Source organism: Aeromonas sp. R7-1 (assembly GCF_040908115.1).
Classification (GTDB): Bacteria; Pseudomonadota; Gammaproteobacteria; order Enterobacterales; family Aeromonadaceae; genus Aeromonas; species Aeromonas caviae.
Genome location: NZ_JBFODD010000051.1, coordinates 1 through 57,671 on the forward strand (window position 1 = coordinate 1; position 57,671 = coordinate 57,671).

Below are 57,671 nucleotides of genomic sequence, written 5' to 3' on the forward strand. Positions count from 1 at the left end.
CCGCGCCCCCAGGTTGGCCGCCCCCTCACGGGGGGCAGGCCGGGTTTGCACTAGCGGAGCCTTATGCTTGATGGTCACCGTCATAGCGCGGCCTCCGTTTGGCACACCAGCCAGTGCCCATAGAGCCGGCTGGGGGATGGGTGGGCCTTGAGCGTCTGCAGGGTGAGCGGCGCCCGCTCCTGGCCAAACGCCTCGTTGAGGGCCGCCAGCAGGACGAGCTGCTGCACCGAATCCACCCCGAGTTCACACAGGGTCTGCTGCCAGATGCCGGGCACGCCGCACAGACGCTCCCACAGGGCCACCAAAGAAGCGGCCTCCTTCGGGCAGTGATCCGCCATTGAGGCTGCCGGTCGCACGACCACAGGGGACGGCTCACCCACATCCGCAGGTCTGGCCGGTTGGCTCAGATCCGTCTGCGCCAGCCAGTCGAGCTCGGCCAGCCAGTCAGCCAGCACCGCCTCGGCCCGGGCCTCGGGGATCTGCTCGCCATCGAACTCGAGGCGCAGCTGGAGCGTCTCGCCCCGGCTGCTAACCACCAAGGAGAGCGGCAGCTCCACCTTCTCCACCACGGTGCCAAAGCGCGGCACCAGCTGGTGAGGCTCGGGGGCGACAGGGGCCGCCGGCATGGGGTAGTTCTCGAACACGAACAGGCTCTGGAACAGACGCGATCTACCTTTCGTCAGCGCCGCCAGCGACTGGGTGCCGTGCTCATTGAGCGCCATCAAATCCGTCTGCAACTGGGCGATATGCTCGGCCAGGGTCAGCTCGGTGCGCCACGCCAGCGCCAACGGCAGGCTGTTGATGTAGAGCCCGACGCTCGCGGTGATCCCCTCGATGGGGTAATCCCTACCCGGGGTCACGTTGCCCACCAGGGTGACGGCATCGCCAGAGTGGCGTGCCAGCAGACGGTGCCAGGCATATTGGGCCAACAGGCCTGCAGTCACGCCAAGGTCGCGGGCACGATGGGCGAGCAAGGTCGCCACCTCGGTCGGCAGCGACGTGGCGCACACCCCCGGTCGCTGCTGGGTATGACGCCCGCTTGAGCGAGCGTCCAGTGTCACTCCGAACAGGCAGGCGAGATCGTTAGGCGTTGCCAAGAGCTCGCCTCGCCCCTGCCAGTAGGCGTCGGCGCTGCGGGCTTGGCTGGCGATATGGCGGCCAAATTCGAGCCAGGCGGTATCCGGCTCGCCCTGCGGTAACAGGCCGTTCATCAGCGCCTGATAGCCGCGATGCAAGGAACCCAGCAACACGGGGCCGCTCCAGCCATCCAGCACGCCGTGATGGGCGCTGAAGATCACCTTGTGGTGATCGGGGGCCAATTTGAAACAGGCAAGGCGCAGCAGGGGGGCCTGTTCCAGCGGGATCGGGCGGGCCAGATCCTGCTCGCGATAGGCCTGGACCCGTGTCTCTGCATTTTCCACTTCAGACAAGTCCTCATAGTGGAATGGCAACTCGGCGTGCTTGAGGATGCGCTGGAGCGCCACCCCATCCGCCAGCACCAGCTCGCTGCGAAGGGCCGGCCAAAGGGCGATCTGCCCCTGCCAGGCCTGACGGTAGACCGCCACGTCCAGCGGCTGGTGATAGTCGATCTCGGTCTGCAGGTGATAGGCGTGATCCCGGGGCAGCAGCGCCCTGTGATGGAACATGCTCTGCTGAAGCGAGGTCATGGGCAGCAGGGTCTCCACCTCGCGTCCGCTCAGCACCCCATCGAGCGCGGCTTGCGAGAGGCCAAGCCCCGGGAAGTCGCTCGGGGTATGGCGCGGGGCCTTCAGGTTGCAGCAGTGATCCACCAGCGCCGTCAGGTTGTCCGCCAGCCGCGCCATCAGGGCGTCGCTCGCCTGCTGGTTGAGGGCGCCGACCTGGCGCAGGGTGAGGCGGCCGTTGTAGACGCCCCCGTGCAGGCTGACCAGCTCCCGCGGCAGGTTGTCAGGGGACGTAGGTGCCCCCGGTGCCACCGGCAGGGGCTGCCAGGCTTGGCTTGCAACGCCCTGATGGCTGACCCCCAGGTAGTTGAAGACTACCAGGGCTTCGGGCAGTGCCCAGCCACGGGGGTGGTGCAGGCGCAGGGCGTTGAAGCCCACCCCCTTGTCCGGCACGGCGCGCAGTTGCTCCTTGGTGGCGCACACCAGCGCGTCCCACTCCTTGGCATCCGCCAGCGCCAGCGGATAGGTGCTGGTAAACCAGCCGAGGGTACGGCTCACGTCGAGTTCCGCATCGATGGCCTCACGGCCGTGCCCTTCCAGCATCACGCAGTGACGATTGCCGTAACCCAGCTCGCTCAGGGTACGGGTCAGTGCCGCCAGCAGCAGGTCGGGCACCCGGGTAAAGTAGGCCTGGTTGGCGGAGTCGATGAGCCGGGCCGTGGTCTCCTGACTCAGTTGCAGCAGGCTGGCGGCGGCGCGGCCATCGATGGCGCGCGCAGCGATCAGCAGGTGACCCTGGCTGCCTTCCCCCTGAGCCAGCCAGAAGCCAAGCTGATCCTCTTCCCGTTTGGCGTAGGCCGCGAGCCCCTCGCCCCACTGGCGATAGCTGCTGCCCTTGGCGGGCAGTGGCTCGCCCCTGCTCACCCGAGCCAGATCCTCGGCCAGAATGCGCCAGGAGACCGCATCGATGACCAGGTGATGGAAGGCGAGGAAGAGCCCCTCCACCGTCTCGCCCTCCCGCTCACCTTCCAGAGAGAGATTGCGCAGGCGGGCCCAGGCCAGGGTGTGGCCGCTGGCGGGGTCGAAATCTCCCTGCAGCTCGGTCAGGCGGGCTTGCAGTTCGGCCTCATCGAGATTGGCGGCATCCAGGGTCGGCAGCGGCGGCAATGGCAGTTCGGCCAGGTAGCGCTGGCCGGTCGGGGTCACCGCCAGACGCAGGGCATCGTGGTGCTGGCGCAACGCATCCAGCCAGCCGCGCAGGGCCTCATCGTCCACCCCGGCCGGCAGGCGCAGGATCACCCCCTGGTTCCAGTGACCGGACTTGGCAAAGCCCTGCTCGAAGAACCAGTGCTGAATGGGGTGGAGCGGGAACTCGCCGGTCAAACTGCCCTGCTCGCTTCTGTGGCTGACCGCCTGCTGCTGGCCGAGCTGGCGGCAGAGGCGGCGCACCGTCTTGGCTTCGAACACGTCCTTCACGCTGCAGTGCAGTCCCGCATCCCGCAACCGGGTGGTGAGCTGGATGCTGAGGATGGAGTCACCGCCCAGGCGGAAGAAGTCATCCTCCACCCCGAGCGGTTGCTTGAGCACCCCTTGCCAGATGGCAAGCACTGTCTGCTCCAGCTCGTTTTGCGGCTCGCCCTTGCCCTGCTGCCAGACGATGGCGGGCAGACGGCGCAAGTCCAGCTTGCCGTTGGGGGTGAGCGGCATCTCGGACAGCCAGCACAGGCGCGCCGGCACCATGTATTCGGGCAGGCACTCGCCGGCCCGCTGCAGCAGGGCATCGCCGTCGGGCTCCCTTGCCCCGGCCTGCAAACAGGCGTAAGCGAGCAGGCGCCCCTCCTGCACCACCACCTTGATCTGGCGAATGGCCGGGCACAATTCGGCAAGCCGGGTCTCTATCTCCCCCGGCTCGATGCGATAGCCGCGCAGCTTGATCTGCTCGTCTATCCGGCCCAGATACTGGATGTTGCCATCACGGCGCAGCAGGGCCCGATCGCCGGTGCGATAGAGGCGATGGGTACGTTCCTCATTCGTTGCATCAAAGGCCAGCTCGATAAAGGCCTCCTGGGTACGTTCCGGCAGATTGAGGTAGCCGCGGGCCAGCCCCAGCCCCGCCAGGCAGAGCTCGCCGGGCACCCCCACCGGGCAGAGGTTGCCCGCCTCGTCCAGGATCAGTGCCTTCAGGTTGTTGACCGGTCGACCTATGGTGATGGGCACCCCCGGGGTGAGCCGTGCGCAGAGCGCGGTGACGGTGCACTCGGTCGGGCCGTACATGTTGAAGAGGGCCACCCGCTCCCCCCAGCGCTCCACCAGGCTGCTCGGGCACGCCTCGCCGCCAAAACCGATGGCCTTGAGGGAACCGAGATCCGTCGGTGGCAGCAGGTTCGCCAGCAGGGCGGTCGGCAAAATCATATGGCTGGCACCGCAAGCGATCGCGGCACTGATCACCCCCTCGCCCGGCTCGCCGAAGTGCAGGGCCGCGCCGCAGTACAGGGGCAGCAAGGCGGTCATGTTGCCCGCATCGAACGAGAGGGACATGCAGTTGAACATGACTCCATTCTGATCAAGGGCGATGCGCTCGCCGTGATCCGCCATCAGGTTGACCAGGCTGCCCTGCTCCACCATGACCCCCTTGGGCAGGCCGGTGCTGCCGGAGGTGTAGATGATCTGGGCCAGCATGGCGGCGTCCCGAGGCAATGCAGGCGTGCTGGCTGGCATCTTGTCCAGCGCCAGCCCGTGCAGATCGTGATATTCGGCCGTCGTGCCCGCCAGCGCCTCGCCAAGGCGCGGGTCCGGCACGCCCCCCAGCACCAGGCTGATGGAGGCATCGCCCAGGATATGGGCCAGCCGCTCGGCGGGATAGGCAGGGTCGAGGGGCACATAGGCCGCCCCCGCCTTCCAGCAGGCGAGCAGGGCGATGACGAAGGCCACATCGCGCCTGGCCTGGATGCCGATGGCGGCGCCCGGGGTGACGCCGCGAGCCTGCAGCCAGTGGGCCAGCCGGTTGGCTCGCACCTCCAGCTCGCCATAGGTCAACGATTGCGCGCCGTCGCTCACCGCCAACGCGTCCGGGCACTTCCCAGCGCGCCGCTCGATATGACAGAGCAGGGTGTCGCGGCTCGGGTAATCCGGCGGCAGGTCGGCAAGCTCGGCGGCCAGCGCGGCTTGGTCGGTGCCCGCCTCCAGCGGCAGTTGCCAGATGTCGGTCTCGGGGGCCGCCACCACGGCGCGCATCAGGTGCAGCAGGCGATCGGCATAAGCCTGGATGGTCTCTCGCTCGAACAGGGCGGTGGCAAACAGCCAGTCCACCCTGACGGAGTCCATCAGCTCGGTCACCTTGACCGAGATGTCGGTCTTGGCCGGCAGCACAGGCGAGGTCTCCTCCACCAGCTGGCAGCCGGGGATGAGATCGTTGAAGTCCACCTTGGCCTGATAGACCAGCATGATCTGGAAGATGGGGTTGATGGCGGTAGTGCGATCGGCGCCGATGGCCTCGGCCAGCGCCTCGAAGCGGTAGAGCTGGTGATCGAAGGCCGCCAGATCCTCCTCCCGGCACTGCTGCAGATAGTCGACAAAGCTGGGCTTGCCGCTGAGTTGAGTGCGCAGCACCAGCGTATTGACGAAAAAGCCCACCAGCGACTCGATCTCGTGACGCTCGCGATAGGCGAGCGGGGTGCCGATGACCACCTCCTTCTCGCCGCTCTGGCGCACCATCAGCAGGGCGAACAGGGCGTGCAGACCGATGAAGTTGGAGGTGCTGTGCCGTTGGCAGAGGCGCTTGAAGCTCTCCCACAGCTCATTGTCGATGGTGGAGAAGACCAGCTCGCCGCCACTGTCCTGATGGGCCGGGCGCGGCTTGTCGAGCGGCAGACCGTGTACCTCGGGGCTGCCACCGAGCCGGTCGACCCAGAACGGCTTGAACTCGGCGTGATAATCGAGAAAACGCGGTGAGTTGAACCAGCGGGCATAGTCGATGTAGGTGAGCGGCAGCTCGCTTACCTGCAGAGGCTCGCGGTTCTGGTGGGCAAGAAAGGCGCGCTTGAGATCCGCGAACATGTTCTTGACCGACCAGCCGTCGGAGATGATGTGGTGCTGGGTGATCAGCAGCACGTGTTCGCGGCTGCCCAGCCGTATCAGGTGCACCCGGCTGAGATCCCCTTTGGTCAGGGAGAAGGGGCGCCCTATCTCTTCGCGCACCCGGCGGGCCACATAGGCCTCGCGCTCGGCAGCGGGCTCTGCGCTCACGTCCTCAATCTGCAACGTGAAGGGCTCGTGGGGCAGGATCTCCTGGGCCCCCCTGCCCGCCTCGTCCTTGATGAAGCGGGTGCGCATGCTGGGGTGGCGGGCAAACAGGTGGTCGAAGGCAAACTCCAGCGCCGCCGTGTCCAGCTCTCCCTTGACGCGAAAATAGACCGGCATGTTGTAGAGGTGGGAGGCCTCTTCGTACTGCTCGATAAACCAGAGTCCGCTCTGGGAGGACGAGAGCGGCCCCTGCCGGGCGCCCTCGGAGGCAATGGGCGCCTCGAAGGCGGCGCGGGCCGCCAGGCAGCGCACCAGCTCATCCTTGTGGGCCTTGATGGTGGCGCCGATGGCCGGCGTCACCGCCTCCTTGCTCGACTGGGAGATAAGCTGGCCCTTGTCGTTCAGCGCCAGCTTCACTCCCTGCCGTTCCAGCTGTTTCAACAGCAAAATCATATTGTTCATCTGTTTCTCAAGCCTCAGGCACTCAGGGTGGCGCCGCCGTCGACGACCAGATCCTGCAGCGTGATGTGGCTGGCCAGATCCGAGGCCAGGAAGAGGACGGTATGGGCGATCTCCGCCGGGGTGGCGACCTTGCGCAGGGGGATGCCGAGCTTGAACTGCTCCGGCAGCCCGGCGATGGTGCGGGCCATGGCCTCCTCGCTTGGCAGCATGCCGCGCAGCATGGGGGTATCCGTCGAGCCCGGCGACACCAGGTTGGCGCGCACGCCGAAGGGGGCCAGCTCCAGCCCCACCGTCTGGGTCAGGCTGGTGACCGCCGCCTTGGAGGCACAGTAGGCCGCCATCTGCATGCGCGGCACATGGGCGGCGTTGGAGCCGATGGTGACGATGGCACCGCGCCGCTGCCCCTTGAAGTGGGGCACCAGGGCCCGCAGCAGATAGAAGACGCCGCTGGCGTTGACCGTCATGCAGTCGTGCCAGTCATCATCGCTTAAGGTTTCGGTGGGGCCGAGGCGCAGCACCCCGGCCCCGTTCACCAGCACATCGAGCCCGCCGTCCGCCAGCAGCGCTGCGCAGCAGGCGTTGACCGCCTTCGAGTCGCCAATATCGAGCAGCCGGGTGGCATAGGGGTAGTCCGCTTCGGGAAACGCAAGATCCAGCCCCACCACGGATGCGCCGGCCGCCACGAACTGCGTCGCCACCTCACGGCCGATGCCGCGCCCGGCTCCGGTCACCCAGACCCGCTTGCCAGTGAAATCAAAGGCCATTGCTTGTTGCTCCTTATCCATCACCACACCATCTCCACGCTCTCTTCGTCCTCGGAAAGCAGGCCATCGAGGAAACGGCAGAAGTCGTCGAGGCGCGGGTGATCGAACACGTCGGAGACCTTGACCTGCACCCCGAACTCGGCGCCGAGCCGGTTGACGATCTGGATGGTCTGCAGGGACTGGCCCCCCAGTTCGAAGAAGTTGTCGGCAGGCGACATGGTGGCGAGCCCCAGGATCTGCTGCCAGATGGCGCCGACCCGGTTCTCGGTCTCGCTGCCCAGGGTCAGGGCTTCGCCGCCCGCCTGGTAGGCGGCCAGCAGGGCCTTGCGATCCAGCTTGTTGGAGCCGGTGCGGGGCAGCTGGTCATAGTGGCGATAGTCGGTGGGGATCATGGCGGCAGGCAGCACCCTGGCCAGCTGCGCCTTGATGACCCGGCTGTCGCGCGCCGCCCCCGCCACGAAGGCCACCAGCCGGCGCACGCTGCCGATGCTCACCCCCTGCACGCACGCCTCGTCCACCCCCGGCAGGGCCAGCAGTTGGGCCTCCACTTCGCCGGGCTGGATGCGATAGCCGCTTATCTTGAACTCGTTGTCGCGCCGACCCAGATAGACCAGCTGGCCATCCACCAGGCGCACCCGATCGCCGGTGCGATAGACGGGCATCTGCTCTGCGCCAACCCGTAGGGTGCCAAAGCTCCCTTGCACGCCCCCCACGTAGCCGTTGGCCAGCTGCGGGCCGAGCAGCACCAGCTCCCCCTCGCTGGCGGGTTGCTCCCCCGCCCCCAGAATGAGCGCCTGCATGCCGGGCAGCGGCAGGCCGATGGGCAGCTGGGCCTGGCTCGGGTCTTCCTGTTGCAGCTCCTGAGTGGTCACCACCACGGTCGTTTCGGTGGGGCCGTAGGTGTTGAACAGGCGCACATCGTTGCGGCCCTGACGCTGCCACTGGGCCAGCTGCTCGGGGTAGACCGCCTCGCCGCCGATGATGACGGTGGTAAGCCCGGCAGGAATGTGGGCCTGACCCGCCGTCAATGCCACCACCCACTCGTTCCAGAACGCGGTGGGCAGGTCGAGGTGGGTGATCCCCATCTGCTCCACCCCGGCCGCAAAGGCGGGCATGGATTCGAGCAGGGCGTCGGTGCGCAGTACCAGGGTGGCGCCGGCGCTCAAGGTGGCGAACACCTCCTCGATGCTGGCGTCGAAGTTGAAGGGGGCGAATTGCAACATCCGCGCCTCTTCATTCAGGTGATAACGGCAGCGGGCGGCGGCGGCGAAGTGATCCAGCGCGCCGTGGCTCACCGCCACCCCCTTGGGCAGGCCGGTCGAGCCCGAGGTGAACATCAGGTAGGCGACGGCGCGGCCGGCTGTCGGCTGGTTCAAGCGGTTATCACTCACCAGATCCCCCGCCAGGAGCGTGCGCCCCTCAAACAGGCTGGCCAGCTTGTGGCGGTACTCGGCCTGGGTGATCAGGGTCTTGACCTCCCCCAGCCGCAGAATATGGCCCTGGCGCTCCAGCGGCTGCTCGGGGTCGAGCGGCACGTAGACGGCGCCCGCCAGCAACACCGCCAGCTGGGCGAAGATGGCCTGGGGGGTGCGGGCCAGCATGACCCCCACCTTGTCGCCGGGGGCGACGCCTGCGGCTTGCAGGGCGGCCGCCATCTGTTCGCAGCGGGCCAGCAGCGCCTCGTAGCTGAAGCGGACCTCTCCCTGCGCCGTGCTCTGAATCAAGGCAATCTTGTCCGGGGTCTGGGCGGCGAAGTGGCAGAGCGCCTCCAGCACCGGCCGCACCTGGAGAGCTTCATGGGCGGGGCCGGCGATCAGGGCGCTGGCCCGCTGCTCGGCCAGCCAGTCGGCCTTGAGCGCCCCCAGCGTCTGGGTGGGCTCGGCCAGCCAGCGGCCCAGCAGGGCAAACAGGGTATCGGCGATGGCCGCCAGATCGGCCTGCTGGTAGCAGTCGGGGTTGGCGTCCAGATCCAGTCTGGGCTGGCCATCGACGCCGACCTGCACCTCGATGGTGAGATCCTCCACCGGCCCGGCGCTGATGTTGAGAATATGGGCAGATAGCGGCCCGAAGCGGCGAGCGTGATCAAACGGCATGATGTTGACCAGCGGGCCAAACAGGCGCTTGTCGCCCCCCACCAGGCCAAGGTCGCGGCGCAACAGCTCGTAGCGGTAGTGCTGGTGTTTGCGCACCCCGCGCTTGGCCTTGGCCACGGCGCCGGCGGCTCCCGCCAGATCCAGTTCTTCACCCAGTGTCAGCGCCAGCGGGGTAATGTTCATCTGCATGCAGGGCACGGTCAGCGACGCCGAGCCGATGCGGTTCATCATCATCAGGCCGAGCAGGGTCTTATCCTGGCCGCTCGACAGCGACAGCTGGACAGAGAGACCGGCCAGCAGCAGATCGGGCCAACCCAGCTTGTGCTCGTCGGCAAAGCCGGTCAGGGATTGCCAGAGCGCCGCCGGCAGCGGACGGCTCTCGCGGATAAATTCGGCGGCAATCGGTGCGCGGGTCTCGCCAAAGGACTTCACCTCGGGCCAGCCTTGCAGCTGCTCCTGCCAGAAGGCGCGGGCGGCGTCGTTCTTGCCGCTCTGCTCGCGGCTCGCCTCTTCTGCCAGCACTTCAGCCAACGAGCCGAAGGGAGATGGGGAGTTCATCTCACCGGCCAGCCCCTCTGCATACAGTTCGGCGATGCGCTGGAACAGCAAGGTGGTGCCAAAGCCGTCGAGGGCGATGTGGTGCACGCAGCTGTAGAGATAATCGCGGCCGGGGCCGCGCAGCAGGGCGAAACGGCAGGGTGCCTCTTGGGTCAGCTCGAACGGGCGGCGCAGATCGGCCCAGGCCCAGGCGCGGGCCAGCGTCTCGTCATCGTGCTCGAGGGAGATTTCTTCATAGGCCAGGGGCAGCTCATGCGAGACGAAGCAGACCGCCTCCTTATCGTCTTCGAAGTGGCCCTTGAGCGCCTCGCACTCCCCCACCGCCTTGGCAAGGGCCGCGACCAGCACGGCCGCCTCGACCTTGCCGTCGAAGGCGATGCACTCGGCGGTGTTGAACATCGCCTTGTCGTCATTGAGCAGATGTCCGGACCAGAGCCCCTGCTGGGGGATGGTCAAGGGGAAGCGGTTCATGGGGTCACCTCCAGCGCCTGGGCTGCCAGCCTGGCCTCGATGAGGCACCACCAGCCGTTGAGGGTCGGCAGCTTGGCGAGATCCACGAAGCCGAGCTCCACCCCGGCGGCGCGCCACTCGGTGAGCAGGGCCATGATCCGCACTGAATCCAGACCGTAGTCGATGAGATTCTCGTCGGGGTCAAACTCCTCTTCGTCCTCATCGATGTGGCTCAGCAGCCGCGCCTTGAGCCCCTCATATGTCAGCAACGGATTGGTGGGCTGGGCGGCAGAAGCGGAGGCCGGGGCGAGGGCCAGTACCTCCTCGCAGCGGATCACCTTGCCGCAGCGGGTCGCCACATAGTCGAGCGCCATCTGGTGGTCGCCCAGGGAGAAGTCCGCCACCCCGTCCGCCAGGAAGAAGGGCTGGATGTCGCGCATGAAGGCGTCGCAGGCGGTCATCATGCAGCCGATATGGCCGTAGATACCGCCGATGATCAGCTGATCCCGCCCCAACTCCTTGAGCATCTGCTCGAGCTCGGAGCGCTGGAAGGCGCTGTAGCGCCACTTGACCAGCACGGTGTCGTCCCGCTCCGGGCGCAGGGCTGCCACCACCTGCTGCTGCTCGGGTCGCTTGTTGAGACCCGGGCCCCACATGTCGTTGAGCAGGGCGCGATCTTCAGGGGATTGATCCTTGGGCTGGGCGGTGTAGAAAACCGGGATGCCGAGGGCCTTGCACTGCTTGCGCACGGCGGCCAGACGCTCGGTGAGCGCCGCGATCAGCGGGCTGTTTTCGCCATAGAAGGCGGTGAAGTACTCCTGCATGTCGTGGATCAGCAGGGCGGCGCGTTTGGGATCCAGAGACCAGTTGACCTTGTTGGCCTTCCACTGGCTGGGCATGGCGTAATTGTTCAGGGTTGGGATAGCCATAACGTCATGATTCCTTACTAGTTTTTATGCTGTAGAGGCTGGTTGGCGGCGATGGCGTGCGCAATGCGCGCCCGCAGCCCCTGCTTGTCAATCTTGCCCACCGCCGTCATGGGCAGGGCGTCCAGGGTTTCGAAGCGGTCGGGCAGCTTGAAGTCCGCCACCCCGCGCTCGCGCAGAAACTTGCGCAAGGCCAGCGGCTTCAAGGCGGGATCCGTGCTGACGATGAAGGCGCAGCTCTTCTCCCCCATGGCGCTGTCGGGCATGGAGACCAGGGCCGCCTGGGTGATGGCCGGATGGTGCAGCAGCTGGTTTTCCACCTCTTCCGCCGCGATCTTCTCGCCGCCCCGGTTGATCTGATCCTTCTGCCGCCCCACCACGGTGAGGTAACCATCGGCATCCTGTACCACCAGATCGCCGGAGCAGTAGAAGCCCTCGACATCGAACACCCGGGCGTTGTGGGCCGGGCTCTGGTAGTAGCCGCGAAAGGTGTAGGGGCCGCGGGTGTGCAGGGCGCCAGGCTCGCCCGGGGCAACCGGATTGCCCGCCTCATCGAGGATGCGCACCTCGTCGTCCGGGCTCATGGGACGGCCCTGGGTGTGAATGACCTTCTCGTCGGGATCAGAGAGCCGGGTGTAGTTGACCAGCCCTTCCGCCATGCCGAACACCTGCTGCAGCCGGCAACCGAGCAGCGGCCCAATCTTGCTGGCCACAGCCTCCCCCAGCTTGGCGCCGCCCACTTGCAGCAAGTCGAGGCTCTCGAGCTGAGTGCGCGCAGTGGGGTCCGCTTCCGCGGCCTGCAGCCAGAGCGAGACCGCCGGCGGCACCAGCGAGGTGAGATTGACCCGGTGGCGGGCGATCAGCGGAAAACAGCTGATGGGGCTGGGGTCGGGCGCCAGCACCACGGTACCGCCCGCCTCGAACACCCCCAGGGCGCCCGGGGAGCTCAGGGGGAAGTTGTGGGGCGCCGGCAGGGCGCACAGATAGCGGGTATGGGGGCCGAGGCCGCAAATTTCGTTGCTGCGGCGCACGCTGTACAGGTAATCGTCGTGGGTGCGGGGGATGAGCTTGGGGGTGCCGGTGCTGCCACCGGAGAGCTGGAAGAAGGCCACCTCGTCCGCCGGGGTCGGGCCATATTTCACTGGCTCACTCTCATCCCCCTTCGTCAACCAGTGGGTCAGCCCCAGCTCCTCCCCATCGCCATCCAGCAGCACCAGCTCGGCGCCGATGGTTGTCAGCAGCTCGCTCTCGCGACCCTTGCTCGCAAACAGCGGATGAGCCAGCGAGCCGATAAAGAGGCGCGGTGTGATCTGCTCGGCATAAGAGAGGAGCTCCAGCCGGTTGTGGCTAAAGAGCGCATTGACCGGCGCGATGCCGGCTTTGAGCAGGGCGAAGAACACCAGATAGAACTCGGCCACGTTGGGGAGCTGCACCAGCGCGGTGTCCCCCACCCCCAGGCCGTGGCGGGCCAGATTGGCGGCCAGCCGGCTCGAGGCGGCGTCCAGCTCACGATAACTGAAGCGCCGCTCGCCGCAGAGGATGGCCTCGGCGTCGGGGGCCAGCTCGCACTGACGCGCCAGCATGGCGGTCAGCGGCTCGCCGCGCCAATAGCCCTTGGCGCGGTACAGCTGGGCCAACTCTTCGGGCCAGCGGGTATAGGGCAGGAAGCGGTTGGTATCGCTCATTGCGCCACCTCCAAATCCAGGCCCAGTGCCTTGAGCATGGTGCCCAGCTTGGTGCCGGTCTCGGCCCACTCCATGGCGGGATCCGAGCCCGCGACGATACCGGCGCCAGCAAACAGCTCCACCTGATGGCCATCGAGCACGCCGCAGCGGATCACCACGGCCCACTCGCCGTTGCCCTGGCTGTCGCACCAACCGACGATGCCGCTGAACAGGGCGCGCCGGAAGGGCTCCTGCTCGCGGATGAACTGGCGGGCCAGATCAGTGGGATAGCCGCACAGGGCCGGGGTGGGATGCAGCTGGCAGGCAAGTGACAGTACCGATGCCTCGCCGCCATTGAGCCGCCCGGCGATGGGGGTGCCCAGATGCCAGAGGGTATCCGTGCTCATCAGGGAGGGATGAGAGGGGATCGCCAGCTCGCGGCAGTGGGGGGTCAGCACCCGGCGGATCTCGTCGATCACCAGGCGGTGTTCATGCTGATCCTTGCGAGAAGCCAGCAGATCCCGGGCCACCATCTCGTCTTGCGCCGGTTCGCTCGCCCGTCTGGCGGAGCCCGCCAACGGATGGGTGAACACCTCTCCCCCGCTGACCCGCAGCAGCAGCTCGGGGCTTGCGCCCAGCAGGCGGCGGTCCTGGCCGAGCGGCAGGGAGAAGTGGAAGGCGTGGGGATTCTGGGCCATCAAACGGGCCATCACCTGCTTAGGATCGGCAGGCTGGTGCAGGGTAAGGGTGAGTTTGCGCGACAACACCACCTTGGCGAGCCGGCCTTGTGCAAACGCATCCAGCGCCGCGCTGACCGAGGCCTGAAATTCGCTGGCCGGCGGGGTGCTCTGCACCGAGATGACCCGGTTGGCCTCGGGGGCCTGCTCAGCCGCTGTCACCGATGACGGCTCTGTCGGGGCCAGTTTCTCGCCCCGCTTATAGCTGCCGGGCACATAGAGGCAGGAGGCCTCCGCCGGGTCGAACGCAAAAGCACCGATCAGCAGAGGATTGCTCTGGCCGGCGGCGCTGGCCGCGGCTAAGGCGCTGGCAATCTGTTGTTCCAGCAGGGGCCATTCACAGGCGGGGGTGGTGATGGGTTGCCCCAGGTCAGTGGCACTGATCGTGCCCTGACCCGAGGTAAACAAGAAATCAGGCGACATCTTCGCCTCGGCAGGTGTGCCATTGTCCATTACTCGAGTCTTCACGTAACACCCTCAAAGAAGATTCAAAATGATAATGATTATCAATTTGACTTTGTGCGGCGGTAAAATACTCGCTTTGAAATCGCGGGGTCAATGGGATTTTGCATCGTTAAAACAGGAGCTTGTCTGTGGGTACTTCAGAGATGACGCCAGGGCGGGCCTGCTGGCGGTGAAGGGAAACAGCTACTCGAATGAAAACGGATTGCCATCCCCATATGGGGGATGCGACAGAAACCGGTCAGGGCGGCCCCACTGGCGGCCAACCCGCTTTGCCTCTAAGATGGCGCCACCTCTTGTGACAGCCCCGAAAATGGAACCCTCCCATGTTGAAACACCTGCTTCTGCTCCCCTTCGCCCTGCTGCTGGCGGCCTGCTCGCTGACCCAGTACAGCGTCAGCGAAGTGGAGATCAACCAGTACCTCAAGGAGCGAGTCGCCTTCGAGAAACAGCTGGGGATCCCCGGCATCATGTCGAGCAAGATCCGACTCGATGACATGCAAAGCCGCATCGGCCGCAGCCAGGCCGACAAGGTCGAGCTGGATGCCGCCGGCGAGCTGCAGGTGGCGAGCCCGCTGGGCAGCCAGCAGATGAAGATCCGCCTCTCCCTGCGGGCACGCCCGGACTATGTGGCCGAGCAGGGCGCCATCTATCTGCGCGATCTCGAGCTGCTCTCCGTCAAGACCGAGCCGGCGGACGTGGGCACCGCCCTCTCCCCGCTCTTGCCCACCTTCAACCAGTCCCTCTCCCTGTTCCTCTCCCAGACCCCCGTCTACCGGCTCGATGGCAGCCGCCAGAACGAGGCGCGGATCAAGGAGAAGGTCGAAGCCCTCAAGGTGGAGCCGGGCCGACTGGTCATCCCCTTCAAACTGATGTGACACCTGCCGCCGCGCCTCTCCTCTTCACCCCACCGGGGCGCGGTTTTTTTCTTCTCAAGCCCCGCCCTTTGCCCCATAATGCACACCATTCTCATTTAGATTCATGAGAAGCGTCATAATAAAATCAACAATATGGTGAGAAGGACATGAGAAAAACCGTACTGGTGCAGGCGATCGCCTGCGCACTCCTCAGCAGCGCCGCACAGGCTGCCGTCAAGGTGGAGGACAAGACGTTCAACACCGCCGCCAACATGCTGGCCTACACCGAATTCGAGCTCTCCGGCGAGCCGCTGGCCGAGGCCCTCGGTCTGGATCTGGATGTGCTGGACGCCAACCGCGCCGACGAGCCGACCCCGTTCGACTTCGCCGCCGGCATCGAATCCTATGAATACTCCGAAGAGGCGATGTACGCCCTCAACTACCAGTCCGGCATGGGCCCCCATCTGGTAAACGGGCCGCAAAACCAGGCCCGTGGCGGCACCCTGGCCGACCTGGGCAAACGGGTACTGGCCATGGCCGAGGCCGTCGGCTTCCCCGCCGATGAAATTCCCCAGGGCATGTATCCCCTCTCCCTGCCCTACGCCTCCGCCAACCCGGAGTTCGCCCAGGCCGTAAACGCCACCCCGGTCAACGGTGACCAGATCACCATCAAGACCGCCAAGGGCAACGAGAAGAGCGTCAAGACCCAGGTCCCCGCCTACTTCCGCGACTACGCCACCCTGCGCTGGAGCGGCAGTGACAACCTGCTGGTCCCGGCCGCCGTAGGCGGCATCCTGCTCAAGGAGGTGATGTGGTCCCAGGACTTCCTGGGGGGCATGCACGTGGCCGAGACCGATGAAGAGGTGGAAGCCGCGTCCGCCACCATGGATCAGGACGGCAAGCACAAGCTGGGGGTTTCTGCCGCCGACGGCTTCAACGGCATGATGCTGACCGAGCAGTCCATCGACAAGCTCGCCATCCTGCAAGGTCAGCTCGGCTTTGACGGCAAGACCCTGGGCGCCAAAATCACCCCGCAGTACGATCCGGCCAAGGGGGTTGTCTACTTCCCTCATCAGGTGAAAGTGACCGAGACCAGCAAGAACGACGCCGGTGCCATCGGCAAGCTGGAGGTCGTGGACGGCTCCGCCCAGTTGCGCGACGCCTGGATGCTGCTGTGGCCCCTCTCCGAGTTCTACGCCTTCAGCGATCAGCGCACGGCCAACACCAATCAGAACCCGGCCTTCCACGCCGTGTTTGACGGTGCCCCGTTCGCCGCCGCTCCGGCTGCCAACCAGACCAACGATCTGGGCAAGGCGGTGGCGGGCAGCGATGCCTTCTCCCTGGCCCTGAACCTCTCCAACCTCACCTTCAAGAACCTGCTGGCCCTGCACTTCGAGCCCAAGGCTGGCACCCTGGTCGACAGCTGGCAGGCTGGCAAACAGGCCGGGCACGTCACCACCTTCGACGTCGCCTACGCCCTAGTCGCCCTGCAGATCTTCCAGCGCGCCCAGGATGCGCTGCCGGTGGGTTACGCCGCCGGTGACAATGGCGAGCTGAACCTCAAGACCCCACAGGGTGAGCAGGCGATCGCACTGGTCCGCAAGCAGGCCGATTTCATCCTCGCCAACCTCAAGGGCAAGAATGGCCTGGTCCATGACGGTCTGACCCTGGGCGGCAAGCTTGACGCCGGTCAGTCCATCGACGCGCAGTTCGCCGCCATCCGCGGCTTGACCGCCGCCTTCCTGGCCACCTCGGATGCCAAGTACCGCACCGCGGCGCGCGAGCTCTTCATCGCCGCCGACAAGGCCTACTTCAATGCCAAGGCCGGAACCTGGCTCGCCGGCAAGCAGGGTGAATACACCCCCTGGACCCAGGCCGCCATCTCCGGCGCCCTGCGCTCTGCCATGCTGAACCTGCGCAACGAAGGGGCCGAGAAGGCACCCGAGCTGGAGCTGGCCCAGCTGACCCAGCGCTACGTGAGCTGGTTCCGCGGCACCGTCAACGGCGGCATGCAGATGGCCGAGTGGATCGGCGACTCCGGCGAGAACGTCATCGAGGGTGCCGGCAGCGACACCGACGAAGATGGCGTCCCGCAAGTGACCGCCGCCGGTGGCAAGCATGGCACCGCCATGGTGATGGCCGGCAAGGCCCTGGTCAGCGAGAAATAAATCGACCACCAATAGAAAGGGAGCCCAGGGCTCCCTTTTTTTGTCTGTGTCGACGAGGTTAGCCGAGCTTGGCCAGCATCGGCTTGGTCACCAGCACGATGCCCTGCTCGGAGCGGTAGAAGCGGCGAGCATCCTCGTCCGCGTTCTCCCCCACCACCAGGCCGTCTGGCAGCTTGCACCCCTTGTCCACCACCACCCGGCGCAAGCGGCAACCAGCCCCGATCTCGACCCCGGGGAAGATCACCGCCTGATCTAGGGTACAGAAGGAGTGCACCCGCACGTTGGTGAACAGCACCGAGTTGAGCACGAAGGAGCCGCTCACGATGGAGCCCCCCGCGAACATGGAGTTGATGGTCATGCCGTGCTGGCCGTTTCTGTCCTGCACGAACTTGGCCGGGGGCGACATGTTCTGGCTGGTCCAGATGGGCCAGTTCTCGTCATAGATGTCGAGCTCGGGCACCACGGAGGCAAGGTCCATGTTCGCCTCCCAGAACGAATCCAGGGTCCCCACGTCGCGCCAGTAGGGTTTTTGCCCCTCCTTGGCCCCGACACAGGACATGTTGAACGGGTGGGCAAAGGCCTTGCCCTCTCCCACGATGCGCGGGATCACGTCCATGCCGAAGTCGTGCTTGGACTCCTGGTTGTGGATGTCCTCTTCCAGCAACTGGTAGAGGTACTCCGCCTCGAAGATGTAGATGCCCATGGAGGCCAGCGAGCGATCCTCGCAGCCCGGCATGGCGGGCGGATTGGCCGGTTTCTCCACGAAGGCGCGGATCTTGCGTTGCTCGTCGATGTCCATCACCCCGAAGGCCGATGCCTCGCAGCGCGGTACCTCGATACAGGCCACCGTCACCTTGGCACCGAGGCGCACGTGATCCAGCAGCATGGCGGCGTAGTCCATCTTGTAGATGTGATCCCCCGCCAGCACCACGATGTACTTGGGACCGTAGTCACGGATGATGTCGACGTTCTGGTAGATGGCGTCTGCGGTGCCGCGATACCAGTGCACCTCGTCCACCCGTTGCTGGGCGGGCAGCAAGTCGATGAACTCGTTCATCTGGTAGCGCAGGAAAGACCAGCCCGATTGCAGGTGGCGCAACAGGCTGTGGGACTTGTACTGGGTCACCACACCCACCCGGCGGATGCCGGAGTTGATGCAGTTGGAGAGCACGAAGTCGATGATACGGAATTTGCCGCCAAAGTGGACGGCGGGCTTGGCGCGGTTATCGGTCAACTGCTTCAGGCGGCTGCCCCGTCCCCCTGCGAGCACCAAGGCCATACTCTGATTCAATAGTTGCCGTGCTTTGGCGGTGTCTACGGGTTCTAGCAACATATCTACCTCTGCTCTGTTGGGGCTGTTTTCAACCCATCTTCGCTTTTTTTACAGACCATGAAAGTGTTTTCACTCACATTTAGTTGCATTCCGCCGGCGCTTTATCGTGGAGTTGCGTGAGTACTCATGTTTTGCGCCAGCGACTTGGTTAGAATTTCTACATCATGAACATCATCAAGGATGAAACGATGTTGAATAAACATGAGGGAAACCTGCTGCTGGTCAGCGCACTGGTCTGCATTCCCATGCTGCTGTTGCAGGGAGTGCTGCTCGCCCCCCCCGCCTCACCGCTCACCCTGCTGCTGGTCCTGATGACCACCCTGACGGGATTCGCCCTGCTGCTCTTTCTCACCCACAGCGTGCGCCGTGGGGAAAAGGCAAGGCAGGAGCAACGTTGGCTGCTGGCGCTGCAGCAGCGGGATCCCGCCATGCTCGACAGCGTACAGGCACAAACGGCTCTGCGCCAGCTCCTTGCGTCCTTCAATGAGGCCGAGATCGATGCCCACCGCCAGATCACCGAATTGCACAATCAGGCGACCCGGGACGAGATGACGGGCCTTGGCAACCGCCACGCCTTCCGGCGCGATCTGACCGAGCTGCTGCAACAGGAAAACACCCAGACCGCCATCCTGGTGCTCATCCGCGCCACCGAGCTCGGGACCCTCAACGCCCAGCGCGGCTTCCAGTCCGGGGATGCCTACATCCGGGACATCGCCGCCCTCATCAGCCACACCGTCAGCCGCTTCCCGGGCCACCGGGTCTATCGCATCTCGGGGGCCGATTTTGCCGTCCTGCTGCCCCCCCTGGCCCAGATCCCGCCCCATCTGCTGGGACGGGATCTGAAGCTCGCCTTCGATCGCTATCAGCACGATCACGAGCTCGAGAGTGCCGCCTACTCGGGCATGACACGCCTGAGCAGCGAGCAGAAGATAGAGGCCATTCTGGCCCGGGCGGATCTCGCGCTGGCCCGTGCCCAGACAGAGGTGGTCAATGGCTGGGCCATCCAGCAGAACGACGAGGTGGTCGAGGTGCAGGGTCAGCGTCACTGGACCCAGGTGCTGACCGATCTGCTGGAGCAGGAGAGCATCAGCTTCACCTGCCAGCCCATCCAGCCCCTGCATCGCGGCATGCTCGCCTACCACGAGATCTATCCCCGTTTCAGCAGCAGCGACGGCACCGTGCTGCCAAGCGATACCCTGCTCGCCATGGCGCAGCGGCTGGACATGGTACTGCGCCTGGCCCAGATGGTGATCCGCCACGTCATCCGCCAATACCGCGCCTTCGGGGTCCACAACAGCCGATGGGGCCTCAATCTGCCGGGCTCCCTGCTGCAAAACAGCGCCTTTCTCATCTGGCTGGATCACCAGTTGCAAAAAGACCCCGACATCGGGGCCAACCTGGTGTTCGAGCTCGACGAGGAGCACCTGGAGCGCAACCTGACCGGGTCCAGGCGGCTGTTCGAGCTGCTCAGGCGCCACGGCAGCCGCTCGGCCATCTGCAACTTCGGCAAGGGGATCGGCTCCTTCAGCCTGTTTCGCGAGCTCAAACCCGACTACATCAAGCTGGACCCCGGTCTCATCACCGAGCTGGAGCAGGATCTCACCAACCAGCAGTTCGTGCGGATGATCGTCGACGTCTCCCATCGCATGGGCTGCCTGGTGATCGCGGAAGGGGTGGAACAGATAGGCCAGAAGCAGATGCTGCAGAGCATGTATGTGGACGGCTTGCAGGGCTACCTCATCGCCCGGCCCCAGGAGCTGGGACCGGAGATCGGTCAGATGGGGATCTTCACGGAGACGGTTTCAGCTTCAACAGGGTCAGAATGATGTCGTTGAGCTGGCGATAACGCTCCAGCTCCTTCTGATCGTAACGGGTCGCCAGCATGGTCGGGTTGTGGCGATGCTTGAGGTAGCGGTTGATCTGCAGGCGGTTGAACCCGGCCACCTTGTAAATCTGGCCGAGCAGGGCATTGAGCTCGTCGTCCGCCAGCCCGGCCCGGGTCAGGTAATCGGGTTGGGACGGGCTCTCCTGGCGGGCAGTGACCTTCTCCAGCTGGCCACGCTCCTGCAAATAGGTGAGCCACTGCTCCACGTAGAGCGGCTTGCAGCCCCCCAGCAGATTGAAGTACCCCACGGCATCGCAGCGGCACCCGCTCAGCAGCACCAGGGCCAGCTCGTCGCTGTCACACTGAAAGCTCACCGGGCCGCTCTGGCTCCAGTCCAGCGCCTGCACCTGGATCCTCCCCTGCGCCCCCGCCTTCGTGGTCACGTCAAAGACAAACATGGCACCTCCCGATCGGCAAAGGGTTGATGATGACCCATCCCCGGGACGGGTGCAAAGGCAAATCGCCTTTTCATGGCCCATGGCGGCCATAAAAAAACCGGCCCCCCGAAGGGGGCCGGTTCATCACAATCCGGCAGGACGGCAGACTCAGGCGTCCAGTTCCACCAGCGCCTTGGCCAGCTCGATAGGCTCGAGCTCCTGGCCTTCCAGATCGGCGTTCCAGTTCGGGCCGACCAGCACGTCGTCCTCGTCCAGATCGTTGATCCAGATGTCCAGGAACTCTTCGAGCTCGATCACTTCCGGCTCGTAATCCGCCCACTCGTCCACGCAGTGCAGGCGGGCATCCCCTTCGGCGGACCAGAGCGGCATCACGTCCGCATCTTCGAACTCGGCGGAGCGGCACACCACCCAGTCTTCACCGTAGCGCAGACCCCACACCTGACCCGACTCGCGGACTTCTTCGATGAACAGCTGGAAATTGGCGTCAAGATTGTCAGTTAGTTTGCTCATGGGGTCTCTCTCTTGCAAAGCAATGGCAGGCTGTCGGCCAGGGCTGGCCGAGAATGGGGCAGATGGTGTCCCAAAAGCCCCCCAGACTCAAGCCTTATCCCGAAAAAGCGGGGATAAAGGCCGTCAGATGCGATATTTCGCCACCAGGGCCCCCAGCTCGTCGCAGGCCAGCGCCAGTTGCCCGGATGCCTGCTCGGTCAGCCGGTTCTGGGCCAGGGCATCCGCCGCCAGCTGGGTGATGGCCACCAGCCGCTGGTTGATCTCCTCCGCCGCCCGGCTCTGCTCCGCCGCCGCCGTGGCAATCTGCCCATTCATGGCAGTAATGGTGTGGACGGATCCATCGATGGCATTGATGGCGACATCCGCATCGCCGGCCCTGTCCGCCGTCGCGCGAGAGAGCTGCTGCAACTGGCTGATGCCGCTGACCACCTTGCCGGCCCCCTCCTGCAGCCGCTGGATCATCTGCCGGATCTCGTCGGTGGAGCTGTGGGTGCGGGTCGCCAGGGTACGCACCTCGTCGGCGACCACCGCAAAGCCGCGCCCCTGCTCCCCGGCCCTTGCCGCTTCAATGGCGGCGTTGAGGGCCAGCAGGTTGGTCTGCTCCGCCACCCCGCGAATGACGTCGAGCACGGAGCCAATCTGCTGAGTCTCCTGCTCGAGGCGGCTCACCGCCTGTACCGTCTCCACCATCTCGTCCGCCAACTGGCTGATGGACTCCCGGGTCTGGACCACCACCTCGCGGCCATGCTGGGCCAGATTGAGGGCCGAATCCGCCGCGTCGGCGGCCTGGGCCGCGTGCTGGCCCACTTCACGGCTGCTCACCGTCATCTGCTCCATGGCGCTGGCCACCCGCAGGGTATCCTGCTCCTGGCCGGTGACGATGGCGCCGGTACGCTCCACCACCTCGGCCAGCTGGTGGGCATGCACCCGGTTCTGATCCGCTATCTGCTGGCTGCGGGCCACCAGCTGCGCCATCTGGCTGGCGAAGAGGTTGAAGTTGATGCTGAGCTGGCTCAGCTCGTCACGCCCCGACTCCGGCAGACGTACCCGCAGATCCCCCTCCCCCCTGGCGATGTTGCCAAGGGCCGAGACCGAGCGGGAGAGGGGCACGACGATGCTGCGCACAATGAGGCCGACCACGACAAACAGCAGGAGGGCCAGCACCAGCCCGATCCCCAGCAGGGTGTGCAGCACCTCCCGGTACTGGGCCTCGACGTCGTCCACATAGACGCCGGTGCCGATGATCCAGTCCCAGGGGGCGAAGCGCTTGATGTAGGAGATCTTGCGTACCGGTTCGTCCACCCCCGGCTTGGGCCAGTAGTAGGCCACCTCCCCCGCGCCCTGGGCCCGGGCCAGATCGGCGAAGGCGACGAACAGCCTGAGCCCCTGCTTGTCCTCCACCCCGGAGAGATCCTTGCCGTCCAGCTCGGGTTTCATGGGGTGCATCACCATGGTGGGGTGGCTGTCGTTGATCCAGAAGTAGTCATCGTTGCCGTAACGCAACCCCTTGATCAGCGCCAGCGCCTCGGCCTTGGCGCTCGCCTCGTCCAGCTCCCCCTTGCGCACCCTGGCTTCCAGCCCCGCCACCAGGCTGTAGGCGGTCTCCACCTGAGCCTGAGTCTGGCGGCTCTTCTCCCCCATCAACCCCTGCTGATAGATCTGCAGGCAGAAGAACAGCAGCAGTCCCAGCAGCGCCAGCACCATCAGGGTCACCAGCGACAGACGCCGACCGATACTCCATTGTCTCAACATACCCTCGCCCCGCAGCAGCTACATATCCTTAACACAAGGTATGCCGCCGCGACGCGGGCTGTCCACGATGTCAGCAAAAGCGATGCCAAAAACATGATCCAGCCCCAAAAACAAGAAAGGGTGCCCAGTGGCACCCTTTCTCGTGGTCGACAGGAAGAGGTATCACCGCTCCCAGTACACCTCTTCCAGGCTGTCTTCCTTCTCCGGCAACCCGCGGGAGAGGCGCGGGCTGCTCTGGGCCAGCACCTCGTAGCTCACCCGGTTGGCGTACTTGCACACCTGGGCCAGAGAGGAGTAGGTCAGGAATTCCGAGAGATGCTTGGCGGAGTTCGGCACGTTCATGCGGTGGTAGGCGTTCGCCACCATGTCGTGCAGCACGGCGGACAGCGCCCCGTCCCCTGCCCCGTTGGTGTTCTTGATCTTCTCCGGGCCGCCCATGTAGGGGGAGATGTGGGAGTAGATACGCGCAGGCTTGCGGCACTTGTCCCGGGCCATGGGGCGGCTGAACTCGTACATGTTGAATTCGGGGATGACGCCGGGCAGCAGGGTGTGGGTGGTCTCGCGCTTGTAGTCCTCGTCGGTGTAGCTCGCCATGTAGAGGCCGATGGGGCCGGCGGTGCAGAGCACCATGTCCGCCCAGTCCAGCGCCTTGTCGGCCGCGCCGAGGGGATCCTTTATCCCGGTCAGGGCCTCCGCCTCGTCCTCGTTCATGGCGAGCACGGTCACGTTCTCGCTGATGAAATCGCGCCACCACTGGGGATTCTCGGCGATGACGAAGCGGGTGCCCAGGGTCAGCACCACGGGCACCCCGGCCTCGCGGGCATAGCGCACCGCGGCCATGGCGGCCTCCTTCATGGGCGTGCCGTCGGCGCCGCGCACCAGGTAAGCGGTGATCACCAGGGCCGAGGCCTCCTTGATGATGGTCTCGGGGATGTGGTCCACATCCAGGTGATCCATCTTGCCGGCGTTGATGCCAAAGCTGCGCTCTCCCCCTTCGGTGATGAAGGTGAAGCAGCGTCCGACCGGGCCGTCCACCGGCTGCAGGTAGTCGAGGTTGACCCGGGAGGAGGTGTTGCACAGATAGCGGTAGGCATAGCTGCCGATGCGGATGTCCTGGCTCATGACGCCAAGCAGGATGGAGTGGGAGTCCGCCAGCACGGAGTAGTTGTGCATGGTGTTGCCGATGGTGCCACCGGCAAATTCGCTCACCACCATGTTGTTGGCCTTGAGCTCGTCGTAGACCAGCTCCGCCACCTCGTCGGAGATGAGCATGGAGTGGCCCTTGCTCAGGCCGTACCGGTTCAGGAAGTCTTCGTCCACATGGGCTTCGATATCCACCAGAGTCTGATCGATGCCCACTACATAGGCCTTGCCCAGTTCGGTGAGCTGGGAGTTCTGCGGGATCAGGGGATCACGTCTGTCGACCGGGAAGTAGTGTTTGGACTTGCGCTGACCGGGAAATTTCATGGCAATCTTCTGTGCTCTGGGGAAAAGAGGGGCGGGATTTTAACACAATCCACCACGCCGAAAAGTCGCACGATTGAATTTTGAGGTCAGTATAGACAAGGGTTTGCGAGGAAAACGTTTGACTTATCTGCCACAAAAAACCACCCCGTGGCGGGGTGGTGTTGCGGGATGACATTCAGCTTGCCGAGAGCCCCTGCACCAGGGCCAGCACCGAGAACATTCCCAGCGACAGCCAGAAGAAGAGGGTGCCGAAGAGGCGCGGCATGTTGGGAGCCCTGGGGATCTGGATGCCGATGGCATGCAGGATGCGACCCACCAGCAGCAGCACACCGCCCAGGTGCAGCCAGAGCGACCCGACCCCCGCCAGTTCGCACAGGGCCATCAGCAGCAGAGTGAGGGGCACGTACTCGGCAAAGTTGCCGTGGGCGCGGATCGCGGCCAGCATCTCGGGGGCTTCCCCCTCCCCTATCATCACCCTGAACTGGGCGCGGCGCTTGACCACCCAGAAGGAGAGCAGCAGGAACAAGAGCCCGAGCAGGCCGGCGTAAATCAGCGTGATATGCATCATCAGGACACTCCTTTATCGTTGAATCCGAACGTCCGCCACGTCGAGCGCCGGATGAGAACGGCCATCATGCCAGCTCGCGACAGATGAGGGAAACCATCATGCGGATATGGGCCTGATCGCTGTTGAGGGCCGGGATGTATTCAAACTGCTCGCCACCGGCGGCCATGAAGATTTCCCGGTTCTGCACCTGGATCTCTTCCAGGGTCTCGAGGCAATCCGCCGAGAAGGCCGGGCAGATCACATCGAGCCGCTTGACGCCGCGAGAGGGCAAGTCGCCCACGGTCAGGTCCGTGTAGGGCTTGAGCCACTCCTCCTTGCCAAAGCGGGACTGGAAGCTCGCGGTCCACTGCTCCGGGGCCAGCCCCAGCGCCTCCGCCAGCAGGGCGGCGGTGCGCCTGCATTGATGACCATAAGGATCCCCTTCCCGCTCGTAGCGCTCGGGAATGCCGTGGAAGGACATCAGCAGATGCTCCCCCTGGCCGTGCTGCTCCCAGTGGCGACGCACGCTCATGGCCAGCGCCTGGATGTACTCCGGGTGGGCATGGTAATCGCGGATGAGCCGCACCACCGGCAGATTGCGCTCGGTTTTCATCGCCCTGGCCCAGGCGTCGAACACCGAGGCAGTGGTACTGACCGAATACTGGGGATAGAGCGGCAGCAGGATCACCCGGTTGACCCCCTGGGCCTTGAGGGCCTGCCAGCCATCGGCCAGCGACGGGGCGCCATAAGTCATGGCGAGCGCCACCGGCACCTCGACCCCTTCCCGCTTGAGCTCATGCTCCAGGGCCGCGCGCTGCTGCTGGCTGATGACCATCAGGGGGGAGCCCTGCTCGGTCCACACCTGCTGATAGAGCTTGGCCACCTTGGGGGAGCGGGTCGGCAGGATGATGAAGTGAAGCAAGGGGCACCAGAGGTAGCGCGGCAGGTCGACGACCCGCTGATCGTGCAGAAACTGGCTGAGAAACGCCTTGACCGCCGCCGTGGTCGGCGCGGCCGGGGTACCCAGATTGACCAGCAAGATCCCGGTTTTCGTGGTCACGTTAGCATCCTGTCGTTCTGTGTCGTGGGAATGGAATGCAAGAAAGGGCCCGGTATGGACCCTTTTCTCACTCTCGTCGCCAGCCGGCGAACGGCTGCGTCCTGCCGGCCCTGAATGGCTTAACCGAGAATGGCGGCCAGTTGCTGGCTGACCAGATCCACCGGCTGGGTGCCGTCGATCTTGACGTAACGGGTGTTGCCCGCTTCCGCTTCCTTGCCGTAGAAACCGATGAGCGGCGCGGTCTGCTGATGGTAGACATCCAGACGCTTGCGCACTGTGGTCTCTTCGTCGTCGGCACGGATCACCAGATCCTCGCCGGTCACGTCATCCTTGCCTTCCACTTTCGGCGGGTTGAACACCACGTGGTAGGTACGGCCGGAGCCGGAGTGCACGCGGCGGCCGCTCATGCGCTTGACGATCTCTTCGTCCGGCACGTCGAACTCCAGCACGAAGTCCACGGTCACACCGGCATCCTTCATGGCTTGCGCCTGGGGAATGGTGCGGGGGAAGCCGTCCAGCAGGAAGCCGTTGGCGCAATCCGGTTGCGCGATGCGTTCTTTGACCAGGCCGATGATGATGTCGTCGGAGACGAGCTGACCTGCGTCCATCACGGCTTTGGCCTTGAGGCCCAGCTCGGTACCCGCCTTGATCGCCGCACGCAGCATGTCGCCGGTGGAGATCTGCGGAATACCGTGTTTTTCCATGATGAACTGAGCCTGGGTACCCTTGCCGGCGCCCGGAGCTCCCAACAGAACAATGCGCATACACGCTCCTAGTTGATTGGTTATTCAATTCTTGAGAAGGCAAAAAACTACACGTTTTCGCCCGTATTAACAAGCTCGCCCCGTGTGAGTGGCCAGATTATCACCACACTCCCGCCCCGTCTCTGCGACCAAAGACGCAGACGACGACCACGAAAAATGATTGAAAATGCAGCAGCGCACCAGAGGGGAACGGCCAAAAAAAAGCCCACTGTCATGCAGTGGGCCAATCATAATCACATCACGCCTGGAGTAGCAGACGGTTGATACGGGAGACGAAGCTCGCCGGATCATTGAGGCCGCCCTGCTCCGCCAGCTGGGCCTGCTCGTGCAGGAGGGAGACCCACTCGCCAAACAGGCTCTCATCCTCGATGGTGCCGAGCTTCTTCACCAGGGCATGGTCGGGGTTGAGCTCCAGGATGTACTTCTGCTCCGGCACCGGCTGACCGGCGGCGCGCATCAGCTTGATCATCTGGGTGCTCATGCCGTGGGCGTCGGTGACGATGCAGGACGGCGAGTCGGTCAGACGGTGGGTGACGCGCACCTCTTTCACCGCCTCCCCGAGGCTCTTCTTGACCCGCTCAACCAGACCGGCGTTGGCTTTTTCAGCCTCTTCCTGCGCCTGCTTGGAGGCGTCGTCTTCCAGATCCCCGAGATCCAGTTCGCCACGGGTGACGGAGACCAGCTGCTTGCCGTCGAACTCGGTCAGGTGGCTCATCAGCCACTCGTCCACCCGCTCCCACATCAGCAGCACTTCGACGCCCTTCTTGCGGAAGATCTCGAGGTGCGGGCTGTTCTTGGCAGCGGCATAAGAGTCGGCGGTGATGTAGTAAATCTTCTGCTGACCTTCCTTCATGCGGCCAACGTAATCCTCGAGCGAGACGGTCTGGGCTTCGCCCTCACCGGCGGTGCTGGCAAAGCGCAAGAGCTTCGCGATCTCTTCCCGGTTGGCGTAATCCTCGGCCGGGCCCTCTTTGAGCACATTGCCGAACTCGCTCCAGAACTTGGCGTACTTCTCGCCATCCTCTTTCGCCAGCTTGTTGAGCATGGTGAGCACGCGCTTGGAGCAGGCCTTGCGCAGGGAGGCGGTCACCTTGTTGTCCTGCAGGATTTCACGGCTGACGTTGAGCGGCAGATCGTTGGAGTCCAGCACCCCTTTCACGAAGCGCAGGTAGGTCGGCATGAACTGCTCGGCGTCGTCCATGATGAAGACGCGCTGCACATAGAGTTTCAGGCCGTGCTTCTGTTCGCGGTTGTAGAGATCGAACGGCGCGCGGGCCGGGATGTAGAGCAGGCTGGTGTACTCCTGGGCCCCTTCCACCCGGTTGTGACCCCACAGGAGCGGATCTTCGAAGTCGTGGGCGACGTGCTTGTAGAACTCCTGGTACTCCTCGTCCTTGATGTCCTTCGGGTTGCGGGTCCAGAGCGCGGTGGCGCGGTTGACCTGCTCCCACTCCCCCGGGGTGCCGACGATGGTTTCACCGTCTTCTTCCCGATCCGGAGTGCCCTCCTTGAACATCTCCACCGGCACGCTGATGTGGTCGGAATATTTGCTGACCACGGAGCGCAGGCGCCAGTCGTCCAGGAACTCCTCTTCATCGCTGCGCAGGTGCAGGATGACGTCGGTGCCGCGACCGGCTTTGGTCACGTCAGCCACGGTGAAGGAGCCTTCCCCTTGTGATTCCCACTGCACGCCCTGCTCCGGCGCGGTGCCGGCGGCGCGGGAGACCACGGTCACCTTGTCGGCCACGATGAAGGCGGAGTAGAAGCCCACCCCGAACTGGCCGATCAGCTGGGAATCCTTGCCCTGGTCACCGGAGAGGTGCTTGAAGAACTCGGCGGTGCCGGACTTGGCGATGGTGCCCAGGTGCTCGATCACCTGGTCACGGGTCATGCCGATGCCGTTGTCCGAAATGGTCAGGGTCTTGTTCTCTTTGTCCACCACCAGGCGCACGCGCAACTGGCCGTCGTTTTCGAACAAAGAGGCATCGGAAAGCGCCTTGAAGCGCAGCTTGTCCGCCGCATCGGAGGCGTTGGAAATCAGCTCGCGCAGGAATACTTCTTTGTTGGAGTAGAGGCTGTGAGCCATCAGGCTCAGCAGTTGTTTGACTTCAGTCTGAAAGCCGTGGGTTTCGGCGTGAACACTTTGGGTCATCGACCAGTCCTCAAAACGTCGGGTTGAACAGATTCCCAAGCTAGATGGGGTTGGCCTTTCAAATATCAAGGGGCTTGCGTGCAAACTTGAGAGCAAATTTGCACACCGGCCCCTCGCTTGGCCCACACAGGCAACCCCCTCCCGGCCTCCCCCTTCACAAGGGGGAGGTGCACCGTCGTCCCCTGTCTGGCTAGGAGGGTCAGATTGGGATCGAGCGTGGAGCCAATAGCGGGGTCAGCCTTGCTCTCCCCTGCCAAGGGGAAGCATGAGGTGGGATCCGTTGCCCCCTCCTCTGCCAAAGGGGGCATGGGGCGGGCTCCGTTGCTTTCTTCCCTGCCAAAGGGAGGAGTGGGGCAAGATCCATTGCTCTCTCCCCTATCAAGTGGAAGGCCGGGGTGGGGTTCGTTGCTTTCTCCCCTGCCAAGGGGAGGGCCGGGGTGGGGTCCGTTGCTTTCTCCCCTGCCAAGGGGAGGGCCGGGGTGGGGTCCGTGGCCTCTTCAGCTCAGGCGCTGGCGCCCCATCAGGGAGTGGGAGAGCGTGGTGCCATCCACCAGCTCCAGCTCCCCGCCCACCGGCACGCCATGGGCGATGCGGCTCACCTCCACCCCGGCGGTGCGGGCCATGTCGGCGATGTACCAGGCGGTGGCATCCCCCTCTATGGTGGGGTTGGTGGCGAGGATCAGCTCCTTGATCTGCTCCTCTTGCAGGCGGCGCTCCAGGATATCGAGCCCCAGCTCCTCGGGGCCGATGCCGTCAAGGGGCGACAGGTGGCCCATCAGCACGAAGTAGCGGCCGGAGAACTGGCCGGTCTGCTCGATGGCGGCCACGTCCGCGGGACTCTCCACCACGCAGAGCAAGCCGTTCTCCTCTCGCTTGGGATTGGCGCAAATATCGCAGCGATCGTTCTCGGTAAAGGTGCGGCAGTGGCTGCAATGACCTATTTCGGTGAGCGCCCGGTTGAGCAGGGAGGCCAGACGCAGACCGCCGCTGCGCTCGCGCTCCAGCAGGGTGAACGCCATGCGCTGGGCCGATTTCGGGCCCACGCCCGGCAAGACCTGCAGCGCCTTCATCATCTCATCGAGCAGGGGACTGAATTTCATGGGGATATCCTTTGATGCCGCGCCGAAGGAGTGATTCGGCCCGCTTGCCTGAAGCGGTACCGACTCCTCCATCCGAACCTATCTTGTTGGCGCAGGACTATACCCGAGCCGGCCCCGGGCGCCAATGGCCGGATCCCCGTCGGGCGGAGCAGGGCAGCCTTGCACTCAGGGCTGACTCAGGTTCGCAAGTGACCCGTCGCAGCCACCAACAAGTACGGCACCCGATGCAGAAATCGGGATCCGCAGCCTAACGCCGTTATTAGGGAGAGAGCCTAGAGGGTTCTATATCACCGGCCGGTCACAACTATTGACGCGACAAGGTGATGAATTCGACACCCGGATGACAGTCCCTGCCCCATCGTGCGGCAGACCACTCGACGACATGCCTACGACCCATTGATGAAATGGCGGCAACAGGGCGCAAGACAGCGCCAACAGGCCCTGGAGAAAGTAGATCGGCGGCAAAAACGTTTGGTTTTTCTATTTAAAATGTGTAAGTCGTAAAGAAAAACAGAACAAAAAAGCCCCCCTGTTGACTCATTTGTTGAGCAAGGTCCGGTTTCCAACACCTCCCGCTACTGTTTTTTAATCGACGAGATAGCATGTCCCAGATGGCAACCAACTCTGCAACGAACATTTCCTCGCACGAATCTCTTAGCAGGGCGTTTTTTACATCGGAGTAAACATGGGATTTTATATAAGGAAGAGCATTGCTGTTGGCCCTTTTCGTTTCAATCTATCAAAATCTGGGCTAGGTGTTTCTGCTGGTATTAAAGGCCTAAGAATTGGAACAGGCCCAAGGGGAAACTATGTCAGAATTGGTACGAAAAATATTTACTACCGTTCAACTATTGCTAGTTCTCCATCTGAAAGCTCTTTGATTCAAGATATAAACCAGCACGTTACAAGTGATCCCCATCATTACACTCATGAACCGCTAAAGGAAATTGATTCCGCACATGTCACACAGATCGTTGATTCATCTTCATCAGAGTTACTCAACGAACTAAATGATAAACGAAAGAAATATAGGATGTGGCCAATCGTTTTTATTACGTCCTTAGGGCTTACATATTTATTGAATAATATGGAGCTACCAAGATGGGTTGTGCTTTCCACATTAGTATTGGGTTTGTTTTTCACTTGGGTATCTCATACACGAGATATGCTGGCTAAGACAACTGTGTTGTTCTATGACTTTGAACCAGAAATGGAGACTACATATAATAAACTGTTCCAAGCAGCTGAACGCTTGGAGAAATGTAGAAAAGCTTGGCACATATCGGCCTCTGGTAAGGTCCTTGATAAAAAATACCATGCGGGTGCCAGTAATCTAGTAGACCGCAAAACAACAACAATTCAGATCTCTGAGCCTCCATATTTACAAACGAATGTAAAAACTGTCGCACTTGCCGTTGGTCGTCAGACTTTGCATTTCTTCCCTGACCGAGTTCTGGTTTACGATGCTGCAGGAGTCGGAGCAGTAAGTTATCAAGCACTCCTTGTGACGGTACGTGATAGGCGGTTTATTGAAGATGAAACCGTTCCAAGCGATGCATTGATTGTTGATAAGACGTGGAAGTATGTAAATAAATCTGGTGGGCCTGACCGCAGATTCAAAAACAATCACGAGCTACCAATCTGTTTATATCAAGAAATGACGTTTACCAGTTCTACAGGGCTTAATGAATTAGTCCAATTATCTAAACGTGGCCCTGCTGAGGACTTTAAAAATGCTCTTTCTGCTCTAGCAACCAGCCTGCCAAAGGAAACATAAGAATATTAATTTGTGAGATTCATTGGTCATAGAACATCGTATTTATTTTTTCGATTAGTGCCGTAGGGTGCAATAAGCGCAGCGCATTGCACCTCTTGCATTTTTTAATTAGTGGTGCATTTCACTTCGTTCATTGCCCCCTACATTCCCACCCTCTATTTATGCCCTCACTTTATAGTGGCTGTCTTTACTGCGGTCACTTCTCTTCCCGACCATTCTCCATCCAGCCGATGAAATAAAGACTCCATTGCCACCCAAGCCTTCCCTCCCTGCCGCTCCTGCCGATAATTTATTGGTCAACATTTTATCGCCCGTTTTTCAACCCGCTTGTTGGAAAAGACTGGCTAAAAATGACTGCTTAGCAAAAACAAACACTTGCCCGCTGCACGGGGGCCTATTTCAATCAAGGAGTAATTAATAACCTCGTTCAACAGTCTTTTTTGATTATTTATACCTGAGCATACTCCCACAGACTCTGTGTCATCATAAGCTGAATCGCAGATAAACAGACTGTGTCCATGATGAGCCTCCTATTTATATCCAGCTAACCCCCGCTCCCATCGCAATCCTGAAGATCCTCCCGAACGACTATCCGTGAACTCCCGGTAGTGCGGGGCCCCTGTGTTGGCAGCCATGCCACCGGCAATCTGACAAGATAATTTCATGAACTGTACTAACAAACCCGCCCTGTCCGGCGTCATGCTGGCGGCGATTGGCGTGGTCTATGGCGATATCGGCACCAGCCCGCTCTATACCCTGCGCGAGTGCCTCTCCGGCCAGTTCGGTTTCGGGGTGGAGCCCGCCTCCATCCTGGGCTTTCTTTCGCTTATCTTCTGGCTGCTGATCCTGGTGGTCTCGGTCAAGTACCTCTCCTTCGTGATGCGGGCGGACAACGCGGGCGAAGGGGGCATACTCACCCTGATGTCGCTCGCGACCCGCAACACCCCGGAAAAATGGACGCCGGTGCTGATCATCCTGGGGCTCGTCGGCGGCAGCTTCTTCTATGGCGAGGTGGTGATCACCCCGGCCATGTCGGTGATGTCGGCCATCGAGGGCCTGAAGATAGTGGCGCCTTCCCTGGACGCCTACATAGTGCCGCTCTCGGTGCTGGTGCTGACCCTGCTGTTTGCCATCCAGAAGCACGGCACCGCCGCCGTGGGCAAGCTGTTTGCCCCCATCATGCTGATCTGGTTCCTGACCCTGGCGGTGCTTGGCCTGAATAGCATCCTCCAGCACCCCGAGGTGCTGGGGGCGCTCAACCCTGTCTGGGCGCTGCGCTTCTTCATGACCTATCAAAGCGCCTCCTTCTTTGCCCTGGGCGCCGTGGTGCTGGCCATCACAGGGGTGGAGGCGCTCTATGCAGACATGGGCCATTTTGGCAAGAGCCCCATTCGCCGCGCCTGGTTCATGGTGGTGCTGCCGTCCCTGGTGCTCAACTACTTCGGTCAGGGGGCCCTGCTGCTCGGCACTCCCGAGGCCATCGCCAACCCCTTCTTCCTGCTCGCGCCCAAGTGGGCGTTGCTACCGCTCTTGCTGCTCGCGACGCTCGCCACCGTCATCGCCTCCCAGGCGGTCATCTCCGGGGTCTTCTCCCTCACCCGGCAGGCGGTGCGGCTCGGCTATCTCTCCCCCATCCGCATCGTCCACACCTCGGAGCAGGAGTCCGGCCAGATCTATATTCCGGTCATCAACTGGCTGCTCTATCTCTCTGTGGTGATCGTCATCATGAGCTTCGAGCACTCCAGCAACCTGGCGGCGGCCTATGGCATTGCCGTGACCGGCACCATGGTGCTCACCTCCATCCTCTCCTGCTCGGTGGCCCGCCACAGCTGGCACTGGCGCAAGCCGCTGGTGGCCACCCTCTTCGCCCTGCTGCTCGCCATCGACGTGCCGCTGTTTGCCGCCAACCTCGCCAAGATCTTCTCCGGCGGCTGGTTGCCGCTCACCCTGGGGGCCGTCATGTTCACCCTGATGACCAGCTGGAAGAGCGAGCGCTTCCAGCTTATTCGCCGCCTGAACGAGCACGGCAACTCGCTGGAGCCCATGATAGCGTCGCTCGAAAAATCCCCGCCGACCCGGGTGGCGGGCACCGCCGTCTATCTGTCGCGGGTGGTCAACGTCATTCCCCATGCGCTCTTGCACAACCTCAAGCACAACAAGGTGCTGCACGAGCGCGTCATCCTGCTCACCCTGAAGGTGGAGGATGTGCCCTATGTCCACAACGTGCGCCGGGTCTGCATCGAGCAGCTCTCCCCCACCTTCTGGCGGGTGGTGGCGAGTTACGGTTGGCGCGAGACCCCGAACGTGGAGGAGATCTTCCACCGCTGCAACGCCGAGGGGCTGAGCTGCCGTATGATGGAGACCTCCTTCTTCATGGCCCACGAGTCCCTCATCATGAAGGAGCGCCCCTGGTACCTCTATCTGCGGGGCAAGCTCTTCATGCTGCTGCAGCGCAACGCCCTGCGGGCGCCGGATCAGTTCGAGATCCCGCCCAACCGGGTGATCGAGCTGGGATCCCAGGTTGATATCTGATGGCGGGCGCCGGGCCCAAGGTCATGGCACGCAAGAGGGAGGCAACCGCCTCCCTCTTTCATTGCTGAGCGCCTCTCTCTTCCGCCCGGGATCTCGAGCCGCCGGGGGACGTGGCGCCCCTCACAGGATCGCAAAGAAGCGCCGCATCTGGCACTCAAACAGGGGCGAGATCAAGGTATTGGGGGCCAGGGCCCCGGTAAACTTGGCCCCCGTGACAGGGCGAGGGCCTCTTCTGCCTGTCAAGGCTACGCCCCTTCTATCGCGACGCAGCCCGTTGCCCCCCGTTCGTTGCACCCGATGGCCCATGCCGTGGCGGCAGGCCAGCAGATGGGAGTTCGATATCGCATGACATCCCTCAGGATGATCGCCGGATGGCCGCCCCTGTCGGCCCTCCCCAGCCTCCCTGTCATGAGGGAGGGTTCCCTGCCCCCCGGTTATCAGGGAGGGGCGCTGGCCCCTCTTTGGATGGCGCCATGACCACGTCGACACGCCTTCGACTGCGCCGGGAATTTCATATCGACGGCATAGTTCAGGGGGTCGGTTTTCGCCCCTTCGTCTATGGGCTGGCGCTGCGCCACGGCCTTGCCGGCTATGTATTGAACGACGCGAGCGGCGTCACCATCGGCGCCGAAGGCTCCGCCGAGCAGCTCGCCGCCTTTGCCCTCGAACTGCGGGAACTGGCGCCGCCCCTTAGCCGCATCGATCATTTCAGCGAGCGGGAACTGCCCCGAGATCAGGATCCCGACTTCGATGGCCAATTTCATGGCCAGTTTCGAATTAAAGCCAGCCAGCAGCAGAGCTCTGCCACAGTCGCCATCTCGCCGGATCAGGGGATGTGCGAGGCGTGCGCCAACGATGTGGCCAACCCTGCGGATCGCCACCATCGCTACCCCTTTACCAACTGCACCCACTGCGGCCCGCGCTACACAATCATCCGCCGCCTCCCCTACGACAGACCCCACACCGCCATGGCCGACTTTGCCATGTGCCCGCGCTGCGCGGCTGCCTATGAAAACCCGCTGGACAGACGCTACCACGCCCAGCCGGTGAGCTGCCCCGAGTGCGGGCCGCATCTGACCTGGCGCAGCGGCCGCGGCGAGGCGCTGGCCGAGTGCGAGGGTGCCCTGCAAGCAGCTGCCAGCGCCCTGCAAGCGGGGGCGCTGATTGCGGTCAAGGGGATGGGGGGGTATCACCTGATATGTGATGCCCGCAATGAACAGAGTGTGGCCAGATTACGAACACTCAAGCGGCGCGCACGCAAGCCGCTGGCGGTGATGATGGGCTCCCTTGCCGAGGCCAAACTGCATGTCACCGGCTGCGGGGCAGAGTGGACGCTGCTCGCCTCTCAGGCCAGACCCATCACCTTGCTGCGCAAACGAGATGCAGGTAGTCAGCCGCCCGGCACAGTCCCGCTGGCCGAGGGGATCGCCCCCGGCATCCCCTACCTTGGCGTCATGCTCCCCTATACCCCGCTCCATCAGCTGCTGCTGGATGCCTGCGCCATGCCGCTGGTGGCCACCAGCGCCAATGGTCGCGGCAGCCCGATCCTTATCGAGTGCGAGACGGTGGTCAGGGAACTCGGGGGCGAGATTGACGGCATCCTGGATCACAACCGCCCCATACTGCACCCGTGCGACGACAGTCTGGTGCAGTGGGCCGGTGGGCGACGCCAGACTTTGCGGCTAGCCCGGGGCTATGCCCCCTGCACTCCCAGCCTGCAACAGGCGGTCAAGGTGCCGCTGCTGGCGGTCGGAGCCCAGCAGAAGAACCAGCTGGCGCTCGCCTTCGGCCGCCAGCGCATCTACAGCCCCTATATCGGCGATCTGCACAGTTTGCCGATGCAGGAGCACTTCGAGCAGACCCTGACGACCTTTCGCGATCTCTACGATCTCAAACCCGAACTGCTGGTCTCGGATCGCCACCCGGGCTATCTCAGCCATCAGTGGGCCAAAAACTATTGCCGCCATCAGGGTGCCACCCACCTCGAGGTGCAGCACCATCACGCCCACCTGCTGGCAGTGATGGCCGAGCACAACATCACAGGCCCGGTGCTGGGTGTTGCCTTCGATGGCACCGGCCTTGGCGATGACGGCACCCTCTGGGGCGGCGAGCTGCTGATCGCAGACGTTCAGGGATTTGAGCGGGTTGCCCACCTCAAACCCTTCAAGCTCATCGGCGGCGAAGCGGCCATCCGCGAGCCGGTGCGCCAACTGCTGGGGCTGCTGTTTGAATCGCATAGCCCTGAGGAGATCAGTGCCCTCGATATTCCGGCGATCAGGCAACTGCCCGCTGAGCGGATCCGCAACCTGCACCAGCTCTGGCAGCTGGGTCGCAACGCCCCTTACACCAGCTCCATCGGTCGGCTGTTCGATGCGGTGGCGGCGCTCTTGGGAGTGATCGACACCCCCGATTACGAGGGCGAAACGGGGCTATTGCTGGAGGCAGCCGCCTTACAATTGGCCCCCGATGAATTGCCCTTCCCCCTCGCCTTTGATCTCAGCCAATCAACAGAGGGACCACTGCAGATCCAGTGGGCAGAGCTCATCAATACCCTTGTCAGCGAGCGGCGCAAAGGCACCTCCACCGCCAGCCTGGCCGCCGGTTTTATCCGCGCCATCAGCAAGCTGGTGGTTGCCCTGGCCGCGCGCTTCCCCGGCTATCCGGTGGCGCTCGGGGGCGGCGTGTTTCAAAACCGGGTGCTGATGGACCAGCTGGTGCCCGCTCTCGAAGCCGCCGGCCGGCAGGTACTCACCTCTGAAACCCTGCCGCTCAATGACGGTGGCATCGCCGCCGGTCAGCTCTGGTTTGCCATCCACCATCTTGCCACGCATCAGCCTGTCACCACCGGTTGTGCCACCTTGTCGGAGTCCTGAAATCCATGTGTCTATCCATCCCCTCTCAGGTGGTGCAGCTGCACCCCGAAGATAACTGCGTCACCGTCGACACCCTGGGGGTGCAGCGGCGCGTCAGCTGCATGCTGCTCGAGGAGCCCCTCCAGGTGGGCGACTATGTGCTGCTCCATATCGGCTTTGTGATGAGCAAGATTGACGAAGAGGAGGCGCAGGCCAGCCTCGAGAGCTTCCGCCAGATGGTGGCCCTGATGCCCAAACAGGATATCTTGCCATGCTGACCTTGAATGACCTGTTCCAGGGCTTTCGCCAGCCCGAAGTGATCCGCGCCCTCGCCGCCCAAATTACAGAACTGGCCAAATTACTCCCCGAACCGCTGCGGGTGATGGAGGTGTGTGGCGGCCATACCCACACCATCATGAAATACGGCCTGCACCAGCTGCTGCCGGCCAGCATCGAGTTTGTCCACGGCCCCGGCTGCCCGGTCTGCATCATGCCCAAAGAGCGCATCGATCAGGCCATCGAGCTGGCGAGCCAGCCCAGCGTCATTCTGGTCACCCTGGGGGACATGATCCGGGTGCCGGGATCCAAGGACACGCTGGCCCAGCAACGGGCCAAGGGGAGCGATATCCGCCCAGTCTATGACCCCCTCGATGCCCTGCGTATCGCCAAAGAGAATCCGGAGAAAACCGTGGTCTTCTTCGCCATCGGTTTTGAAACCTCTACCCCAATGACTGCCGCGCTTTTAGCTGCCGCTGAAGATCAAGGGATCGATAACCTGCTGTTTCATATCAACCATGTGCTGGTGCCCCCCGCCATTCACGCTGTGATGGCCGACGGAGTGGCCAAGGTGAACGCCTTTATCGGCCCCTCCCACGTCAGCGTCATCACAGGCGCCGATATCTACCTGCCTATCGTCGATCGCTATCAGGTGCCGGTGGTGGTGAGTGGTTTCGAGCCGGTGGATGTGATGGAGGCGCTCTTGATGATGGTGCGCCAGAAGGTGGAGGGTCGTTACGCGCTGGAGGTGCAATACAGCCGCGCCGTTACCGCCAGTGGCAATAAAGCCGCCCAGCGGCTGGTCGAGCGCTTTTTCGAGACCCGCGAGCACTTTCGCTGGCGAGGTCTGGGGGATATCAACGCCTCCGCCCTGCGCCTGCGCGATACCTTTGCCAAACGCGATGCGGAGCGCCACTTTCAACTCAATCAGACTCCCATCGATGACCACAAGGCGTGCCAGTGCGCCGATATCCTGCGCGGGCTGGCCAAACCGAACCAGTGCAACGTCTTTGGCCGGGGCTGCACCCCGACCCAACCCATGGGCAGCTGCATGGTCAGCTCCGAAGGGGCCTGCAATGCCTACTACCGATATATGGGGATCCAATGAGAGAAATTCAGTTAAGCCACGGCGGTCGGGTGATGAGGAGAGATGAACCAGCCTGTTTCTGCAATCTTGTGGAGAACCAGACCCAATGAGAGAAATTCAGTTAAGCCACGGCGGCGGCGGTGTAGAAATGAACCAGCTGATAAGCCACCTCTTCTTTCGCCACTTTGGCAACGAGATCCTGCTGCGCGGTGAAGATGCCGCCCTGTTGCCGGTGAGCGGCCCCGTTGCCTTCACCACCGACAGCTTCACCGTCTCGCCGCTCTTCTTCGAGGGGGGGGATATCGGCAAGCTGGCCATCGCCGGTACGGTCAACGATCTCGCCATGATGGGGGCCAAACCCGAGTATCTGAGCGCCAGCTTTATCATCGAGGAGGGCTTCCCCTACGCCGATCTCGCCCGCATCGTCGAGTCGATGGCGGCTGAACTTGCCAACAGCGGTGCCCGCATCGTCTGCGGCGACACCAAGGTGGTGCCCAAGGGGGCGGCCGACAAGATCTTTATCAACACCAGCGGGGTCGGTACCTTCCCGTTGCCGGAGCAGAGCCGGGGCATCTCGGTGCGGAGCCTCAAGGCCGGTGACGCCATTCTGGTGTCGCGGGATATCGGCAGCCACGGTGCCTGCATCCTGATGGCCCGCGACGCCCTACAGCTGGGATCCGATCTCAAGAGCGACTGCACCACCCTCTGGCCGCTGGTAGAAGCGCTGCTAAAAGCGGGGATTACCCCTCACGCCCTGCGCGATGCCACTCGCGGTGGCCTTGCCGCCGTGCTCAACGAGTGGAGCTGCGCCTCCCAGGTGGCCATCGAACTGGAGGAGTCCGCCATTCCGGTGTGCGATCCGGTGCGGGGCCTGTGCGAACTCTACGGTTTCGAGCCCCATGATCTCGCCAACGAGGGAACCATGGTGCTTGCCCTGCCTACCGAACAGGCGCAGGACGCGCTGGGCATCTTGCGGCAATTCAACCCCGCGGCAAGCCAGATCGGCGTTGTGCGGGCGAGCGATCGCCACAAGGTGATCCTGAGCAACCCCTGGGGCAGCCGCCGTTATCTGGAGCTGCCGCAAGGGGAGCTGCTGCCGCGGATCTGTTGAGCAGCCATGCCGTTCCGTCATTTACAGGGAGGAGTCACTGCTCCTCCCCATATCGGTTAAGGAGCCACCATGCACGAAATGTCTCTGGCCATGGCCGCCATCGATCTGGCGGCCGAGCAGGCCACCCAGCGGGGCTTTAACAAGGTGACCGCCCTCTGGCTCGAGGTCGGCAGCTTCTCCTGCGTTGACCCGGACACCATTGCCTTCTGTTTCGAGGCGGCCGCCAAGGGCACCGCCGTCGAAGGGGCCCAGCTGCACTTTCAGCACCAGGCGGCAGAAGCCTGGTGTTACGACTGCAACCAGACGGTCACCCTCACCGAACGCGGGCAGGCCTGCCCCGAGTGTGGCGGATACAAATTACGAGTCGCGCAAGGTGATAGCCTGCGCATCACCGACATCGAGGTAAGTTGATATGTGTAGCGTATGCGGATGCGGCCAGGCGCGGATCGCCGGCCATGAGCACGATCATGAGCATCATCACGAACATGAACATCACCATGAACATGGTCATGAGCACGACCATCATCATGCTCATGACGCCCATCACCATCATGACCACGAGCAGAGCGCACCGCGCACCCTGATCATTCACCACCACTACCACCATCAGGGGGATGTCCATCACCACTACCACGGGGTGCGGGCTCCCATAAGTCATGAGGGACATGATCACCCCCACGACCATCATCATGAACATGCCCACTCTCATGACCACGGCCATTCCCACGCGCATCCCCATGATCACAGCCATGACCATGACCATGACCATGACCATGACCATGACCGCCAGCAGGGTGATCTGCACTACGGCAAAGGGGAAGCGGGATTGTCGGTCCCGGGCATGGGACAGCGCCAGCTGATCGCCATCGAGATGGATGTGCTGGCCAAGAACAACGCGCTGGCGGCCCACAACCGCGAGCACTTCACAACCGCCGACCAGCTGGTGCTCAATCTGGTATCGAGCCCGGGTTCAGGCAAGACCACCCTGCTGTGTGAAACCCTGCGCCAGCTGGCCGACAAGCGCCCCTGCGCGGTGATCGAAGGGGATCAGCAGACAAGCAGAGATGCGGATCGCATTCGTGCCACCGGTGTCCCTGCCGTGCAGATCAACACCGGCAAGGGCTGCCATCTGGACGCCAAAATGGTTCACGACGCCTGCCACCAGCTGCCCGCCAATCAAGGGGGCATCCTCTTTATCGAGAACGTGGGCAATCTGGTCTGCCCCGCCAGCTTCGATCTCGGCGAGAAGTACAAGGTAGCGATCCTCTCCGTCACCGAGGGGGAAGAGAAGCCGCTGAAATACCCGGACATGTTTGCCGCCGCCCAGCTAATGGTGATCAACAAGATCGATCTGCTGCCCTACGTCAGCTTTGACGTGGCCCGCTGCATCGAGAACGCCAAACGGGTCAACCCCTATATCCAGGTGATCCAGGTCAGCGCCACCACGGGAGAAGGGATGGATGCCTGGCTTAACTGGCTAGCCAGTGCCTGAACCAGAACCGGTTAAATGCCGTTACCAGTGGCGGATAACAAGAGAGGGAGGCTGATGCCTCCCTCTCTTTTATCTGCGCGCTTTGCCAACGATTCTCTCTGTACAGAATGGCCAGCGTTTCATACTCGCGCCCCCTCACCCTGGCCCTCTCCCCAGGGAGAGGGAATCGGTTTGTTGATGCCGCGGCTATACGACGCCCTCAAACCCCTCAGGGGGCTTCGAGCATAACAACCAGCCATATTTTCAAACCCCAAGGTTCTCCAAACCCTAAACCCCGAGCCTGGCGAAATGGCACCTTCTGCTCCCTTTTCCCCTTGCGGGAGAAGGGCTGGGGATGAGGGGGAACTAACCTTCAAGCAGCGCTTTCGGTCAGCTCTCCAGATTCGGGCTGCATCTCACCAAAGCGCAGCACCCGATGGCAGATCTGGCGCAATAATGCCTGCTGGTGACTGAAGATGACCATGCCAAGCCCGCGCTGCTCGCACTCCATCATCAACTCCCGCCAGAGCTGGCGCTGAATTTGCGGGTCCAGCTGGGCGGTCACCTCATCGGCAATCAGCAGTCGGGTGCGTGGATCGAGGGCGCGCAGCAGCGCGATACGGGCCAGCTCGCCGCCGGAGAGTTGACCGGGCTTGCGACTGAGCCACGCAGGCTTGACCATAAAGCGGGCCAGCATGGCGTCATCGGGGCGCCATACATCCCAGAGCGCCTGCCCGATGGTGCGATAGGGATTAAAGGTGAGTTCCGGGTGCTGAGGCACCAGCTGGATGGGGTGATAACCTTTTACCTGCTCAGGCACCGGCTGCCCATCCAGCAGGATCTGCCCGCCGGCCCCAACCGGTTGCCAACCGGCCAATACCCGCCCCAGGGTGGTCTTGCCATAACCGCTCGGGGCGGAGATGCCGAGCCGTTCGCCCGCTTTCACCGTCAGCGACAATCCCTGCCAGAGGGGACGTTCCCCCTGGGCGATGGTGAGATTTCGTACTTCAAACATCAGGAAACCTCCGGCACAGAGAAGAGCGCGTTGAATTCCGGCAGTGCCTGCCAGTGGGCGCGGAGCATCTCGCTCCCCTGCCCCTGGCGCAGATGGTGGCTGCTCAGGGTATCGCTCACCTGCCCCTGATGCAGCGCCACAATGCGATCGGCAAAGCGGGCCGCCAGCGCCAGATCGTGGGTCACCCAGAGGATACCGCTGCCCTGATTGGCCAATTCACGCAACTGGCCGAGCAGCAGGCAGGCCAGCCCCTCGTCAAGCCAAGCGGTGATCTCGTCTGCCAGAATGTAGCGAGCACCGCCAAGGGCCGCGGTGCAGGCCAGAATGCGCTTGGCCATGCCGCCGGAGAGCTGGCGCGGGAATCTGTCCAAGGTGGTCGCGGGCAACTGGTAGCGCAGCAGCTGCTCACCGAGCCGCTCGCGAGAACCGCTCTGACCGCAGAGGCGTGCCGCACGGCCCAGCTGGCGCTCCACCGTCAGCAACGGATTGAGGGCGCTCACCCCCTGCGGCACATAGCAGAGGGTGTGACCGCGCAGACGGGCCCTACTGGCATCGCACAGAGGAGTACCATCAAGAGAGATGACGCCGCGCATGCGCAGATTGTCCGGCAGCAATGTCAGGGCGCTTTGCAACAGCAGGCTCTTGCCCTCGCCGCTCCCCCCCACCAGCGCCACTATCTCCCCTGGCGCCAGTTGCAGGCTGATACTGGTCAGCAAAGGCTGCCAGCTGCGCCGCCCCAGCCAGGAGTAGTGGGCCGCCTCTATAGTCACCTGATCAAAACTCAGCATGGTTCACTCCTGTGCCACAACAGCTGTTGCAACGCGCGGGTAGCCTGATCAAAGAGCAACACCAACAGCAGCAACATCAGCCCCGGGAAGAGGGCCAGCCACCAACCGCCACCGGCCAGATAACGCAGGGCATCGGCCAGCAGCAGGCCAAGGGAGGCCTCGTGGGCCGCCAGACCAAAGCCGAGAAAGCTCAAGGCCGCGCTGTGCAGCACCGCATGGGGAAACATCAACAAGGTGCCGATAAACCACTGGGGCAACAGCCCCGGCAGCAGGTGGATGCGCCAGCGACGCAGCGCCCCCATCCCCTGACAGCGGGCCAGCACCACATAGTCACTGCAGGCGATCCGCCGCGCCTCGGCGCAGAGAATGAGCGCCAGCTTGGGCCAGTGGGTGAGCGCCACCGCCAGGATCACCCCGCGCATGCCGCCCCCCACGGTAAAACAGATCAGGATCAGCAGCAGCATATGGGGCAGCGCCAGCATGGCGTCGCTCACCATTCGCACCGCCGCATCACATCTGGGATGTATGAGCGATACGCTTGCCGCCACCATGGCCAGCAGGCCACTGCAGAGAGCCGTGCCTAGCCCAAGTTCCAGACTGGTGAGGGTGCCCTGAAAGGCCCGCAACCAGAGATCCCGCCCCATCTGATCGGTGCCGAACCAGTGAGCCAGCGAGGGGGGCTGCTGGCGCGCCAGCAGATCCATCGGCACATCCTGATGAGAGAGGCTCCAGCCGTAGCTGGCCAGCAGCAGCAGGCAGATCAGCGCAAAGCCAAGACGCAGCAAGGAGGGGAGCGGATTAAACAGCATGCTCGCCCTCCCAGCCCCGATTGATGCGGGCCAGCAGCACCCGCGCCACCGTGTTGCCCAAAAAGACCAGCAGGGTGCAGAAGAGCACGATTCCCATCAGCAGGGGGATATCGCCCCGCAGCCCCGCATCCACGGTGGCCTGACCGAGCCCCGGGTAGGAGAAGACCTTCTCGGCCAAGAGCGACCCGCCAATCAGCTCGCCAAGGGAGGCAAACTGCAGGCAGATGGCCGGGGTCAGGGCGTGGCGCAGCACGTGAAAACGCAGCATGGGCCAGCCGCCATCCCCCTGAGCGCGGGCGTAGCGAATAAAGTCGCTCTCCAGCACCTCGGCCACCCGCGCCCGAGTATGCAGGGCAATGTTGCCCACCCCGAGCAGCGATAGGGTCGTCACCGGCAGCAACAGATGGCGCAATCGCATCAACCAGTCCGCTTCATCGGCAGAGAGCCCCGGCGTCCAGGCGCAGCAGACCGGCAGCAAGGGCCAGTGCACCGCAAACAGGGCGAGCAGCAAGAGGCCCACCCAGAAGGTGGGCAAGGAGGCGAGCAGGTAGGCAAAGCGGCAAATCAGGCGATCGGGCCAGCGGTTGAGATAGCGACCGGCGCAGAGGCCCAGCAAAATCCCGAAACAGCCGGAGAGCAGCCAGGCCCCCGCCAGCAGCAGGAAGGAGGCAGCAAAGCGTTGGCCAATCACCTCGCTCACCGGCGCGTTGTAGAGCATGGAGTAACCGAGATCTCCTTGCAGCACCTGGCTGAACCAGTGCCAGTAACGCAGCCAGAGCGGCTGATCCAGCCCCCAGCGGGCGGCGATGCGGGCGTACTGCTCGGGCGGCACATGGAGCAGATCGTTGCCGATATAGGCCTTGATGGGATCGATGGGGGAGTAGCTCAGCAGCACAAAGGTGGCAACAGAGACCAGACAGAGCAGCCCTGCCAGACGCAGCAGGGCTTTCAGAGTGGCAGTCATCATGGTGGACGAACTTAACGGCACGTCCACCGCCAATCCTGCAGGTTGTTGAGCAGTGACCAGCTACCGTGGATTTCCGGCGCCCCCTTGCCAAGGTCGATGCAGCGGTTGGCCAGATAAGTGTGCTGCACATTGAGCAGCCAGGCCCAGGCTGCATCCCCCTGCACTCCGGCGCCGGTTTTGCCATCCCACTCCACCTGCTGCCAGAACGGCACGGCCGCCTGCCAGTCGGGGGCATCCAGCGCCTGCTTGAGGTGGCCATCCACCACCGGATTCTGGTAATAGCCCGGGTTGTAGAACTCCACGCCGGCGGAGCCGCTCTGGTAGTGGTGATAAAGCTCCATGGGATCCAGACTCCCCCACCCCATCAGCACCGGGTTGGCGTGCATCTCGCGCTCCACCTGCTCCCAGCTGCCGGACTTGAGGCTCACCTCAAAACCGATGGGCCCCAGCATGGCCCGCACCGCTTCCGCCAAATCCCGGCGGGTGCTGTCGCCACTGGTGTACCAGAGAGTAAAGGCGGCGCGCAGGGAGTCCTTGTGGCGAATGCCGTCACTGCCCATCTTCCAGCCCGCTTCGTCGAGCAGGGCGTTGGCGTGGGCGGCATCCCCGTCCTTGAAGGCGGTGGCTTTGTTCAGCCAGGGCAAACCTTCTACCGCGCTGTAGGCGGGGATGGCATGTCCTTCCAGCAGCTGGTCGGCCAGCAGCTTGCGGTCGATGGCGTAGTTGATGGCGCGGCGCACCGCCACATCCGAGGTCACGTCGTTGCCGATGGGATAACCCTTGGCATCCTTACCGCCCGCAGGCGGAATGGGGAAGACGATGCCGCGGTTCTCCACGCTCGGCCGCACCCAGAGCTTGAGGGAAGCAGGTACGGTGGGCGCCAGCGAGGGGGCGATGCGCACCAGGTCGAGCTGGCTGCTCTGGGCGGCGGCATAGGCGCTCTCTTCATCGATAAAGACAAACACCAGCCGCTTGAAGTCATTGTTGCCGCCGGCGTAATGGGGGTTCGCCTCCACCACCAGTTGCTGGCCGGGCAGGAAGCTCACCAGCCGGTAAGGGCCGGCGCCGACCGGATGGCGGGCGTAAGCCTTGGGATCGTAATCCTTCTTCGACACTATCCCCAAAGATCCCAGCACGTTGACGAAGGTGCTCTGGGGAGCACTCAAGGTGATGGCAACCTCGGTGGGCGAGAGCACCTTGGCCGAGACAAAGTTGCCCATGTCGATCTTGCCGCCGCCCTGGGCTGCGCTGTTGTAGGTGAAGGCCACATCCTCTGCGGTAAGCGGTGCACCGTTGGAGAATTTCAGATTCGGCTTGAGGCGGATAAGCCACCCCTTGCCATCCTGGTTCGGAGTCACCGCTTGGGTGAGCACGTTCTGCCAGCTGAGGTCGGCGTTTTGCTTGAGCAGCGGGCTGTGCAGCAGCAGATAGCTGCCGTGGCTCCAACCAAGCAGCGGGTCAAACCCTTCGGTGGGCTCACTGCCGATGGCGAGCTTGAGTTCGGCGGGGACGGGCTGGGCAGCCAGCGCCATGGTAGAGAAACCGCCCGATAGCAGGGCCAGCAGGGGTAGTGCCCGCTCCAGGACTGGCGCACCCAGCAGGCCATCGATGCGGCCATGTTCAATCTTCATCATGATCCTTGTTCCCAGGATTCACTCGCAGAGATGCAACGCCACCTCAATGAGGCGAGTGAGGGGCCCATGCCGGCCCCTGTGTCAAACTGACGCGCCCGGTTGTCGGCACGCCTTGGTCTCAGGACTTTCGTCCCCCGAACAGTCGTCGGCGCCCCAGATCCACGCCGCCCTCCCCCTGCTGCACCGGAAGCGAAAGCAGCATCTTGAGGGCGCTGCTCACCAGCGCCCGCCCCTCCTCGGCCCCGAGATGCGGGTCGATGGGGGACATGAGCGAGCAGGCCAGCAACTGCCCCGTCTCGGGCAACTCCCCCACCATAAAGGTCAGGTTGCCGCAGGGGAGCTGCAGGGCGAGGCATTCGCTGCTGCTGCGCACCGGCCAGAGTTGATCCGGCCCGGGCAGCACCACCACGCTCAGCATCCAGGGGGTGAGCACGCAGCCAAGCCACTGCCCTTCAAACAGGGTGCACTCGGCCACGATGGGCATGGCCGGGTGGTAGAACGGCAGGGCCTGCATCTCTTGCTGCGCGATCCGCTCGTATTGGGCTACCAGCAGAGGCGAGGGATTGCTGGCAAAACCGGCAAATTCCTGCGCCGTCTCCGGTAATATTTCCGGCACTCTCTCAACCTCGTTCACAATGGATTGCGCCATGTGCCCTCCCGCGCTTGTTCAGCTTTCTCCTGCTCAGAGAGCGGGATGGCTGGGGCACCAACACTGGCCAGCAGGGTCAGGATCCGATCCGTCGCCTCCCCCAGCGCCGCCGCCACCACGGGAGTGAGGCCGATGCGGGGCTCGAGGGATTCGGGCTCGACCCCGATCAGGGTGAGCCGCTTTGGCGACTCCCCCGTCATGTGCAACGCCGAGAGCACATCCGCCAGCCCCAGCTGATGGGGGGAGATCTTGCGGCCAAACAGGGTCGGGATCTCCTCATCCTTCAGGGTCACCACTGTGCCCGGCGGATTACCGCTGCGCACCGCATCCACCAGAATGATGTGATCGCGACTGGCCATCGCTTCGAGCAGCTCCATGCCGGCGGTGCCGCCATCAAGCAGCTCGATGCCGGGGGCGAAGCGGTAGTCGCGCTCCAGCCCCTCGACGATGCGCACGCCGACGGCCTCATCGCTCAACAGCAGATTGCCCACGCCCAGGATCAGGGTGTTCATCACAGCACCTTCACCTGAGTCACGTCGCCGCTCTGGGTATCCACCACGTGCACCGCGCAGGACATGCAGGGATCGAACGAGTGGATGGTGCGCACTACTTCCAGCGGCTTGGCCGGATCGGCTACCGGGGTGCCCACCAGGGACTGCTCGTAGGGGCCGGGTTCGTCATTGAAGTTGCGCGGACCCGAGTTCCAGGTCGATGGCACCACCGCCTGATAGTTCTCGATCTTGCCGCCCTTGATGACTACCCAGTGGGAGAGCATGCCCCGCGGCGCCTCTTCAAAGCCCACCCCGCGAAACTCCTTGTCCGCCGGGATCTCGGCCTTGATGTAGGCGCTGACATCCCCCTTGCCGATGTTGTCCACCAGCGCCTGCCACTGGTGAGACAGGGTGTCTTTGAGCACGCAGCAGCGCACCGCCCGGCCGATGATGCGGCCCAGGGTGGAGTGCAGCTGTTCGGTCTTGATGGCCGAGCCGGTGAGCGTCTTGTAGAGACCGTTCAGCTGATCGAAGTGCGCCACCGTCTCCGGGTGCTTGGCGGCGAGCTTGACCAGCAAGTCGGCGAGCGGCCCCACCTCCACCACCTTGCCGTAGAAGGTGGGAGACTTGACCCAGGAGTACTTGCCGTCATCCTGCCAGCCGGTGTAATCGGGCTCGGTCTTGCCCTCCCAGGGCTTGAGGGGGGCGTCATCCTTGTACCAGGCGTGCTTGTTGCTCTCGGCAATGCCATCCATCAGCCACGCATCCTGATGGCTCTCGATGGGGCGATAACCCGCCAGATTGCCGTTCTCGATGTAGCCGCCCGGCATCAGGAAGCTGCCGCCGTCACCGTCGGTGGGGAGCTCCGGCACGCTCAGGTAGTGCTTGGCCCCCTGCCCCAGGTTCAGCCACTCGGGGTAGTGGGCGGCGATGATGGCGGCATCCACCTTGTAGACCTGCTCGATGAACTCGCCGAGCCGGTCGATAAAGCTCTTCACATAGAGCAGCCGCTCCAGGTTGAGCACGCTCGGTGCATCCAGGTTGATGGGGTTGGCCACCCCGCCCACCGCCAGGTTCTGGATGTGGGGAGTCTTGCCGCCGAGGATGGCGACGATGCGGTTGGCATCGCGCTGGCACTCCAGCGCCTGCAGATAGTGAGCCACGGCGATGAGGTTCACCTCCGGGCTCAGCTTCATCTCCTTGTGACCCCAGTAGCCGTTGGCAAAGATGCCGAGCTGGCCGCTGGCTACCAGGGCGCGGATCTTGTCCTGCACCTTGGTCAGCTCATCGGCACTGTTGAGGGACCAGGTCGATACCCCCTTGAGCAGGTCGGCCGCTTTTTGCGGATTAGCCTGCAGTGCGGCGGTGATGTCCACCCAGTCCAGCGCGGAGAGCTGATAGAAGTGGACGATGTGATCGTGGATGTTGTGGGCCGCGATGATGAGGTTGCGGATGTACTGGGCATTGACCGGCACCTTGGCGCCGATGGCGTTCTCCACCGCCCGCACCGAGGCGATGGCGTGAATGGAGGTGCACACCCCGCAGATGCGCTGCACTATCATCCAGGCATCGCGCGGGTCGTTGCCCTTGACGATCTCCTCCATCCCGCGCCACATGGTGCCGGACGACCAGGCCTTGGTGACGACGCCGCCTTCGATTTCACAGTCGATACGCAGGTGACCCTCGATGCGGGTGATGGGGTCTATGGTGATACGTTGGCTCATACGTTGGCTTTCCCTCGGGCCTGATAATCTTGGTGAACACGTTCAAGTGATGGCAGTACCGGCAGCAGCCGGATCAGCAGCAAATAGGCACACACCTCGATGGCGACGAAGCCCAAGGAGATCAGCACTTCCGCCGCGGAGGGGAAGTAGTGGTAGCCATTGCCGGGGTTGAAGGCGAGCAGGGAGTAGTCCAGTCGCCAGAGGGCGGCGCCCAGCAGCATGCTGAGGGCCCCCAGGAACAACATGCGCGAATCGCGGCGGCTCTTGTCCCAATGGAACACCAGCAGCGGGAAGATCATCAGCGCGATCTCGCTCCAGAACATCAAGGCGTAGCGGTTCCACTGGGAGAGATATTCCGACTTGTCGTTGATGACGATCTCGGCAAAGCGCAGCGCCACGAACAGGATCAGGAAGATGTCGATCACCTGGGTCAGCTTGTAGAAGAGCGACTTCTCGTTGGGGCCGCGCCCCGCCAGCCCTGCCTGCACCAGGGAGCCTTCAAACACCACGATGGAGAAGCCCATGATGAAGGCGGTCAGAAGCGAAAAGACCGGCAGCAGCTCGTAGCTTTGCCAGAGCGGATGGATCTTCTCCCCCGCCACTATCATCAAAGAGCCCATCGAGGATTGGTGCATGGTGGGCAGCAGGGCCCCCAGCGCAAGGATGAAGAACATGATCTTGTTGAGTCGTGCCATGGAGGCCTTCCAGCCGAACTTCTCCAGGAGCACGGGGGCAAACTCCAGCGCCATCACCCCGATGTAGATAGTCATGCAGACCGCCGTCTCGAACAGCACCGAGGAGGTGTTGAAGAAACCCGGAATGTAGAAGTAGGGCAAGTTCCAGTAACGGCCGACGTCGATGGTGATGGAGAGGCCCCCCAGCGAATAGCCAAACAGACTCGCCAGCAGGGCCGGCCTTACCAGGGGGTGATACTCGCCCCGGTTGAAGACGTAGACCGCCCAGGCCAGTGCCCAACCGCCACAGGCAAAACCGGTGCCTATCAGCAGATCGAACGAGATCCAGAGCCCCCAGGGGTAGCCGCCGTTGAGATCGGTGACCGAGCCCAGCCCGAAGATGAGGCGCTTGAGGATCAGCATGCCGCACAGGATGACGAACGGCGCCAGCACCATGACCGGCCAGCTGACCAGCCGGCCCCCCAGCGGATGTGCCTTGTGATTACTCATGGTCCTTGCCTCCCGATTGCTTGTCATGGCCCGCGTGCGAGTCATGATCGTCGCCATCCTGATGGTCCTTGGTGTTGCGGCGAATGAGCACCGAGAGCCCGGTCAGCACCACCAGCGGCAGCACCATCCCCTTGTAGAGGGTGTGCTGGATGTGCTCGGAGCGCGCCCCGGAGGAGAGCTCCGGCAAGTCAGGCATGTCGAGCTTGGTGTAGGGCACCCCGGCCAGCACCAGCACCTGGGTACCGCCCCCCTCCTTCTCGCCATAGACGTAAGGCTGGTAGTTGGGCACCTCATGCAGGTAGGGATCGTTGGCGCTGAATGTCTGGCGCGGGTAGGCATATTCGCTGCCCGGGGTGGCCAGCAGCCGGCGCTTGGCTTCGGCCATCAGCGCCTCGCGGGTGCCGAAGATGACGGCGCCGGTGGGGCACACCTCGACGCAGCCGGGCAATTTGCCCTGATCGATGCGCTCAAGCCCCTTCTGGTTGCAGAGCTCGCACTTGTGGATCGCCCCCAGCGGATTGTCGTAGTCATATTTGGGCACATCGAACGGGCAGCCCACCATGCAGTAGCGGCAGCCGGTGCAGACGTCCGGGTCGTAATGGACGATGCCGGTCTTGGGATCCTTGGTCAGCGCCTGCACCGGGCAGACGGAGACGCAGTTGGGATCGACGCAGTGCATGCACTGTTTCTTGATGTAGGCATAGCCATCCACCAGCTGATCCTTGTGCTCACCCGTGCCGCTCTTCCACACCTGAATGATGTTGTTGGTGTAGGGGCTCAGCTTGTCGTTGTTGGACCAGGTCGCTTCCCCGGCCGGATTGGCCTGGTTGCCGTTGAGGCGCTGACACTCCGCCACACAGGCCTGGCAACCGATGCAGAGGGTGGAGTCGTAGAGCATGCCGAGCGCGCCGGGAATGGGCGGCTTGTTCTCGGCCGCCGCCAGCGCGGTGCCGGAAACGGTGGTGCCCGCCGCCAGCGCACCGACGGAGGCGAATTTGAGGAAGTTGCGTCTGTTCACGGTCACTCCTCCCGTGATGAGTGCTGCCCGGCTTCATGGCGCTTCTGCTGGCGACCGAGCTCGCGCACCGTCATCAGACTCACCCCGACCAGCACCCCGAGCGCCCCACCGATAAGGCCGGTGGCGGTGGGCGACATGTGCCCTCCCTCCTGAATGGCCACGTCGGGCTTGTTGACCCGCGGGGTGGGATTCTCCACCTTGGCGAGCTGGAAGATCCCCTTGCTGAACCCCACCCCCTGTTCGTTGCAGCCGTAGCAGGGATGACCGATGCCAACGGGCCAGATGCCACCACCGATATCACAGAACTCCAGAGTCGAGCAGTTGCCGTAGGTCTCCGGCCCCTTGCAGCCCAGGTGATAGAGACACCAGCCCTGACGGTGGCCCTCGTCGCCGAACTCCTTGGCGAAGCGACCGGCGTCAAAGTGCGGACGGCGCTCGCAGTTTTCGTGGATGAGCCGTTCATAAGCAAACAGCGGCCGCTTCTTGGCATCCAGCGCCGGCAGCTTGCCGTAGGTGATGTAGTAGGCGACCGTGGTGAGGAAGTTGTGGGGGTTGGGCGGACAGCCCGGGATATTGATAATCGGCGTGCCGAGGTTGCCGAGGGCCTCTTCCAGGCTGACGGCACCGGTCGGGTTGCCGCCGCTGGCGGGCACCCCGCCCCAAGCGGCGCAGGAGCCGATGGCGATGACCGCAGCCGCGTCACTGGCGGCACGGCGAATATGGTCGACGATAGGCTCACCGGCCACCATGCAGTAGATGCCGCCATCTTTGAGCGGAATGGAGCCATCAACTACCAGCACATACTTGCCCTTGTAGCGGGTCATGGCGTTGTGCTTGTTCTCTTCAGCCTGATGGCCAAATGCTGCCGAGAGCACCTCATGGTATTCGAGGGAGATAGTATTGAGGATCAGGTTCTCGATGGTGGGGTGGGTGGCGCGCAGCAGTGACTCGGTACAACCGGTACACTCCTGCGCCCCAATCCAGATCACCGGCGGCCGCTCCGGGCTGGTGAGCGCCGTGGCCATCTTGGCCACGGCATGCTGGCTTAATCCCAGGGTTGCGGCCATCCCGGCGCACAATTTCATAAAGTCACGGCGATTAATTCCATGAGCCGATAAAAAAGTATCCTCGACCATTCTTCTTATTCCCGTCAGTGAGCATTGTTTGACAAATGCTTAATTGCGGGAATGCTATGCCTCCCCTTCCCCCTTTATATTGATCTCCATCAAGTCGAACCCTATTAATGCCTCTGTTGGACTGGAGAGTGAAATCAAAAAAGCTATATGCCACATGCATTTATTATTTGCTGAGCCCCAAAAACACCCACAAAGAGGTATTTCAAGAAAATACCTAATTAACACCATATAAATTACGTCTTTGTTTTCGGCATGAAATTATAAAAATGAAAGCATTGTCACAGAATTTATTTTTCGGCCCTGTTATTTCAGCATTTCATCTTCATCAATAGGTGTTGCAGCGTACATAGCGCCACCACTCAGTCCTTCATCTCTTGCCAAAACAGAAATAAATTAATCAAGCGCGGTACCTTAATAGCCAAGCTCAAGGACTACAGAAAGTGGCTGAATCACCAGCAGAAACGCTTGTATCTCGTACGCAACCCGCTTTCATTGTACTGACCAGGCTGGCCTCCCAAGCCATGATGACACAAGAAAACACCGGCTGAAGCCGGTGTCAGGTGATATCTAGATCTGTACAGTCAGTCAATAACTCCATGTCATACTGGGTTTATTGAAATATCTATTTGCTTAACGGTTTCTGAGCCGATGAAACGTATTGATTTATTATCATAATAGTAAATTAAATCACCATCTTGTATCGCTGAAGGCTTACCATATACTTTTAGGACGTTAAGCATTTTACTTCCAACAAAAATCCCCCTACTGCTAAACCCTATATCGCTCTTGAGGGTAATCCTAGTTATTCTGTAATCATCAAAATCTCTTTTTATTTTATCATAGTTAAGATTAGATGACTCTATATATATAGGATCAAAATCGTGTTGATAAAACTTATAATCAACCCCATTTATAGTTCTAAATAAATCTATATATTTATTCCCACTATCTATTTCAGTGAGATTATCAAACAACCATGCTATATCACTGTAACTATTATCAATATGTATTTCAGTACCATTGAAATCTACAAAGAAATCACTTTCTCTCACATTTAATTTATCTGTCGATATGCTATCTTTGCTGATGCGAGGTGATTTAACCCATCCAGCATGTACTATTCCATTTCTATCTAAATAATTTATATATTGGAAGCCATTATATGATGCATATGATACTGCTTTATCACCATTAATAATGAAAACTTTATTTGATTTACATTTTTCGAGTGGGAAATCATAAAAAAAAGTTCTCCCTTTCGAGGTCACAATGACATCTGAAAGACCATAGTTCACGCCTTCATAGTCAGTATCAACACTCGAAAAACTCATTTTTTCACACTCGGATTGAGCACTGAAAGAAAGTAGTAAAAAAACAAGATAAAATATACTTTTCACCAATCACTCCTCGTAAACAGGAACATCTATGTATAGAACGGCATCTGGAAAAATATCAAATCGTTTCTTCATGTTAGGTATTTGATGTTTGGCCCACAGAACATCGCTAGCGTACTGATGTTCACCTGGTGATGCGGGGTTCCAACGCATTTTATAGAGTGTATTTTGTTTGTATTTAGGATGGTTAACAAAGTTATCAGAGATCCATTTAGCCCCTCCATCTATTGCTTTATCAATAGAATCCCATCCTTTATCAAACGCATACTTTGTGCCTAGTGAAGGCTTATCATCTCTAACATTAATTCCATACATATTATATACTTTAATTCCGTTAAATTCTTTTCCACGTGCGAACCCTGATGTCCCTCGACCAGTTTCTAGTGATGCATGGGAAACAAGATATACTTCACTGACATTATATTTTTTAGCTGCAGACGTAAAAACAGAACCTTTCCCTTCCAAAACTCCTTGACCAAACAAAAACTTATTTATTTCATCATCTGAAACTTCAGAATACTTTGACAGATCAAGAAATTGATAGATAGAGTCTTTAGTGACGTCATCGTCTGGAGTTAGATTCACCAACACTTCATTTCGACTTGCTATCTTATAGTTTCCTACTTTGGGGGCATACTGGGAAGGGATTGCCATTTGTTTATCCAGTGCATACGATAGTGGATACCTATAGTGCGTATAGTTTACTACAAATCGATCTTTTTTCTTTCCATAAATAGCTATGGGGTAAATGTGATAAATATTAGGACCAATCTTTAAACTAGCAGCAGTCTGCATCCATTCCAGCTTATCGATGCGCTGTTTTTCATGATCCACCAGCAGGTCAAAATCAGGCAAGCCAATTTTAGCCATCAGTTTTTCCAGCCACAGATAACTGCTGGCCGACGATTTTTCATACCACTCGCTGGGATGCTTTACGATAAGCTTGTGAAGTTTCTCTGCATTGCTGCTATTTTGCAGCGCGGCCTGGATCTCTTCACTGCTCAGTTCACCGCTCTTGTCGGTATCAAAACTGTTTACCAATTCGGTAAAGAAAGTAGGCGGCACATCCGGGTCCAGATAACCATCTGATCCTGAACCATCAACCTTTTTAAAGCCAATCTTAAGCCAGTCATGCTGGCTCAAAAGCTCCACTTGCTCTTTCTTGACATATTTTCCTGACGAAATGCTGACCCACTCCTGCTTGGCGGCATCTTTTTCAAACGTTGGTGATTCAACCAGCGCTTCCAGACTCTTGTCACCGGTTGCCACCCAGAGATCTTTACCATCCTGCTTTTTCTTCTCGTGCAAGATGAGTCCCGCCGGGACCTTGGCATAGGTGGCACCACCTCTTGTTCCCGCTTTGTTGGCCAATACATCGTCCAGTCTGGGATCCTGGGTGAAGATTTCAAGATGGACTTGATGCTTGCTCTTCTTGCCACCAATCAAAGAGCCAGGCGTTTCCACCAGGCCGAGATAGCCGATGGTCTCACCTGCGGCAATAGCCACGGGAGATGGCAACACATATAGCTCACCAAGATGAGAAGGTGTACGCGCATTTACCTTGATAAATTCATCTTCGACGCACACCCAGGCCATACCGCAACTACCCGCAGCACCATCTGCATTCGGTGTCACATATTCGCATTTGGCCATCTTGCGTGCTTTGTCACCCACCCAATGGAATTCGAGTTGGTGGGCATCATACGTCACTTTTGTTCCTGCGGGCAGAGAAACGCTTCGGTCTCCTGCTCTCAGACGACCTGTAGGCCCATTGAGAACAGGATCCGCACGACCAACCATATTCGTCAGCACCTCGGCATCTATTTGATCGAATAGCCAGGTTGGCACATTGGGCTTGATAAAGGTCACTGCTTCCGGGCTATTGGCGATCCAGACCGAACTCCCTTGACTGACCACAACACCGGCCTTCTCGGCCTCTTTCATCTGGGTATTGGACAACTGACTCTTGATGATCACCTTGATGAAGTCATACACCTTGCCCCCAACATTCCCCTTTTGGGATGGCACACTGCTGTCCATTTCCAGCTCGGTATCCTTGGGCAAGGTGAAGCGCGGCAAGGCGGCATCAACACGCCGCTGCTCGGCATCGGGATTGGCATGGGGAACGGAATTGCGCGCATTCCACCCCTTCTTCAGTACCAGCTTCTCGGTGCTTTGGTACTGATCCCAAGGCAGCAGATGCATATAGAGCGAGTAGAAGGTGAACTCATTTTTCGCCCTGGTCTCTGCATTCACTTCACAATATTCATGCTGTACCAGGCAGAAGCAGTTGGAATAACGCAAGGACTCCCCATGAAATTCAGAGGTCAGGTAATCCTTCATCATCCGGAATGCCACCACCTTGCCATCGGCCATGGCTCTGACAGGATACTTATCCTTGCACCAAGGGGCACTCTTGTCGCTGATATGAATGCCACCATGCCATTTGTTGTGATTGCCAAGAAGATAGTGGCCCGATTGCTCGCCATTGATCAGCGCCGTCAATGCCTTGGCATCTTTGAACTCTTCCCCTTTGGCAGTGAGGATGGGAAATGCAAACTTCATGCTGTTTCCTTATTCAGAAAAGAGGTAGAACGCACCGGGCTTCTCTTCTTTCAAGAGCGCCTCCATCGCCTTCTCGGTGGGAATGGCCTTGATGAGTTCAACCAGTTCGGGAGCCTTGACCACTTCTACCCCCTTGGGAACCACGGGGGCCTTGCCACCCCAGCCAGAGCCTGAGCCTGCGCTGCCGCCGGCATTGAGTTTGATGGCGGGGCCGACCAGCTTGACGCCGCTCGGGTCCACTTTCACAAAGCTGCCGCCGCCCTTGAGGGTGATCTCGGAACCGGCTTCCAACACCAGCTTGTCGCCCACCTTGATATGCACCTCCTGACCGGCTTCCACCAGCAGGGACTGCCCCAGCTTCTGATGCAGGCTGGCATCCACCGTCAGCGAGTAGTCGGCTTTTATCTGGTCGCGCTTCTCACCCTCCACCGTCAGGTGGTCGTTGGCCTTGATGCGGGTCACCCGCTCATTGTCGATATCGGTGTGCTGGTCGTGCTTGATTTGCCAGGCGGCGTCGTTCTCTATCAACACGTTCAGGTCTTTCTGACCGTGGATGTAAATCTCTTCCTGCCCCGCCTGGTCTTCAAAGCGCAGCTCGTTGAAGCCTTCACCCTGGTGGGTTTCGGTGCGCAGCACGGTGCGGGTCTTGTTGGCTGGCAGCTCGTAGGGCGGCCGATTGGTGGCGTGATAGGTGCGGCCGGTCACGATGGGCTGGTCGGGGTCCCCCTCCAGGAAACTCACGATGACCTCGTGGCCGATGCGCGGGATGGCCATCATGCCGTACTGACCGCCGGCCCAGCCCTGGCTCACCCGCACCCAGCAGGAGCTCTGGTCGTTGGAACTGCCATACCTGTCCCACGGGAATTGCAGTTTGACCCGGCCATGCTCGTCGCAGTAAATCTCCTCACCGTCGGGACCCACCACCATGGCGATTTGCGGGCCATCCACCATCGGCTTGTGAGGGGCCTCGGGGCTGCCGATGCGTGCTCGCCAGGTGGTGCTCGCTTTCACCACGCCAAATTCGTTGTGGTAGACGGTGGGGCCGCAGCCCCCCTCCTCTTCCAGTGCCTGCGGCTGCAAGCCGGTGTGCTGGATGCGCACGATTTGCCAGTCGGTGTTGAGGCTGCCGTTGGGATGTTCGGTCAGCGAGAAGAACTGCCCCGGCTGCAAGGCCGCGCAGTTGGACTTAGCCTGGCC

General features: G+C 61.9%; 42 protein-coding genes (1 of these 42 running past the window's edge). 11 read left to right on the forward strand and 31 right to left on the reverse strand.

Annotation, left to right across the window (positions count from 1 at the left end):
• Positions 1 to 80: 80 nt before the first annotated feature.
• Genes amoG through AB5Y51_RS14540 form a run of 6 tightly spaced genes read right to left on the reverse strand, consistent with a single transcriptional unit; the run spans position 81 to position 14,007 of the window.
• Positions 81 to 6,347 carry an amonabactin biosynthesis non-ribosomal peptide synthetase AmoG gene (gene amoG / locus AB5Y51_RS14515; protein WP_368178636.1) on the reverse strand — a complete coding sequence of 2,089 codons (6,267 nt, stop codon included), beginning with the start codon at positions 6,345 to 6,347 and terminating at the stop codon, positions 81 to 83.
• Between the two features lie 14 nt (positions 6,348 to 6,361).
• On the reverse strand, positions 6,362 to 7,111 hold the full coding sequence (gene amoA, locus AB5Y51_RS14520; protein WP_048207499.1) for an amonabactin biosynthesis protein AmoA: 750 nt from the start codon (positions 7,109 to 7,111) through the stop codon (positions 6,362 to 6,364).
• 20 nt (positions 7,112 to 7,131) lie between these two features.
• Positions 7,132 to 10,233, reverse strand: a complete 3,102-nt coding sequence (amoF, locus tag AB5Y51_RS14525) for an amonabactin biosynthesis non-ribosomal peptide synthetase AmoF (RefSeq protein WP_368178637.1) — start codon at positions 10,231 to 10,233, stop codon at positions 7,132 to 7,134.
• Positions 10,230 to 11,141 (reverse strand): amonabactin biosynthesis bifunctional protein AmoB, encoded by a 912-nt coding sequence (gene amoB / locus AB5Y51_RS14530; RefSeq protein WP_368178638.1) that lies wholly within the window; start codon positions 11,139 to 11,141, stop codon positions 10,230 to 10,232. The genes amoF and amoB overlap by 4 nt, the downstream gene beginning before the upstream one ends.
• A gap of 17 nt (positions 11,142 to 11,158) precedes the next feature.
• Complete coding sequence (amoE, locus tag AB5Y51_RS14535; RefSeq protein ID WP_368178639.1) at positions 11,159 to 12,823, reverse strand: amonabactin biosynthesis (2,3-dihydroxybenzoyl)adenylate synthase AmoE; 1,665 nt, start codon at positions 12,821 to 12,823, stop codon at positions 11,159 to 11,161.
• Positions 12,820 to 14,007: an isochorismate synthase MenF gene (locus AB5Y51_RS14540; protein WP_368178640.1), complete on the reverse strand. Its 1,188-nt coding sequence runs from the start codon at positions 14,005 to 14,007 to the stop codon at positions 12,820 to 12,822. Before AB5Y51_RS14540 ends, amoE begins: the two co-directional genes overlap by 4 nt.
• A 320-nt stretch (positions 14,008 to 14,327) precedes the next feature.
• Here AB5Y51_RS14540 and AB5Y51_RS14545 point away from each other — a divergent pair, with 320 nt between their 5' ends.
• Together AB5Y51_RS14545 and AB5Y51_RS14550 are read left to right on the forward strand one after the other, a co-directional pair.
• Complete coding sequence (locus AB5Y51_RS14545) at positions 14,328 to 14,879, forward strand: lipoprotein (RefSeq protein ID WP_368178641.1); 552 nt, start codon at positions 14,328 to 14,330, stop codon at positions 14,877 to 14,879.
• A gap of 146 nt (positions 14,880 to 15,025) precedes the next feature.
• Positions 15,026 to 17,026 (forward strand): hypothetical protein, encoded by a 2,001-nt coding sequence (locus AB5Y51_RS14550; protein WP_368178642.1) that lies wholly within the window; start codon positions 15,026 to 15,028, stop codon positions 17,024 to 17,026.
• 58 nt (positions 17,027 to 17,084) lie between these two features.
• Here the strand turns inward: AB5Y51_RS14550 and glgC are convergent, their stop codons facing one another.
• A complete protein-coding gene (gene glgC / locus AB5Y51_RS14555; RefSeq protein ID WP_039038908.1) occupies positions 17,085 to 18,359 on the reverse strand; it encodes a glucose-1-phosphate adenylyltransferase in 1,275 nt (424 codons plus the stop codon).
• Positions 18,360 to 18,547: 188 nt separating this feature from the next.
• On the opposite strand from glgC, the gene AB5Y51_RS14560 reads away from it, so the two are divergent.
• The gene (locus tag AB5Y51_RS14560; protein WP_368178643.1) at positions 18,548 to 20,185 is read left to right on the forward strand and encodes an EAL domain-containing protein; all 1,638 of its coding nucleotides are present in this window, start codon (positions 18,548 to 18,550) and stop codon (positions 20,183 to 20,185) included.
• Here AB5Y51_RS14560 and AB5Y51_RS14565 read toward each other — a convergent pair.
• From AB5Y51_RS14565 to recR, 9 genes are all read right to left on the reverse strand, one after another.
• Entirely contained in the window at positions 20,148 to 20,642 is a 495-nt protein-coding gene (locus AB5Y51_RS14565; protein ID WP_010674428.1) for a hypothetical protein, read from the reverse strand. The two genes, AB5Y51_RS14560 and AB5Y51_RS14565, sit on opposite strands and share 38 nt — an antisense overlap.
• A gap of 147 nt (positions 20,643 to 20,789) precedes the next feature.
• On the reverse strand, positions 20,790 to 21,152 hold the full coding sequence (locus AB5Y51_RS14570; RefSeq protein ID WP_010674427.1) for a DUF2750 domain-containing protein: 363 nt from the start codon (positions 21,150 to 21,152) through the stop codon (positions 20,790 to 20,792).
• Positions 21,153 to 21,275: 123 nt separating this feature from the next.
• The gene (locus AB5Y51_RS14575; protein WP_368178644.1) at positions 21,276 to 22,904 is read right to left on the reverse strand and encodes a methyl-accepting chemotaxis protein; all 1,629 of its coding nucleotides are present in this window, start codon (positions 22,902 to 22,904) and stop codon (positions 21,276 to 21,278) included.
• A gap of 162 nt (positions 22,905 to 23,066) precedes the next feature.
• Positions 23,067 to 24,371: an inosine/guanosine kinase gene (locus tag AB5Y51_RS14580; protein WP_322146851.1), complete on the reverse strand. Its 1,305-nt coding sequence runs from the start codon at positions 24,369 to 24,371 to the stop codon at positions 23,067 to 23,069.
• A gap of 175 nt (positions 24,372 to 24,546) precedes the next feature.
• The gene (locus AB5Y51_RS14585) at positions 24,547 to 24,939 is read right to left on the reverse strand and encodes an MAPEG family protein (RefSeq protein WP_042017277.1); all 393 of its coding nucleotides are present in this window, start codon (positions 24,937 to 24,939) and stop codon (positions 24,547 to 24,549) included.
• Positions 24,940 to 25,003: 64 nt separating this feature from the next.
• Positions 25,004 to 25,978, reverse strand: a complete 975-nt coding sequence (gene hemH, locus AB5Y51_RS14590; RefSeq protein WP_042882436.1) for a ferrochelatase — start codon at positions 25,976 to 25,978, stop codon at positions 25,004 to 25,006.
• A gap of 119 nt (positions 25,979 to 26,097) precedes the next feature.
• Positions 26,098 to 26,742, reverse strand: a complete 645-nt coding sequence (gene adk / locus AB5Y51_RS14595; protein ID WP_010674422.1) for an adenylate kinase — start codon at positions 26,740 to 26,742, stop codon at positions 26,098 to 26,100.
• A 238-nt stretch (positions 26,743 to 26,980) separates the two neighbouring features.
• Positions 26,981 to 28,894, reverse strand: a complete 1,914-nt coding sequence (htpG, locus tag AB5Y51_RS14600; protein ID WP_039038912.1) for a molecular chaperone HtpG — start codon at positions 28,892 to 28,894, stop codon at positions 26,981 to 26,983.
• A gap of 497 nt (positions 28,895 to 29,391) precedes the next feature.
• Positions 29,392 to 29,994 (reverse strand): recombination mediator RecR, encoded by a 603-nt coding sequence (gene recR / locus AB5Y51_RS14605; protein ID WP_103259974.1) that lies wholly within the window; start codon positions 29,992 to 29,994, stop codon positions 29,392 to 29,394.
• Between the two features lie 685 nt (positions 29,995 to 30,679).
• Between recR and AB5Y51_RS14610 the strand changes: the two genes are divergently transcribed.
• From AB5Y51_RS14610 to hypA, 7 genes are all read left to right on the forward strand, one after another.
• On the forward strand, positions 30,680 to 31,771 hold the full coding sequence (locus tag AB5Y51_RS14610) for a DUF4236 domain-containing protein (protein ID WP_323939895.1): 1,092 nt from the start codon (positions 30,680 to 30,682) through the stop codon (positions 31,769 to 31,771).
• Between the two features lie 663 nt (positions 31,772 to 32,434).
• Positions 32,435 to 34,303 carry a low affinity potassium transporter Kup gene (kup, locus tag AB5Y51_RS14615; protein WP_368178645.1) on the forward strand — a complete coding sequence of 623 codons (1,869 nt, stop codon included), beginning with the start codon at positions 32,435 to 32,437 and terminating at the stop codon, positions 34,301 to 34,303.
• Positions 34,304 to 34,776: 473 nt separating this feature from the next.
• Complete coding sequence (gene hypF / locus AB5Y51_RS14620) at positions 34,777 to 37,176, forward strand: carbamoyltransferase HypF (RefSeq protein ID WP_368178646.1); 2,400 nt, start codon at positions 34,777 to 34,779, stop codon at positions 37,174 to 37,176.
• 5 nt (positions 37,177 to 37,181) lie between these two features.
• Positions 37,182 to 37,433 (forward strand): HypC/HybG/HupF family hydrogenase formation chaperone, encoded by a 252-nt coding sequence (locus AB5Y51_RS14625; RefSeq protein WP_040065728.1) that lies wholly within the window; start codon positions 37,182 to 37,184, stop codon positions 37,431 to 37,433.
• The gene (gene hypD, locus AB5Y51_RS14630; protein WP_368178647.1) at positions 37,427 to 38,539 is read left to right on the forward strand and encodes a hydrogenase formation protein HypD; all 1,113 of its coding nucleotides are present in this window, start codon (positions 37,427 to 37,429) and stop codon (positions 38,537 to 38,539) included. Before AB5Y51_RS14625 ends, hypD begins: the two co-directional genes overlap by 7 nt.
• 85 nt (positions 38,540 to 38,624) lie before the next feature.
• Positions 38,625 to 39,629, forward strand: coding sequence for a hydrogenase expression/formation protein HypE (gene hypE / locus AB5Y51_RS14635; RefSeq protein WP_324057015.1), 1,005 nt, complete (start codon positions 38,625 to 38,627; stop codon positions 39,627 to 39,629).
• A 69-nt stretch (positions 39,630 to 39,698) separates the two neighbouring features.
• A complete protein-coding gene (gene hypA / locus AB5Y51_RS14640) occupies positions 39,699 to 40,040 on the forward strand; it encodes a hydrogenase maturation nickel metallochaperone HypA (protein WP_005301911.1) in 342 nt (113 codons plus the stop codon).
• Here the strand turns inward: hypA and AB5Y51_RS14645 are convergent.
• Positions 40,018 to 40,398 (reverse strand): hypothetical protein, encoded by a 381-nt coding sequence (locus AB5Y51_RS14645; RefSeq protein WP_324057014.1) that lies wholly within the window; start codon positions 40,396 to 40,398, stop codon positions 40,018 to 40,020. The genes hypA and AB5Y51_RS14645 overlap by 23 nt on opposite strands.
• Between AB5Y51_RS14645 and hypB the strand changes: the two genes are divergently transcribed.
• Positions 40,279 to 41,121, forward strand: a complete 843-nt coding sequence (gene hypB, locus AB5Y51_RS14650; RefSeq protein WP_368178668.1) for a hydrogenase nickel incorporation protein HypB — start codon at positions 40,279 to 40,281, stop codon at positions 41,119 to 41,121. The genes AB5Y51_RS14645 and hypB overlap by 120 nt on opposite strands.
• 352 nt (positions 41,122 to 41,473) lie before the next feature.
• Here hypB and AB5Y51_RS14655 read toward each other — a convergent pair whose 3' ends face one another.
• From AB5Y51_RS14655 to tssI, 14 genes are all read right to left on the reverse strand, one after another.
• Positions 41,474 to 42,115, reverse strand: coding sequence for an ATP-binding cassette domain-containing protein (locus tag AB5Y51_RS14655; protein ID WP_368178648.1), 642 nt, complete (start codon positions 42,113 to 42,115; stop codon positions 41,474 to 41,476).
• A complete protein-coding gene (locus tag AB5Y51_RS14660) occupies positions 42,115 to 42,903 on the reverse strand; it encodes an ATP-binding cassette domain-containing protein (protein WP_368178649.1) in 789 nt (262 codons plus the stop codon). The genes AB5Y51_RS14655 and AB5Y51_RS14660 overlap by 1 nt, the downstream gene beginning before the upstream one ends.
• Positions 42,897 to 43,712 carry an ABC transporter permease gene (locus tag AB5Y51_RS14665; protein ID WP_368178650.1) on the reverse strand — a complete coding sequence of 272 codons (816 nt, stop codon included), beginning with the start codon at positions 43,710 to 43,712 and terminating at the stop codon, positions 42,897 to 42,899. Before AB5Y51_RS14665 ends, AB5Y51_RS14660 begins: the two co-directional genes overlap by 7 nt.
• Positions 43,702 to 44,679: an ABC transporter permease gene (locus AB5Y51_RS14670; RefSeq protein WP_368178651.1), complete on the reverse strand. Its 978-nt coding sequence runs from the start codon at positions 44,677 to 44,679 to the stop codon at positions 43,702 to 43,704. Before AB5Y51_RS14670 ends, AB5Y51_RS14665 begins: the two co-directional genes overlap by 11 nt.
• 11 nt (positions 44,680 to 44,690) lie before the next feature.
• Positions 44,691 to 46,310: an ABC transporter substrate-binding protein gene (locus tag AB5Y51_RS14675; RefSeq protein ID WP_368178669.1), complete on the reverse strand. Its 1,620-nt coding sequence runs from the start codon at positions 46,308 to 46,310 to the stop codon at positions 44,691 to 44,693.
• A 121-nt stretch (positions 46,311 to 46,431) separates the two neighbouring features.
• The gene (gene hybE, locus AB5Y51_RS14680; protein WP_368178652.1) at positions 46,432 to 46,962 is read right to left on the reverse strand and encodes a hydrogenase-2 assembly chaperone; all 531 of its coding nucleotides are present in this window, start codon (positions 46,960 to 46,962) and stop codon (positions 46,432 to 46,434) included.
• Positions 46,944 to 47,474: a HyaD/HybD family hydrogenase maturation endopeptidase gene (locus AB5Y51_RS14685; protein ID WP_324047808.1), complete on the reverse strand. Its 531-nt coding sequence runs from the start codon at positions 47,472 to 47,474 to the stop codon at positions 46,944 to 46,946. Before AB5Y51_RS14685 ends, hybE begins: the two co-directional genes overlap by 19 nt.
• Entirely contained in the window at positions 47,474 to 49,177 is a 1,704-nt protein-coding gene (hybC, locus tag AB5Y51_RS14690; RefSeq protein WP_368178653.1) for a hydrogenase 2 large subunit, read from the reverse strand. Before hybC ends, AB5Y51_RS14685 begins: the two co-directional genes overlap by 1 nt.
• The gene (hybB, locus tag AB5Y51_RS14695; RefSeq protein ID WP_024941907.1) at positions 49,174 to 50,361 is read right to left on the reverse strand and encodes a Ni/Fe-hydrogenase cytochrome b subunit; all 1,188 of its coding nucleotides are present in this window, start codon (positions 50,359 to 50,361) and stop codon (positions 49,174 to 49,176) included. The genes hybC and hybB overlap by 4 nt, the downstream gene beginning before the upstream one ends.
• Positions 50,354 to 51,379: a hydrogenase 2 operon protein HybA gene (gene hybA / locus AB5Y51_RS14700; protein WP_368178654.1), complete on the reverse strand. Its 1,026-nt coding sequence runs from the start codon at positions 51,377 to 51,379 to the stop codon at positions 50,354 to 50,356. Before hybA ends, hybB begins: the two co-directional genes overlap by 8 nt.
• A gap of 2 nt (positions 51,380 to 51,381) precedes the next feature.
• Positions 51,382 to 52,515, reverse strand: coding sequence for a hydrogenase 2 small subunit (gene hybO / locus AB5Y51_RS14705; RefSeq protein WP_368178655.1), 1,134 nt, complete (start codon positions 52,513 to 52,515; stop codon positions 51,382 to 51,384).
• A gap of 599 nt (positions 52,516 to 53,114) precedes the next feature.
• A complete protein-coding gene (locus tag AB5Y51_RS14710; protein ID WP_257726370.1) occupies positions 53,115 to 53,912 on the reverse strand; it encodes a hypothetical protein in 798 nt (265 codons plus the stop codon).
• A 3-nt stretch (positions 53,913 to 53,915) separates the two neighbouring features.
• Entirely contained in the window at positions 53,916 to 56,474 is a 2,559-nt protein-coding gene (locus AB5Y51_RS14715) for an N-acetylglucosaminidase (protein ID WP_368178656.1), read from the reverse strand.
• 9 nt (positions 56,475 to 56,483) lie between these two features.
• Positions 56,484 to 57,671: the 3' portion of a type VI secretion system tip protein TssI/VgrG gene (tssI, locus tag AB5Y51_RS14720; RefSeq protein WP_368178657.1), read on the reverse strand. The gene runs 858 nt beyond the window's last position; only the last 1,188 of its 2,046 coding nucleotides appear in the window; its start codon lies off the right edge, out of view; it ends in the stop codon at positions 56,484 to 56,486.

Coding starts and splice junctions, on each gene's coding strand:
- amoG (WP_368178636.1), bottom strand. CDS start 6,347: ATGAACAATATGATTTTGCTGTTGAAACAGCTGGAACGGCAGGGAGTG.
- amoA (WP_048207499.1), bottom strand. CDS start 7,111: ATGGCCTTTGATTTCACTGGCAAGCGGGTCTGGGTGACCGGAGCCGGG.
- amoF (WP_368178637.1), bottom strand. CDS start 10,233: ATGAACCGCTTCCCCTTGACCATCCCCCAGCAGGGGCTCTGGTCCGGA.
- amoB (WP_368178638.1), bottom strand. CDS start 11,141: ATGGCTATCCCAACCCTGAACAATTACGCCATGCCCAGCCAGTGGAAG.
- amoE (WP_368178639.1), bottom strand. CDS start 12,823: ATGAGCGATACCAACCGCTTCCTGCCCTATACCCGCTGGCCCGAAGAG.
- AB5Y51_RS14545 (WP_368178641.1), top strand. CDS start 14,328: ATGTTGAAACACCTGCTTCTGCTCCCCTTCGCCCTGCTGCTGGCGGCC.
- AB5Y51_RS14550 (WP_368178642.1), top strand. CDS start 15,026: ATGAGAAAAACCGTACTGGTGCAGGCGATCGCCTGCGCACTCCTCAGC.
- glgC (WP_039038908.1), bottom strand. CDS start 18,359: ATGTTGCTAGAACCCGTAGACACCGCCAAAGCACGGCAACTATTGAAT.
- AB5Y51_RS14560 (WP_368178643.1), top strand. CDS start 18,548: ATGTTGAATAAACATGAGGGAAACCTGCTGCTGGTCAGCGCACTGGTC.
- AB5Y51_RS14565 (WP_010674428.1), bottom strand. CDS start 20,642: ATGTTTGTCTTTGACGTGACCACGAAGGCGGGGGCGCAGGGGAGGATC.
- AB5Y51_RS14570 (WP_010674427.1), bottom strand. CDS start 21,152: ATGAGCAAACTAACTGACAATCTTGACGCCAATTTCCAGCTGTTCATC.
- AB5Y51_RS14575 (WP_368178644.1), bottom strand. CDS start 22,904: ATGTTGAGACAATGGAGTATCGGTCGGCGTCTGTCGCTGGTGACCCTG.
- AB5Y51_RS14580 (WP_322146851.1), bottom strand. CDS start 24,371: ATGAAATTTCCCGGTCAGCGCAAGTCCAAACACTACTTCCCGGTCGAC.
- AB5Y51_RS14585 (WP_042017277.1), bottom strand. CDS start 24,939: ATGATGCATATCACGCTGATTTACGCCGGCCTGCTCGGGCTCTTGTTC.
- adk (WP_010674422.1), bottom strand. CDS start 26,742: ATGCGCATTGTTCTGTTGGGAGCTCCGGGCGCCGGCAAGGGTACCCAG.
- htpG (WP_039038912.1), bottom strand. CDS start 28,894: ATGACCCAAAGTGTTCACGCCGAAACCCACGGCTTTCAGACTGAAGTC.
- recR (WP_103259974.1), bottom strand. CDS start 29,994: ATGAAATTCAGTCCCCTGCTCGATGAGATGATGAAGGCGCTGCAGGTC.
- AB5Y51_RS14610 (WP_323939895.1), top strand. CDS start 30,680: ATGGGATTTTATATAAGGAAGAGCATTGCTGTTGGCCCTTTTCGTTTC.
- kup (WP_368178645.1), top strand. CDS start 32,435: ATGAACTGTACTAACAAACCCGCCCTGTCCGGCGTCATGCTGGCGGCG.
- hypF (WP_368178646.1), top strand. CDS start 34,777: ATGACCACGTCGACACGCCTTCGACTGCGCCGGGAATTTCATATCGAC.
- AB5Y51_RS14625 (WP_040065728.1), top strand. CDS start 37,182: ATGTGTCTATCCATCCCCTCTCAGGTGGTGCAGCTGCACCCCGAAGAT.
- hypD (WP_368178647.1), top strand. CDS start 37,427: ATGCTGACCTTGAATGACCTGTTCCAGGGCTTTCGCCAGCCCGAAGTG.
- hypE (WP_324057015.1), top strand. CDS start 38,625: ATGAGAGAAATTCAGTTAAGCCACGGCGGCGGCGGTGTAGAAATGAAC.
- hypA (WP_005301911.1), top strand. CDS start 39,699: ATGCACGAAATGTCTCTGGCCATGGCCGCCATCGATCTGGCGGCCGAG.
- AB5Y51_RS14645 (WP_324057014.1), bottom strand. CDS start 40,398: ATGGTCATGGTCATGGTCATGGCTGTGATCATGGGGATGCGCGTGGGA.
- AB5Y51_RS14655 (WP_368178648.1), bottom strand. CDS start 42,115: ATGTTTGAAGTACGAAATCTCACCATCGCCCAGGGGGAACGTCCCCTC.
- AB5Y51_RS14660 (WP_368178649.1), bottom strand. CDS start 42,903: ATGCTGAGTTTTGATCAGGTGACTATAGAGGCGGCCCACTACTCCTGG.
- AB5Y51_RS14665 (WP_368178650.1), bottom strand. CDS start 43,712: ATGCTGTTTAATCCGCTCCCCTCCTTGCTGCGTCTTGGCTTTGCGCTG.
- AB5Y51_RS14670 (WP_368178651.1), bottom strand. CDS start 44,679: ATGATGACTGCCACTCTGAAAGCCCTGCTGCGTCTGGCAGGGCTGCTC.
- AB5Y51_RS14675 (WP_368178669.1), bottom strand. CDS start 46,310: ATGAAGATTGAACATGGCCGCATCGATGGCCTGCTGGGTGCGCCAGTC.
- hybE (WP_368178652.1), bottom strand. CDS start 46,962: ATGGCGCAATCCATTGTGAACGAGGTTGAGAGAGTGCCGGAAATATTA.
- AB5Y51_RS14685 (WP_324047808.1), bottom strand. CDS start 47,474: ATGAACACCCTGATCCTGGGCGTGGGCAATCTGCTGTTGAGCGATGAG.
- hybC (WP_368178653.1), bottom strand. CDS start 49,177: ATGAGCCAACGTATCACCATAGACCCCATCACCCGCATCGAGGGTCAC.
- hybB (WP_024941907.1), bottom strand. CDS start 50,361: ATGAGTAATCACAAGGCACATCCGCTGGGGGGCCGGCTGGTCAGCTGG.
- hybO (WP_368178655.1), bottom strand. CDS start 52,515: ATGGTCGAGGATACTTTTTTATCGGCTCATGGAATTAATCGCCGTGAC.
- AB5Y51_RS14715 (WP_368178656.1), bottom strand. CDS start 56,474: ATGAAGTTTGCATTTCCCATCCTCACTGCCAAAGGGGAAGAGTTCAAA.